At 68.8% G+C, this 55,807-nt stretch carries 60 protein-coding genes (1 of these 60 cut by a window edge); 26 read left to right on the top strand and 34 right to left on the bottom strand.

Features of this window, described 5'->3' with window-relative positions; translation table 11 throughout:
• On the bottom strand, positions 1–2,412 hold the 5' portion of the coding sequence (gene cobN / locus MSZK_RS09785) for a cobaltochelatase subunit CobN (RefSeq protein ID WP_199203272.1). The gene continues 1,209 nt to the left of window position 1, outside the view; the window shows 2,412 of its 3,621 coding nt (coding positions 1–2,412); the start codon lies at positions 2,410–2,412; the stop codon falls past the left edge of the window.
• A gap of 96 nt (positions 2,413–2,508) precedes the next feature.
• Between cobN and MSZK_RS09780 the strand changes: the two genes are divergently transcribed.
• Entirely contained in the window at positions 2,509–3,453 is a 945-nt protein-coding gene (locus tag MSZK_RS09780) for a TauD/TfdA family dioxygenase (RefSeq protein ID WP_099247366.1), read from the top strand.
• Here MSZK_RS09780 and MSZK_RS09775 read toward each other — a convergent pair whose 3' ends face one another.
• From MSZK_RS09775 to MSZK_RS09755, 5 genes are read right to left on the bottom strand one after another with little or no spacing between them, the layout of a single operon-like run.
• Positions 3,454–3,870, bottom strand: a complete 417-nt coding sequence (locus tag MSZK_RS09775) for a hypothetical protein (RefSeq protein WP_099247332.1) — start codon at positions 3,868–3,870, stop codon at positions 3,454–3,456. It lies immediately after the preceding gene.
• Positions 3,867–5,129: a DUF58 domain-containing protein gene (locus MSZK_RS09770; protein WP_099247330.1), complete on the bottom strand. Its 1,263-nt coding sequence runs from the start codon at positions 5,127–5,129 to the stop codon at positions 3,867–3,869. The genes MSZK_RS09775 and MSZK_RS09770 overlap by 4 nt, the downstream gene beginning before the upstream one ends.
• On the bottom strand, positions 5,129–6,097 hold the full coding sequence (locus MSZK_RS09765) for a MoxR family ATPase (protein WP_099247328.1): 969 nt from the start codon (positions 6,095–6,097) through the stop codon (positions 5,129–5,131). The genes MSZK_RS09770 and MSZK_RS09765 overlap by 1 nt, the downstream gene beginning before the upstream one ends.
• Entirely contained in the window at positions 6,094–6,573 is a 480-nt protein-coding gene (locus MSZK_RS09760) for a hypothetical protein (protein ID WP_099247326.1), read from the bottom strand. Before MSZK_RS09760 ends, MSZK_RS09765 begins: the two co-directional genes overlap by 4 nt.
• Positions 6,570–7,505: a DUF4129 domain-containing protein gene (locus tag MSZK_RS09755; RefSeq protein WP_233211206.1), complete on the bottom strand. Its 936-nt coding sequence runs from the start codon at positions 7,503–7,505 to the stop codon at positions 6,570–6,572. Before MSZK_RS09755 ends, MSZK_RS09760 begins: the two co-directional genes overlap by 4 nt.
• 140 nt (positions 7,506–7,645) lie before the next feature.
• On the opposite strand from MSZK_RS09755, the gene cobG reads away from it, so the two are divergent.
• From cobG to MSZK_RS09730, 5 genes are all read left to right on the top strand, one after another.
• Positions 7,646–8,755 (top strand): precorrin-3B synthase, encoded by a 1,110-nt coding sequence (gene cobG, locus MSZK_RS09750; protein WP_371411313.1) that lies wholly within the window; start codon positions 7,646–7,648, stop codon positions 8,753–8,755.
• 29 nt (positions 8,756–8,784) lie between these two features.
• The gene (locus MSZK_RS09745) at positions 8,785–9,684 is read left to right on the top strand and encodes a DMT family transporter (RefSeq protein ID WP_099247320.1); all 900 of its coding nucleotides are present in this window, start codon (positions 8,785–8,787) and stop codon (positions 9,682–9,684) included.
• Between the two features lie 9 nt (positions 9,685–9,693).
• Complete coding sequence (locus tag MSZK_RS09740) at positions 9,694–10,320, top strand: precorrin-8X methylmutase (protein WP_099247319.1); 627 nt, start codon at positions 9,694–9,696, stop codon at positions 10,318–10,320.
• Positions 10,317–11,774 carry a precorrin-2 C(20)-methyltransferase gene (locus MSZK_RS09735; RefSeq protein ID WP_099247318.1) on the top strand — a complete coding sequence of 486 codons (1,458 nt, stop codon included), beginning with the start codon at positions 10,317–10,319 and terminating at the stop codon, positions 11,772–11,774. Before MSZK_RS09740 ends, MSZK_RS09735 begins: the two co-directional genes overlap by 4 nt.
• Positions 11,775–11,848: 74 nt before the next feature.
• A complete protein-coding gene (locus tag MSZK_RS09730; protein ID WP_099247317.1) occupies positions 11,849–13,192 on the top strand; it encodes an HNH endonuclease signature motif containing protein in 1,344 nt (447 codons plus the stop codon).
• On the opposite strand, the gene MSZK_RS09725 is transcribed toward MSZK_RS09730, so the two are convergent.
• The 4 genes from MSZK_RS09725 to MSZK_RS09710 are packed head-to-tail and all read right to left on the bottom strand — an operon-like array spanning position 13,189 to position 16,605.
• Positions 13,189–13,911, bottom strand: coding sequence for a cobalt-precorrin-6A reductase (locus tag MSZK_RS09725; RefSeq protein ID WP_099247316.1), 723 nt, complete (start codon positions 13,909–13,911; stop codon positions 13,189–13,191). The genes MSZK_RS09730 and MSZK_RS09725 overlap by 4 nt on opposite strands.
• Entirely contained in the window at positions 13,911–14,666 is a 756-nt protein-coding gene (gene cobM / locus MSZK_RS09720; RefSeq protein WP_099247315.1) for a precorrin-4 C(11)-methyltransferase, read from the bottom strand. Before cobM ends, MSZK_RS09725 begins: the two co-directional genes overlap by 1 nt.
• A complete protein-coding gene (gene cbiE, locus MSZK_RS09715; protein WP_099247314.1) occupies positions 14,663–15,865 on the bottom strand; it encodes a precorrin-6y C5,15-methyltransferase (decarboxylating) subunit CbiE in 1,203 nt (400 codons plus the stop codon). The genes cobM and cbiE overlap by 4 nt, the downstream gene beginning before the upstream one ends.
• Positions 15,862–16,605 carry an SDR family NAD(P)-dependent oxidoreductase gene (locus tag MSZK_RS09710; protein WP_099247313.1) on the bottom strand — a complete coding sequence of 248 codons (744 nt, stop codon included), beginning with the start codon at positions 16,603–16,605 and terminating at the stop codon, positions 15,862–15,864. The genes cbiE and MSZK_RS09710 overlap by 4 nt, the downstream gene beginning before the upstream one ends.
• Before the next feature lie 35 nt (positions 16,606–16,640).
• On the opposite strand from MSZK_RS09710, the gene MSZK_RS09705 reads away from it, so the two are divergent.
• Entirely contained in the window at positions 16,641–17,054 is a 414-nt protein-coding gene (locus MSZK_RS09705) for a F420-dependent biliverdin reductase (RefSeq protein ID WP_099247312.1), read from the top strand.
• On the opposite strand, the gene MSZK_RS09700 is transcribed toward MSZK_RS09705, so the two are convergent.
• Complete coding sequence (locus MSZK_RS09700; protein ID WP_099247311.1) at positions 17,051–18,181, bottom strand: Xaa-Pro peptidase family protein; 1,131 nt, start codon at positions 18,179–18,181, stop codon at positions 17,051–17,053. The two genes, MSZK_RS09705 and MSZK_RS09700, sit on opposite strands and share 4 nt — an antisense overlap.
• 138 nt (positions 18,182–18,319) lie before the next feature.
• A complete protein-coding gene (locus MSZK_RS09695) occupies positions 18,320–18,721 on the bottom strand; it encodes a VOC family protein (protein WP_099247310.1) in 402 nt (133 codons plus the stop codon).
• A gap of 29 nt (positions 18,722–18,750) precedes the next feature.
• Between MSZK_RS09695 and MSZK_RS09690 the strand changes: the two genes are divergently transcribed.
• Positions 18,751–19,701: a 5'-3' exonuclease gene (locus tag MSZK_RS09690; RefSeq protein WP_099247309.1), complete on the top strand. Its 951-nt coding sequence runs from the start codon at positions 18,751–18,753 to the stop codon at positions 19,699–19,701.
• A 70-nt stretch (positions 19,702–19,771) separates the two neighbouring features.
• Here the strand turns inward: MSZK_RS09690 and MSZK_RS09685 are convergent, their stop codons facing one another.
• From MSZK_RS09685 to pafA, 7 genes are all read right to left on the bottom strand, one after another.
• Positions 19,772–20,560 (bottom strand): DUF4333 domain-containing protein, encoded by a 789-nt coding sequence (locus tag MSZK_RS09685; protein WP_099247308.1) that lies wholly within the window; start codon positions 20,558–20,560, stop codon positions 19,772–19,774.
• A gap of 56 nt (positions 20,561–20,616) precedes the next feature.
• Positions 20,617–23,397 (bottom strand): RNA helicase, encoded by a 2,781-nt coding sequence (locus MSZK_RS09680; protein WP_099247306.1) that lies wholly within the window; start codon positions 23,395–23,397, stop codon positions 20,617–20,619.
• Positions 23,381–24,316 carry a twin-arginine translocase subunit TatC gene (gene tatC, locus MSZK_RS09675; RefSeq protein ID WP_099247304.1) on the bottom strand — a complete coding sequence of 312 codons (936 nt, stop codon included), beginning with the start codon at positions 24,314–24,316 and terminating at the stop codon, positions 23,381–23,383. The genes MSZK_RS09680 and tatC overlap by 17 nt, the downstream gene beginning before the upstream one ends.
• A 45-nt stretch (positions 24,317–24,361) precedes the next feature.
• Entirely contained in the window at positions 24,362–24,625 is a 264-nt protein-coding gene (tatA, locus tag MSZK_RS09670; protein WP_099247364.1) for a Sec-independent protein translocase subunit TatA, read from the bottom strand.
• 66 nt (positions 24,626–24,691) lie between these two features.
• A complete protein-coding gene (locus MSZK_RS09665; RefSeq protein WP_099247302.1) occupies positions 24,692–25,663 on the bottom strand; it encodes a YafY family protein in 972 nt (323 codons plus the stop codon).
• The gene (locus MSZK_RS09660; RefSeq protein WP_099247300.1) at positions 25,660–26,655 is read right to left on the bottom strand and encodes a YafY family protein; all 996 of its coding nucleotides are present in this window, start codon (positions 26,653–26,655) and stop codon (positions 25,660–25,662) included. The genes MSZK_RS09665 and MSZK_RS09660 overlap by 4 nt, the downstream gene beginning before the upstream one ends.
• A 48-nt stretch (positions 26,656–26,703) precedes the next feature.
• Entirely contained in the window at positions 26,704–28,062 is a 1,359-nt protein-coding gene (gene pafA, locus MSZK_RS09655; RefSeq protein ID WP_099247298.1) for a Pup--protein ligase, read from the bottom strand.
• Positions 28,063–28,178: 116 nt separating this feature from the next.
• On the opposite strand from pafA, the gene MSZK_RS09650 reads away from it, so the two are divergent.
• The 4 genes from MSZK_RS09650 (at position 28,179) to MSZK_RS09635 (ending at position 32,719) form a co-directional block, all read left to right on the top strand.
• The gene (locus tag MSZK_RS09650; protein WP_099247296.1) at positions 28,179–28,451 is read left to right on the top strand and encodes a hypothetical protein; all 273 of its coding nucleotides are present in this window, start codon (positions 28,179–28,181) and stop codon (positions 28,449–28,451) included.
• Positions 28,452–28,471: 20 nt separating this feature from the next.
• On the top strand, positions 28,472–30,154 hold the full coding sequence (locus tag MSZK_RS09645) for an alpha/beta hydrolase (RefSeq protein WP_233211205.1): 1,683 nt from the start codon (positions 28,472–28,474) through the stop codon (positions 30,152–30,154).
• Between the two features lie 222 nt (positions 30,155–30,376).
• Entirely contained in the window at positions 30,377–32,071 is a 1,695-nt protein-coding gene (locus MSZK_RS09640) for an LGFP repeat-containing protein (RefSeq protein WP_233211204.1), read from the top strand.
• 99 nt (positions 32,072–32,170) lie between these two features.
• On the top strand, positions 32,171–32,719 hold the full coding sequence (locus MSZK_RS09635) for a hypothetical protein (RefSeq protein ID WP_142389906.1): 549 nt from the start codon (positions 32,171–32,173) through the stop codon (positions 32,717–32,719).
• A 43-nt stretch (positions 32,720–32,762) separates the two neighbouring features.
• Here the strand turns inward: MSZK_RS09635 and prcA are convergent, their stop codons facing one another.
• The 4 genes from prcA to dop form a co-directional block, all read right to left on the bottom strand.
• Positions 32,763–33,521, bottom strand: coding sequence for a proteasome subunit alpha (gene prcA, locus MSZK_RS09630; protein ID WP_099247290.1), 759 nt, complete (start codon positions 33,519–33,521; stop codon positions 32,763–32,765).
• Positions 33,522–34,400, bottom strand: coding sequence for a proteasome subunit beta (prcB, locus tag MSZK_RS09625; protein WP_099247288.1), 879 nt, complete (start codon positions 34,398–34,400; stop codon positions 33,522–33,524). It abuts the gene before it with no gap.
• A complete protein-coding gene (locus tag MSZK_RS09620) occupies positions 34,397–34,591 on the bottom strand; it encodes a ubiquitin-like protein Pup (protein WP_099247286.1) in 195 nt (64 codons plus the stop codon). The genes prcB and MSZK_RS09620 overlap by 4 nt, the downstream gene beginning before the upstream one ends.
• Positions 34,592–34,695: 104 nt before the next feature.
• Complete coding sequence (dop, locus tag MSZK_RS09615; RefSeq protein WP_099247284.1) at positions 34,696–36,204, bottom strand: pup deamidase/depupylase; 1,509 nt, start codon at positions 36,202–36,204, stop codon at positions 34,696–34,698.
• Between the two features lie 116 nt (positions 36,205–36,320).
• Here dop and MSZK_RS09610 point away from each other — a divergent pair, with 116 nt between their 5' ends.
• Genes MSZK_RS09610 through MSZK_RS09600 form a run of 3 tightly spaced genes read left to right on the top strand, consistent with a single transcriptional unit; the run spans position 36,321 to position 39,220 of the window.
• Complete coding sequence (locus MSZK_RS09610; RefSeq protein WP_099247282.1) at positions 36,321–37,463, top strand: hypothetical protein; 1,143 nt, start codon at positions 36,321–36,323, stop codon at positions 37,461–37,463.
• Position 37,464: 1 nt separating this feature from the next.
• On the top strand, positions 37,465–38,625 hold the full coding sequence (locus MSZK_RS09605) for a hypothetical protein (RefSeq protein ID WP_099247280.1): 1,161 nt from the start codon (positions 37,465–37,467) through the stop codon (positions 38,623–38,625).
• The gene (locus MSZK_RS09600; protein ID WP_099247278.1) at positions 38,609–39,220 is read left to right on the top strand and encodes a hypothetical protein; all 612 of its coding nucleotides are present in this window, start codon (positions 38,609–38,611) and stop codon (positions 39,218–39,220) included. The genes MSZK_RS09605 and MSZK_RS09600 overlap by 17 nt, the downstream gene beginning before the upstream one ends.
• A gap of 122 nt (positions 39,221–39,342) precedes the next feature.
• Here MSZK_RS09600 and arc read toward each other — a convergent pair whose 3' ends face one another.
• Positions 39,343–41,145: a proteasome ATPase gene (gene arc, locus MSZK_RS09595; RefSeq protein WP_099247360.1), complete on the bottom strand. Its 1,803-nt coding sequence runs from the start codon at positions 41,143–41,145 to the stop codon at positions 39,343–39,345.
• Positions 41,146–41,292: 147 nt separating this feature from the next.
• Here arc and MSZK_RS09590 point away from each other — a divergent pair, with 147 nt between their 5' ends.
• The 3 genes from MSZK_RS09590 to MSZK_RS09580 are packed head-to-tail and all read left to right on the top strand — an operon-like array spanning position 41,293 to position 42,680.
• Positions 41,293–41,784, top strand: a complete 492-nt coding sequence (locus MSZK_RS09590; RefSeq protein WP_099247276.1) for a hypothetical protein — start codon at positions 41,293–41,295, stop codon at positions 41,782–41,784.
• Positions 41,785–41,795: 11 nt separating this feature from the next.
• Positions 41,796–42,386, top strand: a complete 591-nt coding sequence (locus tag MSZK_RS09585) for a hypothetical protein (protein WP_099247274.1) — start codon at positions 41,796–41,798, stop codon at positions 42,384–42,386.
• The gene (locus MSZK_RS09580) at positions 42,387–42,680 is read left to right on the top strand and encodes a DUF503 domain-containing protein (protein WP_099247272.1); all 294 of its coding nucleotides are present in this window, start codon (positions 42,387–42,389) and stop codon (positions 42,678–42,680) included.
• A 70-nt stretch (positions 42,681–42,750) separates the two neighbouring features.
• Here MSZK_RS09580 and MSZK_RS09575 read toward each other — a convergent pair whose 3' ends face one another.
• Positions 42,751–43,611, bottom strand: coding sequence for a tRNA (adenine-N1)-methyltransferase (locus tag MSZK_RS09575; protein ID WP_099247270.1), 861 nt, complete (start codon positions 43,609–43,611; stop codon positions 42,751–42,753).
• 77 nt (positions 43,612–43,688) lie between these two features.
• On the opposite strand from MSZK_RS09575, the gene MSZK_RS09570 reads away from it, so the two are divergent.
• From MSZK_RS09570 to MSZK_RS09550, 5 genes are read left to right on the top strand one after another with little or no spacing between them, the layout of a single operon-like run.
• A complete protein-coding gene (locus MSZK_RS09570) occupies positions 43,689–44,534 on the top strand; it encodes a RecB family exonuclease (RefSeq protein ID WP_099247268.1) in 846 nt (281 codons plus the stop codon).
• Positions 44,531–45,316, top strand: coding sequence for a thioesterase family protein (locus MSZK_RS09565; RefSeq protein ID WP_099247266.1), 786 nt, complete (start codon positions 44,531–44,533; stop codon positions 45,314–45,316). Before MSZK_RS09570 ends, MSZK_RS09565 begins: the two co-directional genes overlap by 4 nt.
• Before the next feature lie 42 nt (positions 45,317–45,358).
• Positions 45,359–45,673, top strand: a complete 315-nt coding sequence (locus tag MSZK_RS09560; RefSeq protein WP_099247264.1) for a helix-turn-helix transcriptional regulator — start codon at positions 45,359–45,361, stop codon at positions 45,671–45,673.
• Positions 45,670–46,176: an SRPBCC family protein gene (locus MSZK_RS09555; protein ID WP_099247262.1), complete on the top strand. Its 507-nt coding sequence runs from the start codon at positions 45,670–45,672 to the stop codon at positions 46,174–46,176. Before MSZK_RS09560 ends, MSZK_RS09555 begins: the two co-directional genes overlap by 4 nt.
• Positions 46,170–46,769 (top strand): flavodoxin family protein, encoded by a 600-nt coding sequence (locus tag MSZK_RS09550; RefSeq protein ID WP_099247260.1) that lies wholly within the window; start codon positions 46,170–46,172, stop codon positions 46,767–46,769. The genes MSZK_RS09555 and MSZK_RS09550 overlap by 7 nt, the downstream gene beginning before the upstream one ends.
• A gap of 186 nt (positions 46,770–46,955) precedes the next feature.
• Here the strand turns inward: MSZK_RS09550 and MSZK_RS09545 are convergent, their stop codons facing one another.
• The gene (locus tag MSZK_RS09545; RefSeq protein ID WP_233211203.1) at positions 46,956–47,636 is read right to left on the bottom strand and encodes a hypothetical protein; all 681 of its coding nucleotides are present in this window, start codon (positions 47,634–47,636) and stop codon (positions 46,956–46,958) included.
• An 81-nt stretch (positions 47,637–47,717) separates the two neighbouring features.
• On the opposite strand from MSZK_RS09545, the gene MSZK_RS09540 reads away from it, so the two are divergent.
• Positions 47,718–48,383 (top strand): TetR/AcrR family transcriptional regulator, encoded by a 666-nt coding sequence (locus MSZK_RS09540; RefSeq protein ID WP_233211202.1) that lies wholly within the window; start codon positions 47,718–47,720, stop codon positions 48,381–48,383.
• On the opposite strand, the gene MSZK_RS09535 is transcribed toward MSZK_RS09540, so the two are convergent.
• Both MSZK_RS09535 and MSZK_RS09530 read right to left on the bottom strand, forming a co-directional pair.
• Positions 48,374–48,910 (bottom strand): nuclear transport factor 2 family protein, encoded by a 537-nt coding sequence (locus MSZK_RS09535; RefSeq protein WP_099247256.1) that lies wholly within the window; start codon positions 48,908–48,910, stop codon positions 48,374–48,376. The genes MSZK_RS09540 and MSZK_RS09535 overlap by 10 nt on opposite strands.
• On the bottom strand, positions 48,907–50,016 hold the full coding sequence (locus MSZK_RS09530) for a phosphotransferase (RefSeq protein ID WP_099247254.1): 1,110 nt from the start codon (positions 50,014–50,016) through the stop codon (positions 48,907–48,909). The genes MSZK_RS09535 and MSZK_RS09530 overlap by 4 nt, the downstream gene beginning before the upstream one ends.
• A gap of 97 nt (positions 50,017–50,113) precedes the next feature.
• Between MSZK_RS09530 and MSZK_RS09525 the strand changes: the two genes are divergently transcribed.
• The gene (locus tag MSZK_RS09525; protein ID WP_099247252.1) at positions 50,114–50,743 is read left to right on the top strand and encodes a TetR/AcrR family transcriptional regulator; all 630 of its coding nucleotides are present in this window, start codon (positions 50,114–50,116) and stop codon (positions 50,741–50,743) included.
• Between the two features lie 2 nt (positions 50,744–50,745).
• Here MSZK_RS09525 and MSZK_RS09520 read toward each other — a convergent pair whose 3' ends face one another.
• The 5 genes from MSZK_RS09520 to MSZK_RS09500 all read right to left on the bottom strand — a co-directional run bounded on the left by MSZK_RS09520 (position 50,746) and on the right by MSZK_RS09500 (position 54,620).
• Positions 50,746–51,564: a lantibiotic ABC transporter permease gene (locus MSZK_RS09520; RefSeq protein WP_099247250.1), complete on the bottom strand. Its 819-nt coding sequence runs from the start codon at positions 51,562–51,564 to the stop codon at positions 50,746–50,748.
• Entirely contained in the window at positions 51,561–52,931 is a 1,371-nt protein-coding gene (locus tag MSZK_RS09515) for an FAD-containing oxidoreductase (RefSeq protein ID WP_099247248.1), read from the bottom strand. Before MSZK_RS09515 ends, MSZK_RS09520 begins: the two co-directional genes overlap by 4 nt.
• Entirely contained in the window at positions 52,928–53,410 is a 483-nt protein-coding gene (locus MSZK_RS09510; RefSeq protein ID WP_099247246.1) for a DUF4126 family protein, read from the bottom strand. The genes MSZK_RS09515 and MSZK_RS09510 overlap by 4 nt, the downstream gene beginning before the upstream one ends.
• A gap of 64 nt (positions 53,411–53,474) precedes the next feature.
• Positions 53,475–54,329: an ATP phosphoribosyltransferase gene (gene hisG / locus MSZK_RS09505; protein ID WP_099247244.1), complete on the bottom strand. Its 855-nt coding sequence runs from the start codon at positions 54,327–54,329 to the stop codon at positions 53,475–53,477.
• A gap of 9 nt (positions 54,330–54,338) precedes the next feature.
• Complete coding sequence (locus MSZK_RS09500) at positions 54,339–54,620, bottom strand: phosphoribosyl-ATP diphosphatase (RefSeq protein ID WP_099247356.1); 282 nt, start codon at positions 54,618–54,620, stop codon at positions 54,339–54,341.
• Positions 54,621–54,685: 65 nt separating this feature from the next.
• Here MSZK_RS09500 and MSZK_RS09495 point away from each other — a divergent pair, with 65 nt between their 5' ends.
• Positions 54,686–55,273, top strand: a complete 588-nt coding sequence (locus MSZK_RS09495) for a hypothetical protein (RefSeq protein ID WP_233211201.1) — start codon at positions 54,686–54,688, stop codon at positions 55,271–55,273.
• Positions 55,274–55,276: 3 nt separating this feature from the next.
• Here MSZK_RS09495 and MSZK_RS09490 read toward each other — a convergent pair.
• Positions 55,277–55,807 (bottom strand): MFS transporter (locus tag MSZK_RS09490; RefSeq protein ID WP_142389905.1); only part of this gene is annotated, 531 nt, incomplete at its 5' end.

Genomic DNA, 55,807 nt, shown 5'->3' with positions numbered 1-55,807 from the left:
CAGCGGCGAACCGGATGGCCCGGCCGCGATGAACCGACCCTCCAATGCCCGCAGCACCTGCTCGATCTCGGCGGCCGTACCCGCCAGCCGCGGCACCACCTCGGTGGCGGCGAACCGCAGGATCGCCGCGACACCCTCGTCGTCGGTCAGCTCCGCAACGCGCTCGGCGTCCCAGCCGGTGGCCTGCAGCCCGGCCAGCAGGGCCCGGGCTCGCTGCTCGGCGGCGTCGACCTCGGCCCGGTCGGCGCTGCCGTCCTCGGCCAGCCCGAGGGCCTGACGCAGCCCGGGCAGGTGTTGCTCACCGGCAAAGAGCTGCCGGGCCCGCAGAATCGCCAGCACCAGGTCCAGCTCGGCCTCGCCGGCCGGGGCAGCCCCGAGAATGTGCAGGCCGTCGCGGATCTGGACGTCCTTGATCTCGCAGAGCCAGCCGTCGACGTGCAGCAGCATGTCGTCGAACGAGTCGTCCTCCGGGCGCTCGGCCAGGCCCAGATCGTGGTCCATCTTGGCCGCGCGCATCAGCGTCCAGATCTGCTGGCGGATGGCAGGCAGCTTGCCCGGGTCCAGGGCGGCGATGTTGGCGTGTTCGTCGAGCAACTGTTCGAGCCGGGCGATGTCACCGTAGCTCTCCGCCCGCGCCATCGGCGGGATCAGATGGTCGACCAGGGTGGCGTGCGCGCGCCGCTTGGCCTGGGTGCCCTCCCCCGGGTCGTTGACCAGGAACGGGTAGATCAGCGGCAGATCGCCCAGCGCGGCATCGGGCCCGCAGGCCGCCGACATGCCGACCGTCTTGCCGGGCAGCCATTCCAGGTTGCCGTGCTTGCCCAGGTGCACCGCCGCGTGCGCACCGAAACCGTGCCGCACCCACAGGTAGGTGGCCAGGTAGTGATGGCTGGGTGGCAGGTCGGGGTCGTGATAGATCGCCACCGGGTTCTCCCCGAATCCGCGGGGCGGCTGAACCAGGATCACGATGTTGCCGGATTGGATTGCGGCGACCACGATTTCGCCGTCGGGATCGCGGCTGCGGTCGACGTAGAGTTCGCCCGGCGGCGGACCCCAGTGCGCGACCATGGCCTCGGTGAGCTCGGCAGGCAGCGTCGCGAACCATTCACGGTATTGCCCGGCGGGGATCCGGATCGGGTTGCCCGCCAACTGGCCCTCGGTCAGCCAATCCGGGTCCTGACCGCCGCGTTCGATGAGTGCGTGCATGAGTGCATCGCCATCGCCGGAGGCCATAATCCGGCCGAGGCCGGATGCGTCATCATCGCCGATCTGGAAGCCGGCGTCGCGCAATGCCTGCAGCAGCGCGATCGCGCTGGCCGGGGTGTCCAGCCCGACGGCGTTGCCGATCCGGGAATGCTTGGTCGGATAGGCCGAGAACACCAGGGCCAACCGCTTGTCGGCCGGCGCGACACTGCGCAAGGTGGCGTACTTGACGGCCAGCCCGGCCACCCGGGCACACCGCTCGGGGTCGGGCACATAGGAGATCAGGCCGTCGGAGTCGATCTCTTTGAACGAGAACGGGACCGTGATGATCCGGCCGTCGAACTCCGGAACGGCCACCTGCGTGGCCACGTCGAGCGGGCTCAGGCCGTCGTCGTTGTCCGACCAAGTGGCCCGAGAGCTGGTCAGGCACAACCCCTGTAAGATCGGGACATCAAGGGCGGCAAGGTGTTTGACGTTCCAGTTGTCGTCGTCATGACCGGCCCCCGCGGTCGCCGGGCGGGCGCCGCCCGCGGCCAGCACGGTGACCACCATCGCGTCGGCGGTGGCCAGCAGCTCCAGCAGTTCGGGTTCAGGGGTACGCAACGAGGTGCAGTACACCGGAAGCGGGCGACCGCCGGCCGCCCTGATCGCGGTACACATGGCACGGATGTAATCGGTGTTGCCGGCCAGCTGCTGGGCCCGGTAGAACAGCACCGCGATCGTGGGACGGGGATCGGTCCCGGCTTCCAGCCCGCAGCCGTCGCACCCCTCGCACCGCGGCTCCAGCACACCCCAGGCCGGAGTGGCCGACGGCGGGCTGAAACCGAATCCGGTCATCAGCAGGGTGTCGGAGAGGAACGAATGTAGGTTCCGCATGTTTTCTGTCCCGCCCTGGGCCAGATAGATGTGGGTCTGCATGGCGATGCCCGCGGGCACCGTGGACCGTTCCATCAAGTCGGCGTCGGGCGCCTGCTCCCCGCTCACCACGACCGTCGGCCTGCCACTGGCCACCACCGCGTCGATACCGTCCTGCCAGGCCCGATAGCCACCCAGCAGGCGGATCACCACCACGTCGGCGCCCTCGAGCAGCTCGGCCAGCTCACCGTCGATCAGCCGCGCCGGGTTGGCCCACCGGTAATCAGCCCCGCTGGCGCGGGCGGTGATCAGGTCGGTGTCCGACGTCGAGAGCAGCAGAACGGTTCCAGGCACCCACCATTCGTACCGTATGGGCACCTCGTCGCCCTATTCGGATCGCGGCCAGCACAAGGGTGTACACGGCCACGACGCGCCGTGACCATCGAGGTCATGTCCCTTTCTTCTCCCGAAGTCTCCAAGCTCGGCGCCCACATCGGCGCGGTGGTCTCCGGTGTCCGTCTGGGCGGCGACCTCCCGCCCGGCACCGTCGACGCGATCCGGGCGGCGCTGCTCGACCACAAGGTCCTGTTCTTCCGCGACCAGCATCACCTGGACGACCACAGCCAGGTGGCGTTCGCCGGGCTGCTCGGGGTGCCGACGATCGCGCACCCCACCGTGACCTCCCGCGGGGACACCGTGCTGCCGATCGATTCGCGCTACGACAAGGCCAACGCCTGGCACTCCGACGTCACCTTCGTCGACCGGGTGCCCAAGGCGTCGCTGCTGCGGGCGCTCACCCTGCCCGCCTACGGCGGGAGCACGGTGTGGGCGTCCACCGAAGCCGCGTACGACCAGTTGCCCCCGGCGTTGCGCGCGCTGGCCGACAGCCTGTGGGCCACCCACACCAACCTCTACGACTACGGCGCCGGCCAGGCCGAGAACGCAGATGTGCTCACGGCCGAAACCCGGCAATACCGGGCCGAATTCGTCTCGTCCTATTACGAGACCGAGCATCCGGTGGTGCGGGTACACCCCGAGACCGGTAGGCGGGTGCTGGTGCTCGGCAACTTCGTCAAGCGGTTCGTCGGCTTGGGCAGCAGCGAGTCGGCCAGCCTGTATGCCCTGCTGCAGAACCGCATCACCCGGCTGGAGAACACCGTCCGATGGAGTTGGCGGGTCGGCGATGTCGCGGTGTGGGACAACCGGGCCACCCAGCACTACGGCGTGGCCGACTACGACGACCAGCCGCGCTTGCTGCGGCGGGTGACACTGGCCGGTGACGTCCCGGTGGACATCCACGGCGTCGCCAGCCGGGTGGTCGCCGGCGATGCCTCGCACTACTCCGACGTGGTGGCTCCCGATGTGGTTGCCGCGCAGGCGGTTACGGTCGGCTAGCTAGTCGGCGGCGGGAAACGCGCTCAACGCCACCGCGATAGCCACCACGACCGCCACCGGGGCCAGCAGCGGCAGCCACGGCCAACCGGCCGGCACCGTGCCGGCCAGGATCCCGACCGCGGCGAATCCGGCGATCCCCACCGCCGTGGGGCGGGTCAGCGCCGCGTGAGTGAGCACCAGGTACGCCGCGGCGCACACCCCGGCCACCGCGGCCGGCACCGGTTGCGGGTCGCTCAGTGCGACCGCGCAGATCGCCGCCAGCACCGCGGCGGTGGCCGCCGGCCGCCAGAACAGCCCGGCCACCACCGCGAGCAGCGCCACCACCGATGCGAGCAGGCCCGCGGTGTCGGCCCCGACGACCGCAGCGCCGGTCATCAGCACCCCGAACGCCGCACCCACCAGCCGCCGGGAGGTCATGACGGGCGCCGACCCCGGTCGGGCACCAGACTCATCGCCTGGTCCAGGGTGACGTCGGCCGGCCAGGCCACCACGTCCACACCGATCACCGACATGTCGCGGTACATGGCCGCGCGCTGCAGCGCCCACATCCGCTCGAGGACCGGGTCGGGGCCGTCGTCAAACGGCCACCCCACGAGCACGTCGACCGCCACCACGGGGTGGCCGCGCTTGCAGAGGTTGATCAACGCGAGCGCAAACTCGGTGTCCAGCATCGTCGAGAACGCCACCACGACCGCGCCGGGTGGCACGGCGGCGCGCGGCGCCAATGTGCCTGCGGTCTGCTGGTATTCGCTGCCGACGCCGAGCGCGGCATCGAGCACGCGATAGAACTGGCGACGGCCGATGTCGGCCCCCAGCCACCGGGGCCTTCGGCCACCGAGCCCGACGATGCCGGCCCGGTCGCCGTTGCGCAACGCCGTCTGGACCACCTGGGTGGCGCCGCGCAAGGCCCGCTCGGTGACCGCGGTGGCCGGGCCGGCCGGTTGTGCGCTCAGGTCGATCAGCACCACCACGTCGGCGGCCCGGTCGGTCAGCCGCTCGGTGACGTGCAGGCTGCCCCGGCGGGCGCTGACCGCCCAATTCACCGTGCGCAGCTGATCACCCGGCAGATAGGGACGGATATCGGCGAACTCGACACCGGGGCCGAGGTGCCGGGTCAGGTGGGTGCCGAGGCGGTCGGGCAGTTCGGTGCGCGCAAGGCCGGTCGGTTGCGGCGGCGTCACCGGGAACACGAACAGGTCGGCGACGTCCACGGTCGCCGTGCCGGTCAGCAGTCCACCGGCCGCGCTCAGCCGCACCCGGGTGCGCAGCGGATAGCGGCCCCACCGGGCCGCTTCGGCGGACACCGTCGTGCCGGCCTGCTCGCTCGCGATCACCTCGGTGTGCAGTCCCGGCACCGGACACACGGTCAGGGTGGCCGTGGCGTCCGCGTATTCGCCGACCAGTTCGGTACTCAGCTGCACCCGCTCGTTCTCAAAACAACGGGTGATCTCGGGGCGGCCGAGCACCGAGACCGCCGACGGTCTGCGCTGCCAGCCGATCGAGGCCAGCACCCCGAGCATCGGCGCCACGAACGCCACCAGTTGCCACCGCGACCCGATCACCGCCACCGCCAGCGCGATCCCGGCGCAGGTGGCGATCGCCCGGGTCAATGGTGATGCACGCCAACGCAATACCGCCTCGGTGTGCCGTTCGCGACCCAGCGGTGCGGCGGCCATCAGGGCCGCTGTCCGTGGGCCCGCGGCACCGGCAGTCGGCGCAGTAGTTGTTCGATCACATCGGAGCCGTGCACACTACGCACCCACATCTCCGGGCGCAGGCTGATCCGGTGGGCGATCGCAGGCACCGCAAGAGCCTTGACGTCCTCGGGGATCACGTAGTCGCGGCCGGACACCAGCGCGCGGGCGCGGGCGAGCTGCACCAGGTCGAGCTCGGCGCGTGGGCTGGCGCCGACGGCTACCTGCGGGTGGCTGCGGGTGGCGGTCGCCAGCGACACCACGTAGTGCAGGACGTCGTCGTGCACCGAGACCTGTTCGACCGATTCCCGCATCGACAGCAGGTCCTTGGCGTCCACGACCTGGCCGATCGTCGCCTCGGCCGAACCGCGGTCCAGGCGGCGGCGCAACATCGACGCCTCCTGCGCCTCGGAGAGGTAATTCAGCGCGACCTTGACCGCGAACCGGTCGAGCTGAGCCTCGGGCAGCGGATAGGTGCCCTCGTACTCGATCGGGTTGTCGGTGGCCAGGACGACGAACGGGGAAGGCAGCCGGTGGGTTTCGCCGTCGATGCTGACCTGACGTTCGGCCATCGCCTCAAGCAGGGCGGCCTGGGTCTTGGGCGGGGTGCGGTTGATCTCGTCGGCCATCAGCAGATTCGTGAAGATCGGGCCGGGCCGGAATTCGAAACGGCCCGACTGCATGTCGTAGATCGTCGAGCCGAGCAGGTCGGCGGGCAGCAGATCCGGGGTGAACTGCACCCGGGTGAAGCGCAGCCCCAGCGCAGCCGCGAACGACCGCGCGATGAGCGTCTTCCCCATGCCGGGCAGGTCCTCGATCAGCACATGCCCACCGGCGAGCACAGTGGTCAGGATCAGGGTCAACGCGGCGCGTTTGCCGACCACGACGCGCTCGATCTCGTCGAGCACCGCGTCGCAATAGGCGGTCGTCGCCGGTGCCGGCATCGTCATAGGTCTTCCATCCGTCGCAGGATCTCCTCCAGAGCGGCGTACCCGGGAGCGGGGTCGCGGCCGCAGTCGCTGTCGCGCGCCACGTTGTCGGGGTCCACCCAGTTCCACAGCTCGTCGCCGAACACGATGCGCCCGGTCGCCTGTAAGGCCGCCGGCTCGCGCTGGCGGGTGGCGAGCACGAACTCGCGCGCCAGCCGGGGGCGCAGGTGCCGATCCCAGTCCGCCCGGGTGGCGTCGGCCCACTGGACCGTCGACTCCGTGCGGGATCGCCAGCGCCGCAACGCTTCCCCGCGATCATCGGGGTCGGGCTCGTCGGGCCGGGACCGGCCGGCGTCGACGCTGCGCCGGAACGCGAGCAGGACCACCGCGGCCGCCGCCCCCGCGATCGGCAGCACCCACCGGCCGGGGGCCAGGATCAGCGCCAGCACCTCCGCCCCGACGACCAGGACCAGCCCGCCGGCCAGCAGCCGGATCACACCGGGCTCCGCAACTCGTCGAGGACACCGCGAAGCGCCCGCTCGGCGGCTTCGCGGTGTCCCTCGTTCATCACATGGGTGCTGAACCTGGCCTCGGCGAACAGGTTCACCAGTTCGGTGGCGCGCTCGGCGTGGATCGCCTCGTGTGCGACGGCCCGGGCCAGCACCTCCGAGGGGGTGTCGGACTCCTGCGGTGCCGCACCGGGCGCACCGGCCAGCGCGTCCTCCATCGCGGCATAACAGGCGATGATGGCGTCGCGCGGTTCCCGGCGCAGGTCGCCGACCTCGGCCAGGCCGCGTTCGGCGGCCAGGGCCAGCGACCCGGCCCGCGTCGCCGCCGCGTCGGGGCCGGGATCGGCGGCCGCGAGCGGAGTCGGTGTGCGGCCGCGGCGCTCGCGCACCCGAAGCACGACGCCCCCGACCAGCACGACCACCAGCAACACGGCCATCGCGATCACGACCGACCACACCAGGTGCTCGCTGACCGCGCCGGGCTCGGGCGGGCTCGGCGGCGGGCCGGTGTCGCTCCCGGGCGGTGGCGGACCGGCCGGTGCGTCACCCGCGGGTCCGGCAGGCCGATCCGGTCCAGGCTGCGGCAGGCGCCACTGGGCCAGCAGCACCACCACCAGCAGCCAGGCCAGCAAACCGGCCGCGATGATCAGCAGGAAACGCGGGCTGCGCCGGACCCGCGCGCCGGCGCCGCCCGGCACGTCATGGCGGGCGGCGGGGCGCGCCCGGTTGGGTTCGCGCAGCTTGGCCACGATCGACACCACGATCACCAGCAGGCAGGCGATCACCAGCGCCAGCACGCCCAGCAGGCCCGCGGGGCCGGCGGCCGGCCGGGGTTGTTGCGCCGGCTGCGCACCGGGCAGATGACCGCGCAGCGCGATCCCGAGCATCAGCACCAGCGCCACCAGTGCGGCTGCCCGCACTGTGGCTTGCCCGGCGCCGCGCATCGCTATCGCTCGGGGTGCCGGCCCGGTGGCGGCGGGAAGACCTCGGGGAGACTGTTTTTCCCGGCTGCCGACGCCATGGCCCGAACATACGCCCGTACGGTGGACAGGTGGACCGAATGCGCGACGACGACGCCTGCCCCGGAGCGCTGCAGGTGCACCAGGCCGCCGACGGTGCGCTGGCCCGGTTACGGTTGCCCGGCGGGATGATCACCGCGGCGCAGCTGGAAGTGCTGGCGCACACCGCGACCGAGTTCGGCAACGCCACCCTGGAGCTGACGGTGCGGGGCAATCTGCAGCTGCGCGGGGTGCGCGACGCGGCAGCAGTCGCCGAGGCGGTGGCCGCCGCCGGCCTGCTCCCCTCGCCCAGTCACGAGCGGGTGCGCAACATTGTCGCCTCGCCGCTGTCGGGCCGGGTCGGAGGTCTGGCCGACGTGCGGCCCTGGGTCACCGAGCTGGACCGTGCGATCCGGGCCGACCCCGACCTGGCTGGGCTGCCCGGGCGCTTCCTGTTCGGCCTCGACGACGGCCGCGGTGACATCTCCGGGCTGGGTGCCGATGTCGGCGCGCAGGTGCTGCCCGACGGGGTGGCGCTGGTGCTGGCCGGCCGGGACACCGGGATCCGGCTGGACTCGCGTGAGGTGGTCGCGGCGCTGATCACGGTGGCCCGCCGTTTCGTCGAGGTCCGCGGAAAAGCCTGGCGGGTCACCGAATTGGCCGACCCGTCCGTGCTGGTCGCCGATGTCGAACCGTCAGCCTTGCCGGGCGCGAGCTATCCGCCGCTGCTTCGGCCGCCCGTCGGGTGGATCGATCAGGACGACGGCGCCGTCGCGCTGGGTGCGGCGGTCCCGCTGGGTGTGCTCACGGCGCGCCAAGCCGAGTTCGTCGCCGCCATCGACGCGCCGGTGGTGATCACCCCGTGGCGCTCGCTGCTGGTCTGCGATCTGTCCGAGCCGGTTGCCGACACGTCGTTGCGGGTGCTGGCCCCGATGGGGTTGGTGTTCGACGAGAACTCGGCGTGGCTGGACGTGAGTGCCTGCGTGGGCAGTCCTGGCTGCGACAAGTCGCGAGGCGATGTGCGCGCCGAGGCGACCCGGGTGGCCGTCGACGGCGCCGCTGTACGAGCCGGCGCTCACGTCCATTATGTGGGCTGCGAGCGGGCCTGCGGGAGCCCCGCGTCGGCAGAGGTCATCGTCGCGACCGCCGACGGGTTCCACCGGCTCCGATAGGCAGCCCACCGCGCGGGTACGCCGGTGTGATGCGGACGCCGAGGTCATTGGGCAGGATCGTCGATCCCCGCGCCGGACTGGCGTTCGGCGCGTTGTGCATCTCGTTGTCGGCGGTGTTCCTCGATCTGGCCGACACCACCGCCGCCACCGCCAGCGCCGGGCGTTGCATCCTGGCGTGGCCGGTGATCGCCGCCCTGGCCTACCGCGAGAGGCGTTGCGCGGGAGCGCTTTCGCTGCGCAGCTCGGCGTGGGCCGGTTGCTGCGGCGTGCTGTTCGCCGGCGACATGCTGTGGTGGACGCAGGCGATCCGGGAGATCGGGGCCGGGTTGTCCACGGTGTTGGTGAACACCCAGGTGGTCATCGTCCCGCTGCTGGCGTGGGTGGTGGATGCCGAACGGGTGCCGCGCCGTTTTCTGCTGGCTCTGCCGGGGGTGATGCTCGGTGTCGTGCTCACCGGCGGCGTGATCGGCCAGGTTCATCACGGTGACACCGTGCGCGGCACGATCCACGCGATCGCGGCGGCCCTGTGCTACTCGGGTTTCCTGTTCCTGTTGCGCCGCGGCGGCAAGGACGGGTTGCCGGTCCAGACCTATGCCGTGGTGCTCGTGACGGCGGCGGTGAGCGCGGTGGTCGCCGCCCCGTGGTGGGGCGGACTGGATCGGACGCCGTCGTGGTCGACCGTCGGCTGGCTGGTGCTGGTGACCGTGACGGGTCAACTGCTGGGGTGGCTGCTGGTGGCGAAACTGTCGTCGCGGGTCAGCAGCGCGACCAGTTCGGTGCTGCTGTTGCTCACCCCGGTCGGCGCGCTGGCCGCCGGGATGGCCGTGCTCGGCGAACGCCCGTCCGGATGGCAGCTCGCGGGCGCTGTGCTGGTGCTGGCGGCAGCATATGCGGTGGTCGCACGTGGTCGCGACGAGAGCGGGCCGTAGGGTGGGCGGGTGCTCGACTACATTCGCGACGCCGCCGAGATCTACCGGCAGTCGTTTGCGACGATTCGCGCCGAAGCCGATCTGACCTCCTTTCCCGAGGACGTCGCGCGGGTGGTCGTGCGGTTGATCCACACCTGCGGCCAGGTCGACGTCGCCGCTCAGGTGGCGTTCACGCCGGACGTGGTGAAAGCGACGCACGCCGCCCTGTCCGCCGGGGCGCCGATCCTGTGTGACTCGTCGATGGTCGCGGCGGGCATCACCGCCGCCCGGCTGCCCGCGGGCAACGAGGTGGTGTCGCTGGTGGCCGATCCCCGCGCTCCCGAGCTGGCGGCGCGCACCGGCAACACCCGCTCGGCTGCGGGCGTGGAGCTGTGGGCCGACCGGCTGGCCGGGGCCGTCGTGGCGATCGGCAACGCCCCGACCGCCCTGTTCCGGTTGCTGGAGCTGGTCGACGACGGCGTGCCCGCCCCGGTGTCGGTGCTGGGCGGCCCGGTGGGTTTCGTCGGCTCGGCGCAGTCCAAGCAGGAGCTGATCGACCGGCCGCGGGGCATGGAGTACCTGGTGGTGACCGGACGCCGCGGGGGCAGCGCGATGGCCGCGGCCGCGGTGAACGCGATCGCGAGTGAGCGCGAATGAGTACCGGAACGCTCTACGGCGTCGGCCTCGGCCCTGGCGACCCGGAGTTGGTGACGGTCAAGGCCGCCCGCATCATCGGCGCGGCCGACGTGGTGGCCTACCACAGCGCCCGACACGGCCGCAGCATCGCCCGCCGGATCGCCGAGCCGTATCTGCGGGCCGGCCAGATCGAGGAGCACCTGGTCTACCCGGTGACCACCGAGACCACCGAGCACCCCGGCGGCTACGCCGGGGCGATGGAGGACTTCTACCGCGAATCGGCCGAGCGCATCGCGGCCCACCTGGACGCCGGCCGCGACGTCGCCCTGCTGGCCGAGGGCGATCCGCTGTTCTACAGCTCCTACATGCACATGCACACCCGGCTGACCGAGCGGTTCAGCGCGGTGATCATCCCCGGCGTCACGTCGGTGAGCGCAGCGTCCGCGGCCATCTCCACACCCCTGGTAACCGGCGACGAGGTGCTGTCGGTGTTGCCCGGCACGATGGGTGTTCCCGAGCTGGCCCGCCGGCTGGCCGATGCCGACGCCGCAGTGGTGATGAAGCTCGGACGCACGTATCCGCAAGTGCGAGAAGCACTGTCGATGGCGGGCCGGCTCGACGACGCGTTCTACGTCGAACGGGCGAGCACCGATTCGCAGCGGGTGCTGCCCGCCGGTGACGTCGACGCCGAATCGGTGCCCTACTTCTCGCTGGCGATCCTGCCGGGTGGTGAACGAGCCAAGCCAATTACCGGCGGGGTCACGGTGGTGGGTCTCGGGCCCGGTGACGTCGACTGGATGACGCCGCAAAGCCGCCGGGAGCTGGCCATGGCCACCGATCTGATCGGCTACGGACCGTACCTGGACCGGGTGCCGATACGACCCGGGCAGCGCAGGCACCCCAGCGACAACACCGACGAGCCGGCGCGGGCACGGCTGGCCTGCGAGCTGGCCGAGCAGGGCCGTGCGGTGGCCGTGGTGTCCTCCGGCGATCCCGGGGTGTTCGCCATGGCCACCGCGGTGCTGGAGGAGGCCAAGCAGTGGCCGGACGTGTCGGTGCGGGTGATCCCGGCGATGACGGCCGCGCAGGCGGTCGCGAGCCGGGTCGGCGCTCCCCTGGGCCACGACTACGCGGTGATCTCGCTGTCCGACCGGCTCAAGCCGTGGGACGTCATCGCCGCCCGGCTGACGGCGGCGGCCGAGGCGGACCTGGTGCTGGCGATCTACAACCCGGCGTCCAAGAGCCGCACCTGGCAGGTCGCCGCGATGCGGGATCTGCTGCTGGAGCACCGCGAACCGGGGACGCCGGTGGTGATCGGCCGGGACATCTCCGGGCCGCGTGAATCGGTGAAGGTGGTGCGGCTGGGCGATCTGGACCCCGCCGACGTGGACATGCGCTGCCTGCTCATCATCGGGTCGTCGCAGACCCAGTGGTACGGCGACACGGTCTTCACGCCACGGCGCTACCCTCAGTAATTTCTTCAGCCTCATTGGCCACAGCGGTCACAATCAGACGAATTCCGTCGGGGCATCGAACTATTGTTCGAAGAATGGTGGAACTGCTGGACGACGTGCTGATCGCCTGGGTCAAGGCGGCAGCGCAACCGGCGGCCGACATGCCGGCACCCGAATTGCTGGCCGCGCTCGAGCGCATTGAGCGGCTACGACGGCTGCTACCCGCGCTGGAACACACTGTTCTGGCCCAACTCCAGTCGCAGACCTCAGCTGTCGATATGGGCGCGAAGTCCTGGCGTGCGGTCCTGACCCACCGCCTCGGTATCAGCGGCGCCGACGCCACCCGCCGACTGAGCGACGCCGCTGATCTCAGCCCGCGACATTCCCTGACCGGAGAAGCACTTCCACCGGCTCTGCCCGCGACCGCGGCTGCCCAAGGTCGTGGAGAGATAGGTACCGACCACGTGGCAGTGATCCGGTCGTTCATGGATCACCTCCCCGCAGCGGTCGACGGGGCAACCCGCGAGCATGCCGAAGCTCAACTGGGCGGGCTGGCCGGCGGACTCACTCCGGAGGCTTTGCGCAAGCTCGCTCACCAGCTGATGGCGATGATCAACCAGGACGGCATCCTCGACGATGACCGCGACCAGGCGCGCAAACGCGGGATCGTCGTCGGCCCACAACAAGTCGACGGTATGAGCAAGATTTCCGGCTGGGTGAATCCGGAATTGCGAGCGGCTCTGGACGCCACCAACGCGAAGCTCGCCGCCCCGGGTTACTGCAACCCCGACGACGAAACGCCCTGCGTGGATGGCACACCCAGCGAACATCAGATCACCAGCGACGTGCGATCTGCCGCCCAACGCGTCCACGACGCACTCAAGACCGTGTGCATGGCGATGCTGTCTTCTGGACAACTCGGTCAGCACAACGGCCTGCCGGTCACCATCGTCGCCACCACCACGCTGGAACAGCTGACCTCGGCCACCGGGCTGGCTCACACCGGCGGCGGCACATATCTGCCCATGTCGACGGTCATCCGGCTGGCTGCCCGCGCGCACCCCTATCTGACGGTGTTCGAATCACCACGAGAGATCAAGCTCTACTACGGGCGTACCCGCCGAACCGCGAGTCCCGGGCAACGCCTCGCCCTCTATGCGATCGAGCGAGGTTGTACCAAACCGGGTTGCACCGCAGCCGCCTACCACAGCCAAGTCCACCACGCCGTCCGCGACTTTGCCCACGGCGGCAACACCGACATCAACGAACTCACCTTGGCCTGTGGCTGTGACAACCGCATGGTGAACAACGGGCCCACCGGCTGGACCACCCGAAAACGTAGACGAGACAACAGGACCGAATGGATCCCGCCGCCGCACCTCGACCGTGGTCAGACGCGGATCAACCTGTACCACCACCCCGAAGAGCTGCTCTGCTAGAGGGCGACGACCCACTCGGCCGCCTCGTCGACGGTGGTCACGACAGCCACCCCGGCCGGCAGCGCGGGTCGGTCGATCATCACCACCGTCACGCCGAGATCCGCTGCGGCCCGCAGCTTGGCCTCGGTGAGTGCTCCCCCACTGTTTTTGGTGACCAGCACATCGATCCTGTTGTCGCGCAACAGCGCATACTCGTCGTCGTAGCCATACGGCCCACGCGACAACAACACCTCGTGGTGACGTGGCAGCAAGTCGGGATCGGGTGGGGTCACCACTCGGATCAAGAACCAGGCGCTGCTCGTACCGAACGCCGGCACTCCAGATCGGCCGGTGGTCAGAAACACCCGCGAGAAGCCCTGCTCGGCAACGGCTTGCGCGGCCTCGACATCGGAGGCCACCCGTACCGCACCCGCCGGGTCCCACGCCGGACGGGACAGCACCAGGTGCGGCAGATCCAGGTCGGTGCACGCCTGCGCGGCATGGGCGGTCATGGTGGCCGCGAACGGGTGGGTGGCGTCGACGACCGCACCGATCTCATTCTCGCCCAACCACTGTCGCAGGCCCTCGACCCCGCCGAAACCGCCGACGCGGACCGGACCGGCCGGCAACGCCGGGTCGGGCACCCGGCCGGCGAGCGAGCTGACGATGTCATGCTCGGGGTGCAGCCGGGCAGCCAGTGCGCGCGCCTCCCCGGTCCCGCCCAGCAGCAGGATCCGCATCAGTGCCTGCTGCCCCGGGTCCGGCCGGCGGAATACAGGTAGCTGTCGGTGAACCCTTCGGCGGCAAGCACATCGCCGACGATGATCACCGCGGTCTTGGTGATCCCCGCGTCGTGCATCTGTGCGGCGATGTCGGCCACCGTGCCGCGCAGCACGACCTCCTGGGGCCAGCTGGCGAAGGCGACCACCGCGACCGGGGTGTCCGGCCGGTAGCCGCCCTCGATGAGCTGCTGAACGATCGCGTCGATCCGGTGGGCGGCCAGGTGTAGCACCAGCGTGGCGCCGGGCCGGCTCAGGGTGATCAGGTCCTCGCCGTCGGGCATCGCCGTCGACAGCGTCGCGACCCGGCTGAGCGTGACGGTCTGCGCCACCCCGGGAACGGTGAGTTCGCGGCCGAGTGCTGCCGCCGCGGCAGCGAACGCCGGTACCCCGGGGACGATCTCGTAGCCGATGCCGAGTGCGTCGAGATGACGGCATTGCTCGGCCAGCGCGCTGTAGATCGCCGGGTCACCGGAATGTAGCCGCGCCACGTCGAGTCCGGCGGCATCCGCGGCAGCCAGCTCGGCGATGATCTGCTCCAGCGTCAGCGGCCCGGTGTCGACGATCCTGGCGTCCGCGGGGCACAGCGCGAGCAGGTCGTCGGGCATGATCGAACCCGCGTACAGGCACACCGGGCAGCGTTGCAGGATCCGTTGCCCGCGCACGGTGATCAGATCCGCGGCGCCGGGACCGGCACCGATGAAATAGACCGTCACTGCTTGGTCACCACCCACTGGGTGACAGGCATCGCGGGTCGCCACCCGGTGAAGCCGCCGATCGGTTCGCCCGTGTAGTGCTGAAATTTCCGCAGGTCGCCACCCATCCGCGAATACCATTGAGCGAGAACTGCTTCGGATTCGACGGTGACGGCATTGGCCACCAGGCGCCCGCCCACGGGCAGGTGTTCCCAGCACGCGTCCAGCAGACCGGGTGTGGTGAGGCCGCCGCCGATGAAGATCGCCGACGGGCTGGGCACACCGTCGACACCGCCGTCGCGCAGTCGGGCGTCGCCGAATGCTTCAGGCGCTTCGCCGTGCACCTCGATGTCGACGCCGTGCGAGACCGCGTTGAGCCCGACGAACTGGCGGCGTTTCTCGTCGCGCTCGAAGGCGACGGCACTGCAGCCCGGCCAGGCCCGGCACCACTCGACGGCGATGCTGCCGGAACCGGCGCCGACATCCCACAACCGCTCACCGGGCCTGGGCGCCAGCGCGGCCAGGGTCGCCAGACGAATGGGTTGCTTGGTGATCTGCCCGTCGGTGGTGAAGGCGGTGTCGGGCAGCAGCCACACCGGGTCCTCGGGCAGGTAACGGACGGCGATCACGTGCAGGCCATCGATATCGGTAGGGGGGGCGTCGGCCCATTCTCGCGCGGTACCGACGCGCCGGCGTTCGGCTGGGCCGCCGAGCTGCTCGAGCAGGGTCAGTTCGGAATCCCCCCGATTGTGGTTCGACAACGCGATGGCCACCGCTCTCACGTCGGGCGCACCGCTGGACAGCACGACCGCCTGCCCCGCGCGGCGGATCGCGGCACGCGGAGCCGCCGTCATCAGGCTGATCACCTCGGTGTCCTGGACCGACCACCCGAGCCGGGCACAGGCCAGCGTCACGCTCGACACATGCGGCAACACCCGCACCCGGTGGGCGCCGCACAGCCGGATCAGTGAGGCGCCGACGCCGTGCAGCATCGGATCCCCGCTGGCCACCACGTGCACGTCGCCCTCGAAATCGCGCACCGCATACAGGCCGTCCAGGAACGGCCTACCCCATTCCCTGCGTTCGGCCGGAACCGACTCGTCCAGCAGGTCGAGCTGCCGTTGCGCGCCGTAAATGACAGTGGCACGGCGTAATTCGGCAGCAGATTTAGGCGCCAGTCCGGCCATGCCGTCGGCGCCGATACCGACCACGACGATCATCGGGGCATCCTGCGCCAGACGAATCGCGGCGTGATCCGAAACGCGAACGCCAGCAGCGCGAGCGGTGCGGGCACCCACACCGCGCTGCGGCCCTTGCGCAGCGCGCGGGCCGCCGCGTCGGCCACCTGCCCGGGAGTGCTGGACAGCGGTGCGGGCTCCATCCCCGTCGTCATCCGGCCGATCACGAAGCCCGGCCGCACCAGCAGCAGCCGCACCCCACTGCCGTGCAGGGCGTCGGCGAGCCCGCAGGCGAAGGCGTCCAGCCCGGCCTTCGCCGAGCCGTAGACGTAGTTGGCGCGCCGCGCCCGCACACCGGCGATGGACGAGAACACCACGATCGCTCCCCGGCCCGCCGACCGCATCGCCGCCGCCAGGTGGGTCAGCAGGCTGACCTGCGCCACGTAGTCCGTCTGTACGACCGCGACGGCATGCGCGGCGTCGGCCTCCGCGCGGGCCTGATCGCCCAGGATGCCGAACGCCAGCACGGCCGTGCCGATCGGCCCGCGCTCGGCCACCAGCCGCTGCACCAGTGGGCCGTGCGAGGCGAGGTCGTCGGCATCGAATTCGACGGTGTGCACCGCTGCGGCGCCGGCCGCCCGCAGCGCGCGGACCTGATCGTCGAGCTGGTCGGCCCGCCGGGCCGCCAGCACGACGGTCGCCCCGGACGCCAACCGCTCGGCGAGTTCGACACCGATCTCGCTGCGGCCGCCGAAGATCACGACCGGATCCGTGTCATTCACGGCTGTGATTATCCACTGCGCTAGCGTGGAGCTTGATGGCGAACTCAACGACCCGGCTGACCAGCGATGCGTTGGCATTCCTCACCGAACGCCACCTCGCGATGCTGACGACCTTGCGCTCGGACAACTCACCCCACGTGGTGGCTGTCGGCTTCACCTTCGATCCCAAGACCCACATCGCCCGCGTCATCACCAGCGACGGTTCGCAGAAGGCCGTCAATGCCGAGCGGTCCGGCGTCGGGGTGCTGTCCCAGGTCGACGGCGCCCGCTGGCTGTCTCTGGAAGGTCAGGCCAGCGTCAACCGGGACCCGGACGCGGTTCGCGACGCCGAGCTGCGCTACGCCCAGCGCTATCGCACTCCGCGGGTGAATCCCAAACGCGTCGTCATCGAGGTACATGTCACCCGGGTGCTCGGCTCCTCGGGGCTGCTGGACCACACCAAGACCTAGACGGGCACCACCGTCAGCTCGTGCGGACCTGCGTTCACCGCGTCCGCGCCGTCGGCGGTGACGATCACGATGTCCTCGATGCGCGCACCCCAGCGGCCGGGGAAGTAAATCCCCGGCTCCACCGAGAACGCCATCCCCTCGGCCAGCGGTAGCTCGTTACCCGCCACGATGTAGGGCTCCTCGTGCACCGACAGCCCGATGCCGTGCCCGGTGCGGTGCACGAAGTACTCGCCCAGACCGGCCTCGGTCAGCACGTCGCGGGCGGCGGCATCGACCTGCTCGGCGGTCACCCCGGGGCGTACCGCCGCGACCGCGGCGGCCTGCGCGCGCTGCAGCACGGCGTACTGTTCGGCGATCTCGGCGCTGGGCTGCCCGAGGCTGTAGGTGCGAGTGCAGTCCGAGTTGTAGCCGGGCGCGTACGGGCCGCCGATGTCGACGACCACGACGTCGCCGGCCTGCAGCACCCGGTCGGACTGCTCGTGGTGCGGATCGGCGCCGTGCGGCCCGGATCCCACGATGATGAATGCCACTTCTGAATGACCCTCGGCGACAATGGCTTCGGCGATATCTGCGGCAACGTCGGCCTCGGTGCGGCCGGGCACCAGGAACTCGGGCACCCGGGCGTGCACCCGGTCGATCGCGGCACCCGCCTTGCGCAGCGCGTCGATCTCGGCGGGGTCCTTGATCATTCGCAGTGTCCGCAGGACGTCGGTGGCGAGCACCGGGACCGAACCGAGCCGCTGCGCCAGCGGCAACAGGTGCAATGCGGGCATCGAATCAGTCACCGCGACCCGCGCGTGTCCACCCAACGCGGCGGCCACCAACTCGTAGGGGTTGTCGCCGTCCACCCAGTCGGCGACATCCAGCCCGAGTTCGAGGATCGCCGACTCCTTCAGCGACGCCAGTTCCAGCCGGGGCACCACCACGCTGGGCGTGCCGGTCGCCGGCACCACCAGCGCGGTCAGCCGCTCGAAGGTCTGGGCCGCCGACCCGACGAGATAGCGCAGGTCGTACCCGGGGGTGATCACCAGCCCGGCCACCCCGGCGTCGGCGGCCGCGGCTGCGGCGGCCGAGAGGCGACGGGCATAGACATCGCTGCTGAATCTGCTGGCGGCGCTGGCGGTCATGCCAGCCAGGCTAGCTGCAGGCACACGATGACGCGATGCTGCGCGACACCCGTGACTCACCGGTGATCCCGCTGCCTATGCCGCCGAACTCAAGTGCCGCTGGGGCGGCACCGGCGACAAGGTGATCACCACCGGCTTCTACCTGTTCCGCGACGCCGGATAACTGGCGATCTCGACCAGGTTCCCCTCGGGGTCGCGGCAGTAGTGCGAGGTCATCGGACCGAGCGCGCCCGTCTTCGGCACGGGCCCCTCGGTGATCGTCACACCGGCTCGGCGCAACTGCGCCGCCACCTGGTCGGGGGTGGCTGTGGTGACGAAGCACAGGTCGAGTGAACCGGGCGAATCCGTTGCTGCGGTCGGCCAGTTCGGCGCGCCGGTGGGCCGCAGGTTGAGTTTCTGATCGCCGAACCGAAGCGCCACCCTGGTGCCGGCGAACACCTCCCTGCGCATGCCGAGCACGCGCACATACCAGTCGGCGACGGTCTCGACGTCGCGGCAGTTGAGCACGACGTGGTCGATCCGCTCGATGGCGAACGACATGGCTCAACGCTACTGGCAGGATGGCTCGCATGTCCGCACCGGTGTTGCTGCTCGACGGCGCAAGTATGTGGTTCCGTTCGTTCTTCGGGGTGCCCTCGTCGATCACCGCGCCGGACGGCAGGCCGGTCAACGCCGTGCGTGGCTTCGTGGACAGCGTGGCGACGCTGATCGCCCGGGAACGGCCGGGCCGGCTGGTGGTGTGCCTGGACCTGGACTGGCGCCCCCAGTTCCGGGTCGACGCGATCCCGTCGTACAAAGCCCACCGGGTGGCCGAGCAGAAGCCAAGCGGCCAAACGGATGTCGAGGAGGTACCCGACGAGCTGAGCCCACAGGTCGACATCATCATGGAGTTGCTCGACGCGTTCGGGATCGCCACCGCGGGTGCCGCCGGCTACGAGGCCGACGATGTGCTGGGCACCCTGGCCGCCGCCGAGCAGCGCGATTCGGTCGTGGTGGTCAGCGGTGACCGCGACCTGCTGCAGCTCGTCGGCGACGACCCGGTGGCCGTGCGGGTGCTGTACCTGGGCCGCGGCCTGTCCAACGCGACGATGTTCGGTCCGCCGGAGGTGGCCGAGAAGTACGGGGTGCCGGTGCACCGCGCCGGCCCTGCCTACGCCGAGCTGGCGCTGCTGCGCGGCGATCCGTCCGACGGCCTGCCCGGTGTGCCCGGCGTCGGGGAGAAGACGGCCGCGACGCTGCTGTCCCAGTACGGGTCGCTGGCCGACATCCTGGCCGCGGCACACGATCCGAAGTCCAAGCTGTCCAAGGCTTTTCGGAGCAAGATTCTGGCGGCAACGGATTACATCGAGGCCGCCGGACCGGTGGTGCAGGTGGCCCGCGATGCGCCGGTCGACCTCAGCACCGGCGACGACCGGCTACCGCTGGCCGCCGCCGACCCGGCCCGGGTCGCTGAATTGGCGCACGCCTACGGCGTGGGATCGTCGATCGGGCGGCTGCAGAAAGCGCTGGACGCCCTCTGATCCACGTTGAGTGAGCGCTCACGTACGGACATTGCCTGCCGAACCGTGCGTGAGCGCTATCTCAGCGCGATTACTTGGGCCGGCCGACCTCGTAGGTGCCCTTGTCGTCCTGGAACGTCACCGTCACCTGGCGCTTGGTGCCGTCGATGCTCACCTCGCAGGTGAAGGTGTCACCCTTCTTGACCGTCGGGTTCTGGCCGTTGTTGCACTTGACGTCCTTGACGTTCTTGGCGCCGTACCCGTTGGTCTCGTCGGTGAGGATGTTCTGCACGCCCTGCTGGGCCTTGCCGATGTCGAGCTTGGTGGTGACGAAGAAGCCGGGCTTCCAGAAGCCCAGCACCAGCACGGCCACCACGACGATCGCGGCGAGCAGGCCGACGACCGTGCCGATCACGGCCATCGACCGCTTGGAGGCCTCTTCGCCCCCCGGCTGCTGGGGATAGGGGTACTGGCCCGGTTCGCCCGGTTGGCCGGGATATTGACCGGGCTGCGGGTATTGGCCGTACTGCGGCGGCTGACCGTACTGGCCGGGCTGACCGTACTGCGGCTGGCCGTACTGCGGCTGACCGTAGCCGCCCGGGGCGTATTCGGTCGGCGCCGGGTAGGGCTGCTGCGGGTAACCCTGCGGCGGCTGCTGGCCGTACTGCGGGTATTGCTGGGGCGTGTAGGCGGGCGGTTGCCAGGCCGGCGGTTCGCTGGTCGGCTGCTGCCAGGCCGGCGTCTCGGGAGCCTGCGATTCCGGCTGTTGCCAAGACGGCGCAGCGGTCGTGGGCTGCTCGGAGCCGGCGGCAGGCTGATCCTGACCCTGCCCGGGCTGAGCCTGCCAGGGATTGGGGTCAGATCCCTGCGGTCCGCTCATCGTCTCTCCTTGATCTGGTCGCGATTCGCCGCTCCCACCGTAGCGTTTGCACAACCCTACCCGCCATCAACAGCGACGACGCCGCGCCGGACGTCCTCGATCGCGCGTTTCGCGGTGCTCCGCAGGCCGGATTGCGGTGCCGCGTTGCGGACCTGGTCCAGCAGGTCGAGCACCTGGCGGCACCACCGCACGAAATCGCCTGCGGGCAGCGGCGTGCCGGCCCCGGCCACGTCGGAGGCCGCCAGCGCGGCGGCCAGATCGCCGGTCGTCGCCCAGCGGTAGATCGCGGCCACGAAGCCGCCGTCGGGTTCGCGTGTCGGGGCGATCCGGTGCCGGTTCTCGTCGGCCCGCAGTTGCCCCGACATCCGGCGCATCTCGACCAGTGCCCGGCGCACGTTGGCCGTCGGCATCTCGATCGCGTGCGCCGGGGTGGGCCCGTCGCTGCCGCGGGTCTCGAACACCACCGCCGAGAGCACCGCCGCCAGCTCCGCCGGAGCCAGCCCCTTCCAGACGCCGCCGCGCAAGCATTCGGCGACCAGCAGATCGCTCTCGTTGTAGATCCGGGCCAGCAGCCTGCCGTCGGCGGTGACGCCGAAATCACCGCCACTCTGCTCGATGAACCCGCGCTCGGTCAGCAGACCGACGATCCGGTCGAACGTACGGGCCAGCGAGTTGGTGGCGGCGCTGACTTTCGCGCGGATCTGCTCGTTGTCGCGTTCTACGCGCAGATAGCGCTCACCGATGCGCACCTTGGCTTCCCGGTCCGCCAGCCCGTGCACGGGGTGGCGGCGCATTGCCTCCCGCAGCGACGCCAGCTCGGGGTCGACGTCACCGGGCTCGTCGCGATCGCCGCGCCGTTTCCGGGCGGACGGCACATTCAGCCCGGCGGCCGCCGAACGCAGCGCCGACGCCAGGTCCCGGCGCACCCTGGGCTGGCGGTGTTCGACCCGCTTGGGCAAGGACATCGAGCCCATCGGCACCGTCGCACCGGCGAAATCGGCGGAGGAAACCCTTCCGGCCCAATGGTTTTCGGTCAGAACGAGGGGGCGCGGATCGGCGGGATCGTTGGCCGGCTCCAAGACGACGGCCAACCCGCCGCGACGGCCCTGGGTGATGGAGATGATGTCGCCGCGGCGCAGGGCCGACAGCGCGTCCGCGGTGGCCTGCCTGCGCTGCAGCCGCGACGCGCGGGATTGGGCCCGTTCCCGCTCGCCGATCTTGGCGCGCAACCGCACGTAGTCCAGGACCGCTGGTTCCCGGTCGGGGTTCGTGCGCCGATCCCAGCCCAGTTCGGCGGCGATCTCGCCGAGCATCTTCTCGCCGCGCTCGACCCCGCGCACCAGCCCGACCACCGACCGGTCGGCCTGGTATTGGGCGAAGGACCGCTCGAGCAGCCGGTGGGCCTGTTCCGGGCCCATCTGGTTCACCAGATTGATCGTCATGTTGTACGACGGGGCGAACGAGCTCTTCAGCGGGAACGTCCGGGTCGACGCCAGACCGGCGACTTCGGCGGGCTCCACGTCGGGGTGCCACAGCACGACGGCGTGACCCTCGACGTCGATGCCGCGTCGCCCCGCCCGGCCGGTGAGCTGGGTGTACTCCCCCGGCGTCAGCGGCATGTGCTGCTCGCCGTTGAACTTGACCAGCTTCTCCAGCACCACCGTGCGGGCGGGCATGTTGATGCCCAGCGCCAGCGTCTCGGTCGCGAACACCGCCTTGACCAGGCCGGCGGTGAACAGCTCCTCGACGGTGTGCCGGAAGATCGGCAGCATGCCGGCGTGGTGGGCGGCCAGCCCGCGGAGCAGACCCTCGCGCCATTCGTAGTAGTCGAGCACCGCCAGGTCGGAGTCGGCGAGATCCCCGCAGCGGCGGTCGATGACCTCGGCGATCCGCTTGCGGTCCTCGTCGTCGGTCAGCCGCAGCGGGCTGCGAAGACACTGTTTGACCGCGGCGTCGCAGCCGGCGCGGGAGAAGATGAACGTGATGGCCGGCAGCAGGCCTTCGCGGTCCAGCGAGGCGATCACGTCGGGGCGCGACGGCGGCCGGTACAGGCCCGAACCCGGTCGGCCGCCGGGACGGCCGGAGCCGCGGCGGCGCGGTTCCCAGTCGGTGAGACGTTCGGCCTCGCGCCGATGGGCGATGTGCCGGATCAGGTCCGGGTCGACGAGGTGGGTCTTGCCCTCGCGGTCGTAGTCGAACAGGTCGAACAGCCGCTTGCCGACCAGCACGTGCTGCCACAACGGCACGGGACGGTGCTCGTCGACCACCACGGTGGTGTCGCCGCGGACGGTCTGGATCCAGCCGCCGAACTCTTCGGCATTGCTCACCGTGGCCGACAGGCTGACCAGCCGCACGTCGTCGGGCAGGTGCAGGATCACCTCCTCCCACACCGCGCCGCGCATCCGATCGGCCAGGAAGTGGACCTCGTCCATCACCACATGGGAAAGCCCCTGCAAGGAATCAGAACCGGCGTACAGCATGTTGCGCAGCACCTCGGTGGTCATCACCACCACCGGCGCGTCGCCGTTGACCGACTGGTCACCGGTCAGCAGACCGATGTTCTCCGCGCCGTAGCGGCGCACCAGATCATTGTGTTTCTGGTTGCTCAACGCCTTGATCGGCGTGGTGTAGAAGCACTTTCGCCCTGCGGCCAGCGCGAGGTGCACCGCGAACTCGCCGACGACCGTCTTGCCCGCCCCGGTCGGAGCGCAGACCAGCACGCCGTGGCCGCGTTCGAGGGCGTCACATGCCTTGACCTGGAACGGGTCGAGCCGAAACGTCAACAGGTCGCTGAACTGACGCAGCTGCGCCCCGACGGTCTCAGGTGACGTCGTCATGCTGTGCCGCAAACGTCGCCGGGGCGGCCACCGGCGTCGGCGCCTCGATGGGCGCGGCCTGGTCGTCGGGGATCTCGGCCTGCGCCTCGCGCTTGGCCTTGCGCCGGTCGTGCAGGCGGGCGATCTGGATCGCGAACTCCAGCAGTAGTGTCAGCGCCAACCCCAGCGCCAGCATCGAGAAGGGATCCGAGCCGGGCGTGGCGAACGCCGCGAACACGAACACCCCGAAGATCAGGCCGCGGCGCCAGGCCTTGAGCTTGGCGTAGGGCAACACCCCGATCAGGTTCAGCATGATGATCAGCAGCGGGAACTCGAAACTGACGCCGAAGATCAGCAGCAGGTTGATCAGAAAGCCGAAGTACTGGTCACCGGACAGCGCGGTGACCTGGACGTCGCTGCCAACGGTCAGCAGGAAGTGCAGCGCCTTGGCCAGCACGAAGTAGGCCAGCACGGTGCCGGCCACGAACAGCAGCGCCGCGAAGAAGACGAACACCGAGGCGAACCGGCGCTCGTTGCGGTACAGGCCGGGAGTGATGAACGCCCACAGCTGGTGCAGCCAGATCGGGCACGCCAGCACGATGCCTGCGGTCAGACCGACCTTGAGGCGCAGCATGAACTGGTCGAACGGGGCAGTCGCCAACAGCCGGCAGCCGCCGTCGGCGCTGATGTCGGCGCGCGCTGACTGGGGCAGCGAGCAGTAGGGTTCGCGCAGCCACTCGCCCAGGCTCTCCACGCCGAAGAAGCCGTGGCTGTACCAGAGGAAGCCGATGATCGTGGTGAGCACGATCGCGCCCATCGAGATCAGCAGCCGGGTCCGCAGTTCCCGGATGTGGTCGACGAGGGACATGGTCCCGTCCGGGTTGGTGCGGCTGCGACGTTGTCGCGGATCCAGCCGGGACAGGAATTTAGGGGTGCGCACGGCAGCGTCCAACTACGGCGCGCGGGCGCCTGGTCGTGGTCGGGATCAGGCCGGTTTGGCGTCGGTGTGGCTCTGGGCCGGCGGGGTCACCGGCGCCTCGACGCGTTCGGACTGAACCTGGGTGGCCGGCTGCGCGGGCGTGACGGGAGGTTCCGTCTTGCCTTCGCTCTGCAGCTCCTTGACCTCCGACTTGAAGATGCGCATCGACTTGCCCAGCGAGCGGGCGGCGTCAGGCAACCTCTTCGAGCCGAAGAGCAGCACGACCACGGCGATGAGAATCAGCCAGTGCCACGGTTGTAGAGCACCCAATTTGGTCACCTCCAGATGTTGGTTCGATGCTACCGCAGGCAGCCCCGCGACAAGCGGGGATGCAGGTCAGCCCCCCAGCTCGGCGTACGCGGCCACCGCCGCCGCGGCGCGGGCACGCACCCTGGCCACCAGCGACTCCGGCCCCGACACGGCGACGTCGGCGCCGAATCCCAGCAGCAGCCTGGTCATCCACTCCTCCGAGGCATAGGTCATCGCGACCTTGTGGTAGCCGTCGGGCAGCTCGTCGAGGATCCGCATCGGGTAGTACTCGAGCATCCACGACGCTGTCGGCGCGACCAGCAGGGTCGCGGCAGGCAGCGCCGGGTCGGCGTCGAACAGCGACGTGTCCGGCGGGGCCGCCACGGCCGGCTCGGGCGGCATGGCGGGCTGGTCGAGCACGCTGGCCGCCACGATCCGGTCGAACCGGAACAACCGCACCCCGTCGACGTCACGGGACCAGGCGTGCAGATAGCTGTGGTCGCCGACCAGCACCACCCGGATCGGGTCGACCACCCGGCTCGACAGCGTGTCCCGCGACGCCGAGTAGTACTCGATACTGAGCGCCCGACCGTCGCGCACGGCCGCGCGCACCGCCGCGGCGGTGTCGCTCTCGATCGGCGCCCGCTCCTGAACCGCGACGACGGTATGGGTGTGGTCGTGGCTGACGGTGCCGGCCGCCGACTCGATCTTGGCGATCGCGGACAGCGCGGCCTGCGGGTCGACGACGCCGGGGATGTCGATCAGCGCGCGCAGCGCGACCAGCAGGCCGGTGGCTTCCGGCGAGGTCAGCCGCAGCGGTTCGTCCATGCCAGCCGAGAACGTCACCTTGATGGTGTCCCCGGAGAATTCGAAGTCGATCAGGTCGCCAGGCCCGTAGCCGGGCAGGCCGCACATCCAGAGCTGGTCGAGATCCTGCTGGAGTTGTTTGCGGCTGACGCCGAGGTCGGCGGCGGCCTCGTCGTAGGTGATGCTCGGGTTGGCCTTCAGGTACGGGACCATGTTCAGCAGCCGCACCAGGCGGGTGGACACCGGGGTCATGCGCCGCCGCCCTCGCCGGCCTGGGCACGCAACCGGACCAGGACGTCCTCGCGCAGCGTGGCCGGTTCCAGAACCAGGGCGTCGGCCCCGTATCCGGCGACCTCGCGGGCCAGCCGGTCGCGGGTGCCGATGTCGAGCTCGATGACCTCGCCAACGCGGCCGCCGATGGTCCGCGGCCCCGCCGATCTACCGTTGCGGCGCAACGACATCGCCCGGCCGTCGGCCACCCATACCGATGCCTTCACCCCGCTGGGCGCCTCGCCGAGGGCCCGGTCGACGATGGCCCGCAGATCGACTCCGTCCGGCCGGGCGACCGAACCGGGCTCCCCGACGATGGTGATGTCGGCGCCGATCCGGGACAACCGAAACGTCCTGGTGGCGTTGCGGTCCCGGTCATGGCCGACGAGATACCAGCGGCCCCGGTCGGTGACCACACCCCACGGCTCGACGGTGCGCACGGTGTAGGGATCGGTGGGCAGCGAGCGATGCCGGAACTGCACCGGCTGACCGGAATCGATGGCCGACAACAGGTTTCCCAGCACGTCCTCCGACCCACGCAGCCCGGGTGGTCCCGACGCGGTGGTGATCGCGACGGCGGCGTCCGGGTCTACGTCGACGCCGGCCGCGCGCAACTTCAGCAGCGCGCCCTGGGTCGCGGTGACCAGCTCTGGCGACTGCCACAGCTGGGTGGCGATCGCCACCGCGCCGGCTTCGGTGTCGGTGAGCTCGATGTCGGGCAGCGCGTAAGCGTCCCGGTTGATCCGGTAGCCCTCGGTGGGGTCGAAAGTGGAGACCCGTCCGGTCTCCAACGGGATGCCCAGATCGCGCAACTCGTTCTTGTCGCGCTCGAACATCCGGGAGAACGCTTCGTCACTGGGGCTGTCGGCATATCCCGCCACGCTCGCGCGGATCCGGTCCGCGGTGATGTAGCCGTGGGTCGACAACAGCGCGATGACCAGATTCATCAGCCGCTCGACTTTGGATGTCGCCACTCGGAAAACCTTAGCCGGGATCGGCGCGCCGCTCGTGCGGCGCGCTCGTCACATGCTGGCGATGAGCCGCTTGACCCGCTCGTCGACCGATCGGAACGGGTCCTTGCACAGCACGGTGCGCTGCGCCTGGTCGTTGAGCTTGAGGTGCACCCAGTCGACGGTGAAATCCCGGCCGGCTTCCTGCGCCGCGCTGATGAACTCGCCGCGCAGCTTGGCGCGGGTGGTCTGCGGCGGCGTGTCGACGGCGGCCTCGATCTCCTCGTCGGTGGTGATCCGGGTCGCCAGGCCTTTGCGCTGCAGCAGATCGAACACGCCGCGGCCACGCTTGATGTCGTGGTAGGCCAGGTCAAGCTGGCTGATCTTGGGGTCGGACAGCTCCATGTTGTAGCGGTCCTGGTAGCGCTGGAACAGTTTGCGCTTGATCACCCAGTCGATCTCGGTGTCCACCTTGGCGAAATCCTGGCTCTCGACGGCGTCGAGCTGGCGGCCCCACAGGTCGACGACCTGGTCGATCTGGGTGTTCGGTTCGCGGGTCTGCAGGTATTCCACCGCGCGGGCGTAGTACTCGCGCTGGATGTCCAGCGCACTGGCCTGACGGCCACCGGCCAGCCGAACCGGCCGGCGCCCGGTCAGGTCGTGGCTGACCTCGCGGATCGCGCGGATCGGGTTGTCCAGCGAGAAGTCGCGGAACGCCACCCCGGCCTCGATCATCTCCAGCACCAGCGAGGCGGTGCCGACCTTGAGCATGGTCGTGGCCTCGCACATGTTGGAGTCGCCGACGATCACATGCAGCCGCCGGTATTTCTCGGCGTCGGCATGCGGTTCGTCGCGGGTGTTGATGATCGGCCGGGACCGGGTGGTCGCGCTGGACACCCCTTCCCAGATGTGCTCGGCGCGCTGGCTCAGGCAGAACGTGGCCGCCTTGGGGGTCTGCAGCACCTTTCCCGCGCCGCAGATCAGCTGGCGGGTGACCAGGAACGGCAACAGCACGTCGGAGATCCGGGAGAACTCACCGGCCCGCACGATCAGGTAGTTCTCGTGGCAGCCGTAGGAGTTTCCGGCCGAATCGGTGTTGTTCTTGAACAGGTAGATGTCGCCGCCGATGCCCTCGTCGGCCAGCCGCTGCTCGGCGTCGATGAGCAGGTCCTCCAGCACCCGTTCACCGGCGCGGTCGTGGGTGACCAGTTGCACCAGGTTGTCGCATTCGGCGGTGGCGTACTCCGGGTGGCTGCCCACGTCGAGGTACAGGCGCGCGCCGTTGCGCAGGAACACGTTCGAGCTGCGGCCCCACGACACCACCCGGCGGAACAGGTACCGGGCAACCTCGTCCGGACTCAGCCGGCGGTGGCCGTGGAACGTGCAGGTGACACCGAACTCGGTTTCGATGCCCATGATTCTCCGCTGCACACTGTCGAGCCTACTGGTTGGTTTCCGCTAGCGGTGCCCAAGCGGCGAGCGAAACACGTTTGCAATTCCTGTGGATGGCCGAGAAACCGGTGGCTGCCTGCGTGTCACGATGAGCCGTGCCCGAGCCCGTCGCGGTCGATATCGCCGCGCTGAATGCCCTCGCGGACCGCCTGACCCGCACCGCGGACGACCTCACGGCCGTCGAGATTCCCGGCGTCGAGGCGCTACCCGGTTCTGCGCTAGGCACTTTGGACGCGCCCAGGCGCGTCACCGCTGACGTGCGCCGGCTCGGGACGGATGTGCGGGATTGGGCCCGCTCGGCGCGCGGATCGGCCGGCGACCTGGCCGCCGCCGACAGCATCGGCGCACAGCGCCTCCCGACGCGGTGAGGGCCCCGAGTGTCTCGCAGGTGCAGGCCTGGCGGCCCGAAGCGCTGGCCGATGTGGCCGAGCAGTGGGATCAGGCCGCGGGCCGGCTGCAATCCCAGGCCGAGACGGTCGACGGCGCGGTCGCGGGCAGCTCCGGTGTGTTCACCGGCTCGGCGGCCGGCGCCGCCCGTGACGCCATCGGACCGACCACCGCGGGTCTTCGCCGGGCCTGCCGGGCCCTGGTTCTGGCCGCCGCCGAGGCGCGCGACGCGGCCGAGGTCATCGGCCGCGGCCGGGATCGGGTGCTGGCCGTGCTGGCCACCGCGCGCGACGAGGGTTGCCCGGTCGCCGAGGACGGTGCGGTCGGGCCCCCGGTGACAGCGGCGCCGCTGCTGGTGACGTGCAGTGGCGGCGCCGAACCGGCGGCCCGGGCGATGCTGGACGCCCGGGCCGGCGAACTGACCCGCAGGCTGCGGGCCGCGCTCGGCGAACTCGGCGCGGCCGACGCCGAGGCGGCCAGGGCGATCGACGCGGCGTTCGGTGCCGTCGCCGAACCGGTCGCGGTTCGGCCTGCGGCGGCCGCCGCAGACCCGGTGGCCGATTGGCCGGACATGAGCCAGGACCGCATCGCCGGCCAGATCGCCGCGATGACCGAGGCCGAGCGCCAACGGCTGATCGACCAGCGGCCCCATGAGGTCGGCAACACCGACGGGGTTCCCTGGGACATGCGGATGGCGGCCAACCGGATCAACATCGCCAGCGCGATCCTCGACGAGCGCCGCACCCTCGAAACACCCGACGAGGTCAAGCTGCGCGCCGCCGTCGACCCCACGATGAACCCGGCCGACGCCGAACGGTGGTGGGCCGCACTGCACGTCGACCCGGCGCTGCGGGCCGCCGCCCTTGCCCACTACGACCGCGGCGCCCACACCCGGATCGCGTACTACGAGACGTTGCTGGCCGACGTCGCCGATCCCGCGGACCACGACCGTCGGGTGCCGCGGCAGATCGTCGGTTTCGATCCCGCACGCGAGTCGCTGATCGAGGTCTCCGGCGACCTGGGGCGGGCGCGCGCGTTGGGGGTGCTGGTGCCCGGGCTCAACACCACCTTCGACGGTGCGGCCGACGACATCGCCACCGCACGGCGGTTCGTCGCAGGCTCCGGCGGCGACGTCGCGATGATCACCTATCTCGGCGGGCCCTTTCCGACCGGCGATCTACTCACCGGCGTCGTCGATGCGGCCGATGCCCGGTACGCAGTGCAGATGGCGCGGCGACTGGTCGCGTTCAGTGAGGACGTCGATCGCCGGGCCGGCGAGATTCCGGTGACCTACCTGGGCCACTCCTACGGTGGGTCGATCGTCGGCACCGCGGAGCGCTTCGGTCTCACCGCCGACCGGGTGGTCTACATCGAAGCCGCGGGATCCGGAGTGGGAGTGCACGATCCGTCGGACTGGCACAACCGCAACCCTGCGGTAGCGCGGTATTCGATGACCGCACCCGGCGACCTGATCGAGTTGGTGCAAGGCATCTGGTTCGGGGCGCACGGCGCCGACCCCGACGACATGGCCGGGGTGAGCAGGCTGGCGGCGGGCCGCCGGCTCAACGGCCTGCCGATGGCCGGGCCGTCCGCGCACAGCGACGTGCTCAACGAGCCCTCCGACGCCTGGCACAACATCCTCGCGGTCATCACCGGTGACCGGTCGAACATCCGGCTGGACTAGGTACCCACGAATCGGAGGCGACTACTCGGTCGACGGATCGAGAATTCGAGTAGTGCCCTACCCTGTCCGCCCACCGTGGACGCGGGCCACCATCATGTGGTCCGCAATGGTGAGGGGACCACGATGACGACTACAGACACCAATCCTAACCTTCAGGCTGAAACACGTTGGGCGAAGGGCGATTCGGCGCAGGGAACGACACCGAGCGGCGGCCGACGGCGATTGACGCTCGCTGCGGCCGGGGCGCTTGTGCACGGCGAGGATCAAGTCGCCGCCGCACTCGTGGCCCTGCCATTACGCACACTGCGCAACGGCGCCCGAGCATCCAGCCTGATCAGGTGCTTGGACAAGCTCGATTCCGCCTCTTACGGCGCGATTGCGTCCATCCTCGACAGCACTCCGGAACTGAAGACACGATTCACCCGGCTCGTTCTCGACGCGTCCCGGCTGGCGGCGCAGGCGACCTCCGGCGAAGCCGACGGGGTCGGCACGGCCGACCCACTCATCGATGAAGGAAGAGCTGTCGCCACGGCCCTCGCGTCCGCTACCGATGACGTCGAGCTCGCCTCGGCGCTGCACGAAGCGGTCGAACTCAGCGATCAACTCCGGGGTGTGCGAACCGAAGACCTCTGCGGACGTCTCAACGCATTACCCGACTTTCACGATCCTGTCGTGCTCGAGGGCGGCGCGGGCGCCGATCACATCGATGTACACGCTGGGGTCCGGGTCGTCCACTCGCCTTCCTGGCTCTCGCCGATACACGACACGGTCACCCCGACCATCGACGTCGGCAGCCTTCTGACGGAGGCCATCCGGCGAGACGAAGCCCAGCAACACATCACCCGCAAAGCGGCAGAGCTGGGTGCAGGCACTCCGCGGGGCCCATTGCGGACTGCAGGCAGCGGCTACGTCATTCGCTACCCGGACTACAACATCTACTTCAGCGAGAAGACGGGAGCCCACGAAGTTCACGGGGACATCCTGGCCAAATACAAGGCGGCCAACGGTATCGGCCAACTCGGGCTGCCGACGACAGATGAGACGGGGACTCCCGACGGCATCGGTCGCTACAACCACTTCGAGACGGGCTCGATCTACTGGACCCCGGACACCGGCCCGATGATCATCACCGGCCTGGTCCGTGCCAGGTGGGCCGCAGCCGGCTGGGAAAACGGCCCACTCGGTTATCCCGTGGCCGACACCTACCACATCCCGGGCCTCTATCCGCCGGACAATCCGAAAGTGGCGTGGTCGCTGTTCCAGAACGGAGCAATGATCACGACCGCAGACGGTGTGAAAGAGTCTGCCGCGGCGAATCTCTCGCCCGAGCGACTCCGCATCATGATTCGCGCATTCATCGACGACGGTGTGCACCGGGCGGGGCAGAGCCTAGGCCTGCATCCCCAGACCGAGATAGTCGAGGTGTCGCCGTGGAGCTACGGCTTCTGGGCCGCATCGCCCCGGCTGGTGACGATCGCGCTGCACGGATTTCGGGACAACGGACTGCTGCCGGATACCGATTTCGACATCACGATGCGCCTGCGATTCAGTCTCGTCTGGCTGCCGGCATTCACCGCACCGGCATCGAAAACGCTCATCGCGGCCCTGGACTGGCACCGGGTGACCGCCAACGGCATAGCCAGCGGGCAGATCGCCAACGGCGTCTACAACGGGATCACCACCGCATTCTGGCGCGGCGGCTCCGACCCGATTCACCCGGAAGTGCCCGACGGCGCGGTATTCATCGCGAGCATTCCCACCGGGATAGACCAGAGAGGTAGCGGCAACGTCGACGTCATCGACGTCCTGACCACATCGCAGGGTGGGCTCCAGGTTCTGGTCAACCCGCTGCCGCCGCTCGTCGGCGACTTCCGGCGCCAACAGGCACAGCGGGCCATCGACAACCTCGGACTCTGACCGCCGAAACCAACAACCGAAGGGGGCAAAATGCCTGTCGAACAACCGCAGATCGGCACGTGTGTCGGCGGCGAGCTGAATGGAATGAGGGTTTACGACATGTCGGACGTCATCGCCTGTCGCGCTTCGGGTGGCGAAGTCGTCCCCGGTTCCAGCGCGCCGCCACCTCGCGTCATGCAATCGCTGTTCACCGAGCACGTTTCAGCTGGCGACAAACGGTCCGAGAATTCCACCGAGGTCAATGTCCTCTATTTTCCGCTCTGCAACATGCACCGCCGCTTCCCCGATTCACCGATCGCGCGGACACTCGACGAACTCGACGTCGATGCGACACGGGACATCACCCGAGCCCTGAGCGACGACGCCGAGCTCCGGCGCAGGGTCGTCAGGTTTGCGTTGGATGTGGCCTACGTCGTGGCGAAGGCGACGGCGCTCGAGGCCACCGCAGGCACGACGCCCACACCGCCTATCCCTGCCGAATTGATATCAACCGGTAGAGAATTGGGCGAAATCTTGGCCGGACGGGTTGGCGACAAGGGCCTGGCCGACACGTTCACCGCACTCATCGACCGAAGCGCCGAACTCGACGGGGCAAACGTGCTGGACATCATCCGCCTCCTTGCCGAAGATCGGCAAGCCGCCGGCTGAACGATCGCACTCCTGGCGCAGAGCCCACCGATGACGGGTTGAGTCAGGAGTTTTCGTCCGGCGCCGGCGCGTCTTCGCTCTTGGGCAGAAGGGCTTCCAACGCTGATCCGGTGATTCGCCGGAACGCCCGACGCGGCCGCTTGGCATCCAGGATGGCCACCTCCAGCGTGCTGGGGCCCAGCACGCGTGGCTCGGCCGCCGGTGCGGAGTTACCCGCCGCGCTGCTGATCCCGGCGCGCAACGCGTCGACGGCGATCCGGACCGCGTCACCGAGTGCGGCGTTCTCGGAGTAGGACTCCTTGAGTGCGGTGATGATCGGATCGGTGGTCCCACCCATCACCACGAAATGCGGTTCGTCGGCGATCGAACCGTCATAGGTGATGCGGTAGAGCTCAGGCGGTTTCGTCTCGCCGTAGTGGGCCACCTCGGCCACGCACAGCTCCACCTCGTAGGGCTTGGCCTGCTCGGTGAAGATCGTTCCGAGGGTCTGGGCGTAGACGTTGGCGAGCTGACGACCTGTCACATCGCGCCGGTCGTAGGCGTAGCCACGGGTGTCGGCGAACTGGATTCCGCCACGACGCAGGTTGTCGAACTCGTTGAACCGGCCGACCGCCGCGAACCCGACCCGGTCGTAGAGCTCGCTGATCTTCTGCAGGGACCGCGACGGGTTCTCCGCCACGAACAGCACCCCGGAGTCGTAGGCGAGCACGACCACGCTGCGGCCGCGGGCAATGCCCTTGCGCGCGAGCTCGGAACGCTCACGCATCGCCTGCTCAGGCGAGATGAAATAGGGGAAGCTCACTTAGTCCACCCGGGGTGCTTCGTTGCTCGGTCCCGTGCCGGGTCCGAATGTGTTGGTCGCCGAACGCTTTTCGATCACCTCGCGAGCCAGGGCCGAGATGCGTTGCTCGGTCACCTCGGCGGCGCCACCGGCCTCGATCGTCACGGCGGTCGGGTATATGCCGCGCACCAGATCCGGCCCGCCGGTGGCGGAGTCGTCATCGGCGGCGTCGTAGAGCGCTTCGACGGCCGCCCGCAGGGCCGAATCCGCGTCGGTGACGCCGGCGTAGAGCTTCTTGATCGACGACTTCGCGAACAGCGACCCAGAGCCGACCGACTGGTAGCCCTCGTCTTCGATGTTCCAGCCGCCGGCGGCGTCGAACGACACGATCCGGCCCGCCGCTTCGGGGTTGGGGTCGTCGATGTCGTAGCCGGCCAGCAGCGGCAGAGCCACGAATCCCTGCAGTGCCGCACCGAGATTGCCGCGCACCATCGTCGAGAGGCGGTTCACCTTCCCGCGGAAGGTGAGCGGGACACCCTCGACCTTCTCGTAGTGCTCCAACTCGACGGCGTACAGCCGGGCGAACTCGACCGCGATGGCCGCGGTGCCCGCGATGCCGGTCGCCGTGTAGTCGTCGGTGATGTACACCTTCTGCACGTCGCGGCTGGCGATCATGTTGCCCTGAGTGGCCCGGCGGTCACCGGCGATCAGCACACCGCCGGGGTAGCGCAGCGCCACGATCGTGGTGCCGTGCGGCAGCGCGTCACCCGGCAGCGCACCGGTTGCACCGGTGGTGGTCGGCAGCAACTGTGGGGCTTCTCGCCTCAGAAAATCGGAAAACGAGGATAGATCGGTCAGAGGTGAACTGGTGGCCAGGCGATCAGAGAACGGCCAGGTCACTGTCCGCCCTTTTGAACATAGGCGCGCACGAAGTCCTCGGCGTTCTCCTCGAGGACATCATCGATCTCGTCCAGCAGGTCGTCGGTCTCCTCGGCGAGCTTGTCGCGACGCTCCTGGCCGCCGGCCGCGTTACCGGAGAGGTCGTCGTCCTCGCCGCCTCCGCCACCGCGCTTGGTCTGCTCTTGAGCCATCGCTGCCTCCTGCTCGTGATCGGCGACTGTGTCGTGCCATTCGGCCGGGCCGCCGGTTCCTCCACACTACCGGTCGCGACCGGTATTGCTCCCTCTAACGAACGTCAGGTCGTGAGTTGTTCCACGAGTTGCACTGCGCTGTCGACCGAATCGAGCAGCGCGCCCACGTGGGCTTTGCTGCCCCGCAGCGGCTCGAGCGTCGGGATCCGCACCAGCGAATCGCCGCCCAGGTCGAAGATCACCGAGTCCCAGCTGGCGGCGGCGATGTCGGCACCGAAGCGGCGCAGGCATTCACCGCGGAAGTAGGCCCTGGTGTCGGTCGGCGGGTTGTCGACCGCGTCGATCACCTGCTGCTCGGTGACCAGTCGTTTCATCGACCCGCGGGCGACCAGCCGGTTGTAGAGGCCCTTGTCCAGGCGCACATCGGAGTACTGCAGGTCGACCAGATGCAGCCGCGGCGCCGACCAGCCGAGGTTCTCCCGCTGGCGGAACCCCTCCAGCAGCCGCAGCTTGGCCGGCCAGTCCAGCAGCTCGGCACACTCCATCGGGTCGCGTTCCAGCAGGTCCAGGACGTGCGCCCAGGTCTCGATGACATGGCTGGCACGCGGATCGGGGTCGCGGGCGTCCACCAGCTTGGCGACCCGGTCCAGGTAGATGCGCTGCAGGGCCAGCGCGGTCAGCTCGCGGCCGTCGGCCAAAGCCACGGTGGCCCGCAGCGACGGGTCCCGGCTGATCACGTGCACCGCGTGCACCGGGCGGGCCAGGGCCAGATCCGACAGGTCCAGCCCGTGCTGGGGGCCCTCCTCGATCAGGTCCAGGACCAGCGACGTCGTTCCGACCTTGAGGTACGTCGAGGTCTCGGCGAGGTTGGCGTCACCGATGATGACGTGCAGGCGCCGGTACTTGTCGGCATCGGCGTGCGGCTCGTCGCGGGTGTTGATGATGCCCCGCTTGAGCGTCGTCTCGAGGCCGACCTCGACCTCGATGTAATCGCTGCGCTGCGACAGTTGGAAGCCCGGTTCGTCGCCGGACGGGCCGATGCCCACGCGGCCGGACCCGGTGACCACCTGGCGCGACACCATGAACGGCGTCAGCCCCGAGATCACCGCCGAGAACGGCGTCTGCCGGCTCATCAGGTAGTTCTCGTGCGACCCGTAGGACGCGCCCTTGCCGTCGACGTTGTTCTTGTAGAGCTGCAGCTTGGCCGCGCCGGGCACGCTGGCCACATGCCGGGCCGCGGCCTCCATCACCCGCTCGCCGGCCTTGTCCCAGATCACCGCGTCCATCGGGTCGGTGACCTCGGGCGCCGAATACTCCGGGTGGGCGTGATCGACGTAGAGGCGGGCGCCATTGGTCAGGATCATGTTCGCCGCACCGACCTCGTCGGCGTCGACCACCGGCGGCGGACCGGACGACCGGCTCAGGTCGAATCCGCGGGCGTCGCGCAGCGGCGACTCCACCTCGTAATCCCACCGGGTGCGCTTGGCCCGCTGGATACCGGCGGCCGCGGCGTACGCCAGCACCGCCTGTGTCGAGGTCAGGATCGGATTGGCGGTCGGATCGGACGGCGATGAGATGCCGTATTCGACCTCGGTCCCGATGATCCGTTGCATGGTCGCCAGCCTACGGGGCCAGGGCCGGCCGGCGTCGCGCGCCTGCCGCGTGGACGGGGTGACTTCCCGCTAGGGTGGCCTCACCTGAGAAGCCGCCACATCGGAGCACCGCAACGATGACAGCACCGGACCGCTACACCCAAGAGCGGTGGTTTCTCGTTCATGGGCTGCCCGCCGTGGTACGCCGAACGGCACTGCTGCACCGGGTATGGAGTCGCTCGGCGCCGGCGCTGGCCGCGCTGGCGGTGATCGCGGTCAACTCGATCCTGGTGGTGCGGTTGTCGGGCAAGCACACCATCGACATCGACGGCCGCCCGACGGTGACCGAGGGTTTCCTGCTCGCGCTGGTGGTGTTGGTGGTACCGGTAGCGGGTCTGGCCGGCTGGCTGGTGTCCCGGATCGACACCCCGCGCCCGCGCGGCGTGGCCGCCACCGTCTGCCTGGTGCTGGTCGTCCTCGGCTGTGTCTTCGGCGGTCCCAGCCCGCGGGTGCTGGTGAACCTGACGGCCTCGGCGATCTCGATCGGGATCATCCTGGTGGCAACCGCGACCGGGATCGGCTCGCTGCTGGGCTGGGCCGCGCGCGACACCATGGCGAACCTGGCACTGGCCAGCGGCATGTTCGTGCGCGCCCTGCCGGTCGTGCTGCTGACGTTTCTGGTGTTCTTCAACACCTACGTGTGGCTGATGGCGGCGATCATCAGCCGGTCGCGGCTGTGGTTGGCGATCGGATTCCTGTTCCTGATCGCCGCGGCGTTTCTGGTCTCGAGCACCCTGGAACGCGTCCGGCCCATCCTCGCCGCGCCCGAACCGGCGCCCGCCGACCAGGATCGCCTGGTCGGTACCCCGTTCGAGGACATCGCCGACGAGCCCGGCGCCGACCCGCTGTCCCGCTCCGAACGCGCCAACGTGGTGTTCATCGTCGCCGCCTCCCAGGTCGGTCAGGTGCTCACGGTTGCGCTGGCAACCGGCACGATCTTCCTGGTGTTGGGTCTGATCGTGGTGAGCCCGCCGCTGCTGGACTCGTGGACGCGCGGCAGCGGCCGCACCGACGGCGAATTCCTCGGGATGATCCTGCCGGTCCCCGACCCGCTGATTCAGACGACGATGATGCTGACCGCCATCACCTTCATGTATCTGGCCGCCAAGGCGGTCACCGACAAGGAGTACCGCTCGCAGTTCCTCGACCCCCTGCTGGACAACCTGCGCTTGACGTTGGTGGCCCGCGACCGCTACCGCGCGTCGCGCCGGAGCCGCTGAGGTGAGCACCGACACCCGGGACGTCCAGGACTGGTTTCTGGACCGGGGGCTGCCGCTGGTGTTGACCCGCCGGGTCCGCTCGCGGGCGTTGATCGAGCGCTCGGCCCCGGTGGTCAGCGGAATCGGTGCGCTGATCGCGGTCACGACTCTGGTCGCCGACTTCAGCGACGGCAGTGCACGATTCGTGACCGTCGTGCGGCTGTCGGTGATGGCGGCCGTCCTGGCCGCTGCGCCGTTCGCCCTGTATTTCCTGCATCAGGCCGGCACGACGCGTAGCGAGGCCGGGCGACGCGGCGCGGGATTGTTCGTGATGGCGTTGTTCGTGATCGGCCTGCCGCTGACCGACCGTGGCTGGACCGGCCTGACGATGGCCGAGGTCGCCGGTTTCGCCGTCGTCGCGGCACTCACGGTGTGGCTGACCTATCTCGGCATCGGCTCGATCGTGCTGTGGGCGTTCCGGTTCGCCTGGCTGCAGTTCGGCGCCCTGGGCACCTTGATGAGTCGGGCCCTCCCGCTGCTCATGCTGACCGTGGTGGTGTATTTCACCGGCGAGCTGTGGCAGCTGTCGGCCCGGATGACACGCGAACGCCTCTGGCAGACAATCGGTTTCCTGTCGCTGGTGGCACTCGCCTTCATGGTGGTGACCATCCGCGACGAGGTGCGGGCGCTGCGGGAGGACCGGTCGGGCCGGCAGGACACCGCCACTCTCTTGGCCGACACGCCACTGGCCGGCGCACCGGACCCGGCCCGCACCCCGCTGTCGCGGGCCGAGCAGGTCAACGTCGTCGCGGTGATGGTGGTCTCCCAGGCGATCCAGGTGGTGTTCTTCACCACCGGACTCTTCGCGTTCTTCGTGGCGCTGGGCACCATCGCGATTCCCGACGACGTGACCGTGTTGTGGTCGGCCGAGCAGACCTGCCCGGCCGGTGAACCACCTTGTGCCGGAACGTGGTTTGGTATCCATGTGCCGGTCCCCCAGACCGTGGTGCACACTTCACTGTTCGTGGCGGTGTTGTCCGGGCTCTACTTCACCGTCAGCACCAGCGTGGACCCGCTGTACCGACAGCGGTTCTTCGACCCGTTGATCGCCGATGTCGCGGTGAGCCTGGCCGGCCGCGACGCTTACCTGGAGATGGAGGAACGTGATGGCAGATCGCATTGACGTGTTCGGCAAGCGCTACGGGGAGGTGCTGCTCGTCCACGCGGGCGAAGCCGGCCCGGAAGCCACTGTGTACAACAGCTTTCCGCTCAACGACTGCCCCGCCGAGCTCTGGACCCAGCTCGACGCTGAAGCCATCGCCAAGGAGAACGGGGCGATCGCCGCGCTGCTCAACGGCCCGCGCTACTGGTTGATGAGCGGGATCGACAAGGTCGCGCCGGACGAGCAGGAGACCAAGACATTCGGCGGGATCGAGATGATCCGCCAGGCGACGGTCAAACTGTCGTCGATGAACCCCGCCCCGTACAGCGCCAACCAGGTGGACCGTAAGACGGTGTTCCACTTCGACGCCGGACGGCCGGTGTTCGAACTCGTCGACCCGGATGGGCAGCGCTGGGTCATGCAGACCTACAGCCAGGGGGTGGATTCGGGGCTGAGCCTGGCCGATCTGCCGGATCTGGGTGCACGGTTGACGTTGCCCGAGGGCTGGCGCTACGAGGCACGCACCCTGACCGAGCGGTTGAGCGTGGACACCACCACCCGCGACGCCCACGTCACTCAGGACAATTTCGCCAACAGCTATTCGCTGGAATTCTGAGCGGATTCGTCACGAATTTACGCCGCCGCCGACGGCATCGAACCGAAGGACGCCGCGTTCTTCTACAACGCGGGCGCCCAACACCTCTGCTGACGCCCGAGGCGACCTGAGGCCGGTACCGGTCAGAGGTACTGGCCCAGGTTGCTCTCGGTGTCGATCGCGCGGCTTGCACTGCTGCTCTTGCCGGTGACCAGCGTGCGGATGTAGACGATCCGCTCGCCCTTCTTGCCCGAGATCCGGGCCCAGTCATCGGGATTGGTGGTGTTGGGCAGATCCTCGTTCTCGGCGAACTCGTCGACGATCGAGTCGAGCAGGTGCTGGATGCGCAAGCCCTTCTGACCGGTTTCGAGCACCGACTTGATCGCGTACTTCTTGGCCCGGTCGACGACGTTCTGAATCATCGCGCCGGAGTTGAAGTCCTTGAAGTACATGACTTCTTTGTCACCGTTGGCGTACGTGACTTCCAGGAAGCGGTTGTCGTCGATCTCGGCGTACATCCGGTCGACGACCTTCTCGATCATCGCCCTGATGCACAGCCCTCGGTCGCCGTCGAACTCGGCCAGATCGTCGGCGTGCACCGGCAGGTCCTCGGTGAGGTACTTGCTGAAGATGTCCAGTGCCGCTTCGGCATCCGGCCGTTCGATCTTGATCTTGACGTCGAGGCGGCCGGGCCGCAGGATCGCCGGGTCGATCATGTCCTCGCGGTTGGAGGCGCCGATCACGATGACGTTCTCCAGCCCCTCCACACCGTCGATCTCGGAGAGCAGCTGGGGCACGACCGTGGTCTCCACGTCCGAGCTCACGCCGGTGCCGCGGGTGCGGAAGATCGAGTCCATCTCGTCGAAGAACACGATGACCGGCGTTCCCTCGGAAGCCTTTTCGCGGGCTCGCTGGAAGATCAGCCGGATGTGCCGTTCGGTCTCACCGACGAACTTGTTCAGCAGCTCCGGACCCTTGATGTTGAGGAAGTACGACTTCGCCTCACGGGCGTCGTCGCCGCGCACCTCGGCCATCTTCTTGGCCAGCGAGTTGGCCACCGCCTTGGCGATCAGCGTCTTACCGCAGCCGGGCGGGCCGTAGAGCAGCACACCCTTGGGCGGCCGCAGCGCGTACTCGCGGTAGAGCTCCTTGTGCAGGAACGGCAGTTCGACAGCGTCGCGGATCTGCTCGATCTGCCGGGTCAGTCCGCCGATGTCGTGGTAGGCGACGTCGGGCACCTCTTCGAGCACCAGGTCTTCGACCTCGGCCTTCGGGATGCGTTCGAACGCGTAACCGGCCTTCGTGTCGACCAGCAGCGAGTCGCCCGGACGCAGCTTGCGCGGGCGGTTGTCGTCGTCGAGCGCCTCCGCCACATCGCTGGGCAGATCCTCGATGGCCACCAGCGGCTCGGCCAGCCACACGATGCGTTCCTCGTCGGCGTGCCCGACCACCAGCGCGCGATGGCCGTCGGCCAGGATCTCGCGCAGCGTGCTGATCTCGCCGACCGACTCGTACGTGCCGGCCTCGACCACGGTCAAGGCTTCGTTGAGCCGGACGGTCTGGCCCTTCTTGAGAACCTTGACGTCGATGTTCGGCGAGCAGGTCAGCCGCATCTTGCGGCCCGAGGTGAACACGTCCACCGTGTCGTCCTCGTGGGAGCCCAGAAGCACGCCGTATCCGCTCGGCGGCTGACCCAGCCGGTCAACCTCTTCGCGCAGGGCGAGCAGCTGCTGGCGGGCCTCCTTGAGGGTGTCCATCAGCTTCGCATTGCGCGCTGCCAGAGAGTCGATGCGGGCCTCGAGCTGGTGGACGTCCCGGGCGCTGCGCATGCCGCCGGGCGCGCCGAGTGCCTCGAGCTGGTCTCGCAGGAGCGACGCCTCGCGGCGCAGCTCCTCCAACTCGGCTGCATCCTCGCTAGACAGTTGTGGGTCTTGTGCCTCACTCATCTTGCGCTCCTCTCCCACACCGAGAGTTGGTGCGGTGGATACCTCAACGCTACCGGCCCAACCACGATCATGTGCGTTCGGGGAATGTCGACACACTGGCAACACTGTTAATCTTTTCGATGAGTCGGGCAGATCGAGAGGACAGCCGTGACCCTGAAACTGCTAGCCACCGGCGTTGCCGCCGCCGCGATCGTCGGTGGTGCCGCCGCCGGTGTGACGTCGGTTGCATTCAGCTCGCCGGTAGCACCGGCGGTCGCACCCGTCGTTTTCGGAGCACCGTTGCCGCAGGCGCCGGCCCCCGAACTCCAGAGCCAGCTCGTCGCCACCCTCGACGGCCTCCAGGGCGGCGGGTCGTTCTCCGGCGTCAAGGCGTCCTACATCGAGGGCGGCCTGGGCCGCATCGAGGGCATCACCGCAGACCGCGCGTTCAGCAACGCGTCGGCCAAGGGGCTGTTCCCGCTGAGCTTCGCCGTGGCCGACATCGACCAGGAAGGCCCGTCGGCGACCGCCAACGTCACCGCGACCGCGCCCAACGGCGCGACGGCCACCCAGAGCATCCAGTTCATCGCGGGCCCCAGCCCCACCGGCTGGCAGCTGACCAAGCAGTCGGCGCTCGCGCTGATGCAAGCGGCCGGCTGAGTCGCCGCTGGATGCGTCACGCCCTGTTCGGGATTCTGAGCGCCGCCACGATCGTGGCGGCGCTCAGCCTCTCGGGGTGTTCTGACCACGCCGAGCCGAAGTCGACTCAGCGGCCGTTCGAGCAGTCGTCGACGGCGCTGGCACCGCCGGAGCCCACGGCGACCGCCCTGCCCAGCCCAGACGTGCTGACCGACGTGCTCTACCGACTGGCCGATCCGGCGGTCAAGGGTGCCGACAAACTTCAACTCGTCGAAGCCACCACACCGGACGACGCCGCGACCATCGACAAATTCGCGGCCGCACTACGCGACGGCGGGTTTACGCCGCTGACCTTCACCGCCACCGAGATCCGCTGGTCGGACCGCCGCCCGGGCGACGCCTTGGCCTCGGTCAACGTCACCACGTCGAACCCGGCCAACCCCGGCGGCTTCACCTTCCCGATGGAGTTCCACCAGGACCGCGGCGGCTGGCAGTTGTCCCGCGAGACGGCGGACATGCTGCTGGCCTTCGGCAATGCCCGCGGTGGCGCCACAGCCACCCCCAGTCCGGCCAGTCCCACACCGGCCAGTCCCACACCGGCCAGTCCCACACCGACGCCCTGAATGTGGATCGGCTGGCTGGAGTTCGACCTGCTCCTCGGTGACGTGCACTCGCTGAAGGACAAGCGGGCGGTGGTGCGGCCGATCGTGGCCGAGCTGCGGCGCCGCTTCACGCTGTCGGCGGCCGAAACCGGCTCCCCCGACCTGCATCGGCGGGCGGGTGTCGGCGTGGCCGTGGTGGCCGGCGATCGCGCCCATGTCGTCGAGGTGCTCGACGCCGCCGAACGGCTGGTGGCCGCGCGTCCGGAGGTGGAGCTGCTCTCGGTGCGTCGTGGGCTGCACCGCAGCGACGACTGACCGCGTCGAGATCGACGTTTTGCAGGCCTCTTCTCGCACTTCTTCGGCGAAACGTCGGTTTCGGCGCGGTCTAGACCTGCAGCTTCTTGCGGCGCAGCGGGGTCGGGGTGACCGTGTCCGGGGCGAGCCTGCGGGCCGAGACCAGGAACGCGGTGTGCCCGCGCATGTTGTGCTGCGGGCGCACCGCCAGGCCGACGACGTTCCAGCCCCGCTGCAGCGTCTCCCACGACCGCGGTTCGGTCCAGCACTGCTGCTCGCGCAGTGCCTCCACGACCTTGGACAACTGGGTCACGGTCGCCACATAGACCATCAGTACGCCGCCGGGGATCAGCAGCCGGGACACGGTCTCCAGCACGTCCCACGGGGCCAGCATGTCCAGTACGACCCGGTCGACGGACGCCTCGGCCAGCTCGGAATCGGCCAGATCGCCGATGATCAGCCGCCAGTTCGGTGGGTCCTGCCCGAAGAACGTGGCCACGTTGCGTTGGGCGTGCACGGCATGGTCGTCGCGCACCTCGTAGGAGATCACCTCTCCGGTGGGCCCGACCGCCCGCAGCAGCGAACATGTCAGCGCCCCTGACCCTGCGCCGGCTTCCAGCACCCGGGCGCCCGGGAAGATGTCGCCCTCGTGGACGATCTGGGCGGCGTCCTTGGGGTAGATGACCTGCGCTCCCCGCGGCATCGACAGCACGTAGTCGATGAGCAGGGGCCGCAGCACCAGGAACGAGTCGCCATTGGTCGACTTGACCACGCTGCCCTCCGGCAGGCCGATCACCGCGTCGTGCTCGATCGCACCGCGATGGGTGTGAAATTCGCTGCCCGGGTTCAGGATCATCGTGTAGTGCCGGCCCTTGGCGTCGGTGAGCTGCACGCGGTCCCCGACGACGAAGGGACCGGTGGGTCGCGGGGATTCGGCACGGGCGTCGGTCACAGCCGTTCAGCCTGCCATAGCGGACTCGCCGCGCCACGTGCCGTCCGCTTGTCGGCACACCGTCCTAGGCTCGGCGTATGAGCGATACCGGGGCCGCAGAGCGACCGCGTCCCGCGCTGTCGCCGTCGCGGGCCGCCGATTTCAAGCAGTGCCCGCTGCTGTACCGGTTCCGGGCGGTGGACCGGTTGCCCGAGCCGCCGTCGACCGCCCAGTTGCGCGGCTCGGTGGTACACGCCGCCCTCGAGCAGCTCTACGGCCTGCCCGCCGCCGACCGCGGCCCGCAGACCGCGCTGTCGCTGGTGGACCCGGCCTGGGACCGGGTGCTGGCCGAGCATCCCGATCTGGTCGACGGGTTCACCGAGGACCAGCGCGGCCAGCTGCTGGCCGAGGCACGGGACCTGCTCAGCGGCTACTACCGCCTGGAAGACCCGACCCGGTTCGACCCGCAGAGCTGCGAGCAGCGCATCGAGGTCGAATTGGCCGACGGCACGCTGCTACGTGGCTATGTCGACCGCATCGACGTGGCGGGCACCGGCGAGCTGCGGGTGGTCGACTACAAGACCGGCAAGGCGCCGCCGGCGGCCCGAGCGCTGGCCGAGTTCAAGGCGTTGTTCCAGATGAAGTTCTATGCCGTGGCGCTGCTGCGCTCGCGAGACGTGCTGGCGACCCGGTTGCGGCTGATCTACCTGGCCGACGGCCAGCTGCTGGACTACGCCCCCGAGCTCGACGAGCTGCTGCGCTTCGAGAAGACGCTGATGGCCATTTGGCGGGCGATCCAATCCGCCGGCGCGACAGGCGATTTCCGGCCCAACCCGTCCAAGCTGTGCAACTGGTGCAGCCATCAGTCGGTGTGCCCGGCGTACGGTGGCACCCCGCCTCCGTACCCGGGCTGGCCCGAGCAGGCCGGCGAACCGGCCGCGTGAGGTGCTACTACCGGCGGCTGGGCACCGATGCCGACGCCCAGGTCTTCGCCTCCACCGACCACACCCGCAGCAATTGGACTCCCGAAATCCAGCACGGCTCACCACCATTGGCACTTTTGACCAAAGCCATCGAGGAGCAGTTGCGGCCCGGGATGCGCATCGGGCGGGTGAGCCTGGACATCCTGGGGGCGATCCCGGTCAGCGAGGTGCGGGTGCGGGCCCGGGTGGACCGGCCGGGCAGTCGCATCGCGATGCTCTCGGCCGAGATGGCCGCCGAGCGCCCGGACGGCCCACCGCGGACCGTGGCCCGGGTCACCGCCTGGGCATTGGCCACCTCAGACACCACCGACGCCGCCACCGACCGCTATCCACCCCTGGTCGAAGGCCCGACCGCCCCCCTGGAACTGCACTGGAAGGATGCCGGTGGCTACATCGACTCGGTGCACTGGCGACCCCAGCAGGAGCGTTCGACGGGCACGGTGTACTGGATGTCGCCGGGTGCGAACCTGGTCGATGACGAGCCGACCACCGCACTGCAGCGCCTGGCGATGGTGGTTGACTCCGCCAACGGCATCGGCGCGGCCCTTGATCCGCAACAGTTCGTCTACATGAACACCGACACCGTGGTGCATCTGCACCGACTGCCCGCGGGCAATGATTTCGCAGTCCGAGCCCGCGGGTCGATCGGCCCGGACGGTATTGGCGTGACCACCGCCGAACTGTTCGACCGCAACGGGTTCATCGGCACCTCGGCGCAGACACTGCTGGTGCAACGACAGTAATATTTGCTTGCGCCTATATAGGCCTAATGCAATACTGGCTGAATGGACGTCTTCGAGGCGATCGCCGAACCCAGCCGCCGGATACTCTTGGACACCCTCGCGGGTGGTGACCGCACCGCCGGGGAACTCGTTGCGGCGCTACCGGATCTGACCCAGCCCTCGGTGTCGCGACATCTGCGCATCCTGCGGGAAGTCGGACTGGTCGAGGTACGCCCCGACGCGCAACGGCGGATCTATGCGTTGCGGGCCGACGGCCTGGTTGCCATCGATGGCTGGATCGAACGCTACCGACAGTTCTGGACCGGCCATCTCGATGCGTTGGAGCGCCACCTCGACGACACGAAGGAGAATTCATGACCACCCCCGAGGGCCGGATCAGCATCGAAAACGACCGGGCGGTGCTGACTTTCGAGCGCCGGCTACCCCATCCCATCGAACGGGTGTGGGCCGCGATCACCGACCCGATCGAGCGGGCCCAGTGGATGGGCGAGACCACGATCGACGCCCGTGAGGGCGGAACGATCGAGATGACGCCCACCGCACCGCCGATCCCGGACGACCAGAAACGGATGACCGGACAGATCCTGGTGTGGGACCCGCCGCACGTCTTCGAACACGTGTGGAATCAGCGGATCGTCGAACCCGGCGTCGTGCGCTACGAGCTGAGTACCGACGGCGACGGGACTCTGCTCCGGTTCAGCCACCGCGGCCTCGGGGTGCGCAACGCCAACGGTTTCCGGCCCGGCACGCACGCCTACCTCGACCGCTTGGACGCCCACCTGGCCGGGTTACCGATACCCGACTGGCCGCAGCGCTACCGCGAGCTGGCCGACAGCACATATGGAGGACAGACGTGGTGACGCCGCGGGTCGCGGTGGCTTACCACTCCGGGTTCGGTCATACCGCGACACTGGCCCGAGCCGTCGGCCGTGGAGCCGAACCGGCCGGTGCGGCAACCACGCTGCTGGCCGTCGACACCGTCGGCGACGACGACTGGGCGGTGCTCGACGCCGCCGACGCGATCATCTTCGGCTGCCCGACCTACATGGGCAATGTGTCGGCAGGATTCCAGGGCTTTGCCGAACGCACCGGGCGGCGCTGCATGGAGGGCACCTGGCGCGACAAGGTCGGCGCCGGCTTCACCAACTCCGGCGCCAAGGCCGGCGACAAGCTGCAGACGCTGAGCGCCCTGGCCGTGTTCGCCGCCCAGCATCACATGCACTGGGTCAATCTCGGCCTGCCTGCCGGGTGGAATGCGCGCGGCGCAACCGAATTCGACCTCAATCGGCTCGGCTTCTGGCTGGGCGCAGGCGCGTCCACCGACGTCGATGCCGACGCCACCGCCGTGCACGACTCGGACCTTCGCACCTGCGAACACCTGGGACACCGGGTCGCGTCCGTGACCGGACAGCTCCTGGCCGGGCGAGCTCTTGGTGTGCCCGCATCAGGCTGAATGCCCCGCCGATGCATCAGCAAGTCGGTGGTAACGCTTGACCAAACGCCGCGCGGTCGCGGGGGCCGGGCGGTCCGCTCGCGTCGTCGGGCCGAGCGAGTCGGCTGACCAATGTTTCACCGTTGCTGGGAAATTCGATCCTCTGCGCGTTGTGCGATCCCTTCTCGGTGTCGGTTGAGGGCGCCGTCAGTTGTGAGCGGCCTCGATCCAGTTGGAGAATTCGCACGCCAGGTGCCAACGGTGCCCGGCAACCATGTGCCCCAAGGTCAGCAGCGGGAACTCGACAACGAGTCGAGCGTGAAAGCCGCCATCGGTGTCGCGGAACTGATGGCGGACGGCTCCAACAGCAACGCCGTCGGCGTAGGCGACACCGGCCAGTTGCCCGGGAAACGCTGGATCGACCGGCGTGACGACCTTCGACAGATCCTCGTAATCGATGAAAAACCAGGCGGCCAGCGGACTTCCCCCGTTGGTCTCCAAGACCTCGTGCCGGCCATCGGGCCCGATGCGTTGGACGAAATGATCGGGGTGGGCACGCAGCAGTTCGACCTCGTCGTTACGACGCACGAGATCCCAGTAGAACTCGACGAACCGAGCCGCCGAGCCGGCAGGCACGTACAGGTCGGTCACGCTGAATCGTCGCCGACGGCTCAGTCGCGCCTCCGCCTTGGCGACCGCGCCGGCCAGCGCGGCTTCTCGACGCAATCGTCGGTGGATCTCGTCGGTACCCAAGGCGAGCTTCTCCCAGAGAAAGGCCTCACGTCGGTCCGACACGTCACCGCTCGACGGTGCACGCACGCCGAGCTTCTTGGCGGCGGCGGTGATCCGGCGGTCCTCCCACCTCAGGACGGCGTCGCGGGCGACCATACGACCACCAATCCTGCCGACGATCGGCAGTGGATTCCCTGTTGCCATGATGTCCCTTAACGCTATTTTGCTGTCGTTAAGGTGACGTTAGGCTTCCACCGTTTGTTCGTCAAGGTCAGCCACCAGGAGGTCCAGATGGCCGAGGGGCAACCTCAGGTCAAGCGCCGCACCGGAGGCCGGTCGGCGCGAGTGCGCACCGCCGTGCTCGACGCCGCGCTTCAGCAGCTGATCGAGCACGGATACGAAGGGCTGAGCATCGCCACTGTCGCGCGGATCGCAGGAGTCGCAGAGACGACGGTTTACCGGCACTGGCCCACTCCCGCCGACCTCGCCGCCGGCGCGATCGGCCACCTCGCCGAGATCGACAACCCCGTGCCCGACACCGGGGGCCTCGAGGACGACCTACGTGCGCTGCTGAGCCAGATATCAGAGCTGTTGCGTCGACCGGGGATCGAGCGGATACTGCGCACTGCGGCGGCACTGGATGCCGGCAATCCCGTTTCAGTTCAGGCCCGAAAGGCGTTCTGGGAAAAGCGCTTTGCCGGCGCCTCCGTCATCGCCCGGCGTGCCGTTCAACGCGGGGAACTCCCGGCCGATACCGACCCTCAGACGTTGATCGAGTATCTCGTCGCCCCGACGTACGTCCGGCTGCTTCTGCTGGACCGACCCTTGGATACCGACTTGCTGGAAGGTTCCGTGCAGCGCACGCTCGCCGCGTTCGGCGCCACCCCGCGGCCTCAGCACTGATCCGCGGGCGGGGTTCTGCGTGCGAATCGCGCACCTGCCAGCAGCTGGTAGGACAGGTCCGTCTCAGGCGCAACATCGCCCGCGCCACGGTGGTCGATGGTGTGACTTCGATCGAGGTCAATGACAAGTTCCCTGGTGGCAAAACGCCATTCGCCATCTTCGCGCCGGTAGTGGTCGAGGTAGCGAACGCCAACGAACGACTCTGTCGGCGATCCTTGCCCCGTGGGCAGGATGTGGTAACCAAGGGCATAGACCTCACCGCTGGCCTGGTCACCGTCCAACTCGATCAGGTGGTTGCAGACATAATGCGCGCCGATCTGGATGAACTGAAAAGTGGATTCCAGAAAGTCGACGTACTCGCTGGCGCTGCCGCGAAAGATGTTCGCGTGGTTATCGATCCCGTCGCGGGTGTAGAGCGAACGCAACAACGCCGGATCCTTGCGGTCGACACCGCGGCAATACCGTAGCGCCAGTTCGCGGATCTCGTCCTTGTCGATCAGACTCTGCAGCCGCTCTTCGACGGTCATCGAAGTTCCTCGATCGCGGCGGCGCTGTCCAAATCGCGGTAGGCGGTGAGAAGTCGAATGTGGTTGGCCACGTTGATCTCCCAGCCGTAATTTGCCACCGGACACGTCAGCCACCCGATATAGGTGTTCCAGGCCTGGGCACGGCGATACTCGTCGAAGGCCTCCGTGGCCGTGGGCAGATCGTCAACGCCGTGACCACGCAACAGATTCCGGTGTGATTCGATGAGCCGTCGTTCATGCTGCCTACGCTGGGCAACATCCAGTCCGGTGGTGATCAGATACGACAGGTCATGCATGTAGTACCCCCGGACGCTCAACTGCCAGTCCACGAATCCCATCGACTGGTCGGGCAGGACGTAGGTGTTGCCGACGTGGCAATCGCCGTGCACAAGCGTCTGCTTCAAACCTGACTGGTGCCGCTGGACCAACCGAACCTTGTCGAAGAGCGAATCCGCGGTCTCGCCGACCGATTGCACCAATTCACGCTTGTGGCCGGTGCCGGCCACCTCGTCGGCGATCATCGCCGGCACCAGATCGGGATGGTTGAACAGCTCGTGCAACTCGCCGGCGACATGGGTCTGCGCCCATCCCAGCTCCGCCGACGACCAATCTCTGCGAGATCCCCAATACCGGGCATGCAGCATGGCCAACTGTGCGATGGCGTCTTCGAGGCTCGCCAGAGAGGGCGAAGCGGCCGCCGAGGCGAACCGGGCCCCCGAGGTGGTGAGATCCTCCAGCGCCAGCCCGAAACTCCCGGTGGGCTCGTCGAACCAGGCACCGAGGCATCGTGGGGTTCGCAGAAAACGCCACGGCTGCAACCGGGTGTATGCAGCGACCTCGTTGCGGTACAGCGGAAATGCAGGTAACTCCGGACGCGCCACCTTGAGGACCACCCGCGTGGGCAGGTCGTCGCCGGACGCATCGTAGGTCAGGTCCAGGTCCACGCGTCCCGCGGTCGATACCGCGTCCCCCTCGCCCCATTGCCACACCCGGCGCACCGCAACGTCGCGCACCGCGACGTCGGGATTGAGAGTGTGGATCAACCGCTGTAGCAAGTCAGGAGTCAGCGCCGTCGGATCGGTCGGAATCGCGCCCAGGTCTGACATCACACCGCCGCGTGGCTAGCAAAGAAAGAAAAGTCCATGCTCGAGAAGCTAATACGTTTGGGTTAGATCTGCAATACGATTGTGATACCGTGGCCTGATGAGTGAGGGTGGCCAGCGGTCGGGTCGCACGGCGCTGATCGATGCCGCTGAACGCCTCATCGCCGAACACGGACCCGCGGTCTCGCTGCGACAGGTGATCGCCGCGGCGGGTCAGCAGAACAGCGCCGCCATCCGCTATCACTTCGGCAACCGGGACCGCCTGATAACGGCAGTCATCGACGAACGCCAGAGCGAATTCGAACCCAAACGCCTCGAGCTGCTGGCGGCACTGGAGGCCGCGGGCAACGTCACCGCGCGCGGACTTCTCGAGGCGCTGCTCGGCCCAGTCTTCGAATACCAGCGCACCGGGTCCGGTAGCTACCACGCCCGCTTCATGGAGAAAGTCCGTGACTACCCGGGCGTTGAGCTTGTCGGGCGGCCGGAATGGACGGCGACATCGTTGATCGTCGGGCGCCTCGCTGCCAACGCGGCAGAATCGTCGATTGACCGCACGATTCGCGTCCGCGGCTTGATCACCGTGGTGTTCGCTCTGCTGGCCGATCTCGAACGCCAGCACTACCCGTCCGCCGACCTTCGTATCGCCGCCGAAGAGGCAACGCTTGAGATGATCCTCGGTGTGGTGTCGACGTTCCCCGCCGTGGACCCCTCTTCGGGTCCGCCGCTATAACGTCATGCCGAGGCCATGCCGTGCGTCCGCCGCCGCAGCACGAGCACCTCAGCCGCGGCGAAAATCACCAGTGACGCAACGACAGCCGCGACGATAGTCGGGTAGCGACCGTCCAATCCCGCCGGGGACACCTGCCGGAGCAGGATGCCGCTGAACGCCCAGATCAACACCAGCCCATAGGCGACATCGCGGTTACGCAGCATCGTGGCCGTGCCGATCAGCATCGCCACCACGACGATGACGGTGGCCCATGCCGCGGCACTGATCCCGAAGCCGTCCCAGCCCACGCTGACCAACAGCACGGTCACGTTGGACACCGTAGCCACCGTGGTCCAGCCGAAGTAGATGCTGAACGGCACTGCGATGAACCACTTTTCGCGAGTGGTGAGGTGCGCGGCCCGGATCGTGTCGGCGATCAGGATCAGGCACACCAGAATCGCCACGATCAAGACCACCGAGAGCGGTATGACGTCGTAGTGCCAGGCGAAGATCCACGCCGTGTTGGCCAGTGAGGAGGCCGCGAACAGCAGTCCGACCCGATTGAGCAGCGCGGTCTGGTCGCCGTCGAGGCGGCCGACGCGGAACAGCCCGAGCTGGTAGAGCACGTGCAGCCCCAGCAGCAGATAGATCAGGCTCCAAATGGAGAACGTGATGCCGGCCGGGGTGAACAGGCTCGGGTACGCGTCGGAGATGTCGCCGGTGTTGCGACCGTTCAAGGGCAACGCATTGGCCAGCACGTTCATCGTGACCATGGCCACGTAGGTGACGGCAACCAGTGCCGTGATCGGGCCGCGTCCGGTGGGCGTGCTGGTGTCGGTCACTCCAGTGGTGTCATCTCTTGCAACATGGTGGGCACGAGCTCGCTGACCGTCGGGTGGATGTGCATGGTGCGCGATATCGCGGTGTAGGGAAGCCCGGCCGACATGACGTCGAGGATCGAATGGATGACCTCGTCGCCGCCGACCCCCAGGATGGCCGCACCGAGGATCTCGTCGGTCTCGGCGTCGACGACGATCTGCATGAACCCTTGTGTCTCACCCTTTTCCACTGCCCGGCCGACCCGGGTCATCGGGCGCTTGCCGACCAGCGCCGGCCGTCCCGAGGCGCGGACCTGGGCGATCGTCATCCCGGCCCGGCCGAGCGGCGGGTCGATGTAGAGCGCGTAGGTCGGCACCCGGTCGCTGACCCGGCGCGGATCGTTGTCGAACAGATTGGCGGCGACGATCTCGTAGTCGTTGTAGGACGTGTGGGTGAAGGCGCCCTTGCCGTTGCAGTCCCCCATCGCCCAGATGTGTGCGGCGCTGGTGCGCAACTGGTCGTCGACGACGATGTAGCCGCGGCCGTCGACCTCGACGCCGGCCCGTTCCAGTCCCAGGTCGTCGGTGTTGGGGCGGCGGCCCACCGCGACCAGCAGGTGAGTGCCGGCGATCGGCTCGGCGCCGTCGCGCGCGACGACGTCGAAGCCGTTGTCACGCTTGGTAAACCGCAGTCCGTCCGCACCGGTGACCACGATGATTCCCTCGGCGGTCAGAATGTCTTCGACTGCTGCCGACACGTCCTCGTCTTCTCGGGGGGTCAGCCGCGGTCCCCGCTCGAGCACGGTGACGCGGGCGCCGAACCGACGATACATCTGGGCGAATTCCAGGCCGATGTAGCTGCCGCCGACAATCACCAGATGCTCGGGCACCGTGTCGAGTTCGAGGATGCCGACGTTGGTCAGGTAGTCGATGTCGGACAGCCCGGGAAGGTCGGGCACCACCGCCCGGCCACCGACGTTCAGGAAGATCCGGTCGGCCCGCAGGAGTTGGTCGTCGACCCGCAGGGTGTGCGGATCCTCGAACCGCGCGTGGCCGCGGATCAGGGTGCAGCCGTCCATCCCCTCCAGCCACGATTCGACCCCGCTGCGGTCGCCGAGCACTATTCCGTCCTTGCGCGCCTTGACCTTTGCCATGTCCACGGACACCGCACCGGTGGACACCCCGTAGTCGGCGCCCCGGCGGGCGGTGTGCGCGGTGTGTGCACTGGCCACCAGCGTCTTGGTGGGGATGCAACCCGAGTTCACGCAGGTCCCGCCGACCAGTTTGCGTTCGACCACCGCGACCGTCTGACCCTGCGCGGTCAGCCGGCCGGCCAGCGGTGGGCCGGCCTGCCCGGCGCCGATGACGATCGCGTCGAATGAGGTCGTCACAGGACGCTGACGAGATAGGCGATCAGGAACCCGCCGCCGACCGCGATGACGTCCTCGGCCACCGCCACCGGCAGATCGCGACCACCGTTGGCCGCCACCAGCCTGGACCGCGCCTCGTAACCGCCGAGGGTGCCCAGCACGGCGCCGATCATGCCGGCACCCACCGAGCTGAACGTGTGATAGAACGCGCTCCCGATCACCGCACCGGCGAACGCACCGGTCAGCAGGCGGGTCAGGAACTGCGCTGTGGTCTTGCGGCTGGGCGTTTTCGGCAGCTGGTCGGTGACGAGCTCAACGAAGAGCAGAACGGTCAGCACGGTCACGGTGATCGGGTGGGCCACCCACTCCGACCACTTGCCGGTCACGTCGATCCACCCGAGGAACGCGCCCCACGCCACCACCGCCGGGGCGGTCAGCGCGCGCAGACCGGCGATCACACCGATCAGCAGGGCCAATAACAGAACGAGAGCGTGCGTCATGGCGGTCCTCCGGGCCGGCGGCAACTAAAGGGACGCTAACACGCAGGTGCGTGCCGGTCGAACCTCAGAAGCGGCAGAACCTGATGTCGGAAGCCAGAATCGCCTTGGCGCCGATGGCCGCGAGTTCGTCCATGATGGCGTTGACAGCCCGGCGCGGCACCAGGGCGCGCACCGCCACCCAGTCCGGATCGGCCAGCGGGGCGATGGTGGGCGACTCCAACCCGGGGGTGATCTCGGTGGCGCGCTCGAGCACCTCACGCGGACAGTCGTAGTCGAGCATCAGATACTGCTGACCGAACACCACGCCCTGCACGCGTGCCGCCAGCTGGTCGCGTGCGGCCCGGTGGGTGTCGTCGCCGTTGCCGGCCCGCTCGATCAGCACGGCTTCCGAATCGCACAGCGTGTCACCGAAAGCCACCAGATCGTGCAGTCGCAGGGTGCGACCGGAACCCACCACGTCGGCGATCGCATCGGCAACACCCAACTGCACCGAGATCTCGACCGCCCCGTCCAGCCGGATGACGGTCGCCTCGATTCCCTTGTCCGCCAGATCTTTTCGGACCAGGTTCGGATAGGCGGTGGCGATTCGCTTGCCGGCCAGATCCGCTACCGTCCAGTCCCGCCCGGCCGGCGCGGCGTACCGGAAGCTCGACGATCCGAAGCCCAGCGCCAGCCGCTCGACCACCGGGGCGTCGGATTCGGCAGCCAGATCGCGGCCGGTGATCCCGAAGTCGAGCTGGCCCGAGCCGACGTAGATCGCGATGTCCTTGGGTCGCAGGAAGAAGAATTCCACCCCGTTGGCCGGGTCGATGACCGTGAGATCTTTGGGGTCGGTGCGCCGCCGGTAGCCGGCCTCGGACAGGATCTCGGCGGCGGGTTCGGACAATGCCCCCTTGTTGGGGACGGCAACGCGCAACATGGCAGCGACCTAGAGCTTTCGGTAGATGTCGTCGAGAGTGAGGCCGCGGGCCAGCATCAGCACCTGCGTCCAGTACAGCAGCTGGCTGATCTCACCGGCCAGGTCCTCGTCGGACTCGTGTTCGGCGGCCAGCCACACTTCGCCGGCCTCCTCGAGGATCTTCTTGCCGAGGCCGTGTACGCCGCCGTCCAGCGCCGCGACGGTGGCGCTGCCGGCGGGTCTGGTGCGGGCGCGCTCCCCCAGTTCGGCGAACAGCTCCTCGAAGGTCTTCACGGCCTGCGATTGTTCCATGCGGGCCACGGCGCCGTCACGGCGGTTTCGGATGCACCCGCGATCAGCCACTAGGCTGGCATCTCGTGCGAGGACTCCGGGCGTGGGCGGCGGTGAGTCTGGCCGCGTCGGCGCTGAGCGCCTGCGCCAACCCGATCGTCACCACCAACGAGACCGCCCAGCAAACAGCGTCAGGCGGCACTGCCACCATGTCAGCGCGCCCCAGCAACGACAAATTGGTCAACGCGTTCGACTATTACCTACGCACCGACGATGTCCACGCGGGTTACTACTTCACCAGTCCGAGCGGCAGCTGGCGATGCGTGATCGTCCCCCGCAGCTGGGCCGGCTGCCAGTCGACCGCAGGCACCGGACGCATCGGGGTCACCGGGGCGCCGCAGAGCGTGACCGACGACACCGGGCAGAGCGCTGCCCCGAACACGATCGTGGTGCGCACGCTGGGGGATCCGCAGTTCGCCGCGGTGCCGGCCGATGAGGTCAAGCAGCCGTCGGGGACCACGAAAACCTTGCCGTTCAACAAGATCCTGGCCGCGGCCGGCTTCCGCTGCAACACTCAGCAAGAGGTCGGAATCTCATGCCTCAGCGAGCAGACCGGCAACGGCTTCACGTTCTCCAACACCGGCGTCAGCTGGCAGTACACCGACGTGCCGTAGCGGTCAGGCCGGCGCGGACTTGTCCTCGTGCAGCAGCTCGGCGTGCATGTCCTCCAACGACACACCCTTGGTCTCCATGACCCACTTCCACACGAACAGCCCCGACAGGATGGCGCACAGCCCATAGAAGCCGTACGCCAGGCCGAGGTGGTCGCGCAGGCCGGGGAACGTCACGGTGATCAGCCAGTTGGCGGCCCACTGTCCGGCCGCGGCCAGGCCCAGCGCCGCGGCCCGGATGCGGTTGGGGAACATCTCACCGAGCAGCACCCAGACCACCGGTCCCCAGGACATGCCGAACGCGACCACGAACAGGTTGGCCGCGATCAATGCGATGACCCCGGAGGCGCCGGGCAGGTTCGGCTTGCCATCCACCACGGTGGCGTTGGCGAAGATGATCGCCATGGTGATCAGCGTGACCGCCATCCCGGACGAACCGATGAGCAGCAACGGCTTTCGCCCGATCTTGTCGATCAGCGCGATCGCGATCAGCGTGGTCGCCACGTTGACCACCGAGGTGATCACCGTGTAGATCGC

The sequence above is a fragment of the Mycobacterium sp. shizuoka-1 genome, from assembly GCF_002723835.1.
Lineage (GTDB): Bacteria > Actinomycetota > Actinomycetes > Mycobacteriales > Mycobacteriaceae > Mycobacterium.
This window is presented reverse-complemented; position numbering and strand designations above follow the sequence as displayed.

What these genes read in the sequence shown, in the direction of transcription:
- MSZK_RS09780 (WP_099247366.1), top strand. Translation starts at nt 2,509, where the DNA reads ATGTCCCTTTCTTCTCCCGAAGTCTCCAAGCTCGGCGCCCACATCGGC.
- MSZK_RS09775 (WP_099247332.1), bottom strand. Translation starts at nt 3,870, where the DNA reads ATGACCTCCCGGCGGCTGGTGGGTGCGGCGTTCGGGGTGCTGATGACC.
- MSZK_RS09770 (WP_099247330.1), bottom strand. Translation starts at nt 5,129, where the DNA reads ATGGCCGCCGCACCGCTGGGTCGCGAACGGCACACCGAGGCGGTATTG.
- MSZK_RS09765 (WP_099247328.1), bottom strand. Translation starts at nt 6,097, where the DNA reads ATGACGATGCCGGCACCGGCGACGACCGCCTATTGCGACGCGGTGCTC.
- cobG (WP_371411313.1), top strand. Translation starts at nt 7,646, where the DNA reads ATGCGCGACGACGACGCCTGCCCCGGAGCGCTGCAGGTGCACCAGGCC.
- MSZK_RS09745 (WP_099247320.1), top strand. Translation starts at nt 8,785, where the DNA reads ATGCGGACGCCGAGGTCATTGGGCAGGATCGTCGATCCCCGCGCCGGA.
- MSZK_RS09735 (WP_099247318.1), top strand. Translation starts at nt 10,317, where the DNA reads ATGAGTACCGGAACGCTCTACGGCGTCGGCCTCGGCCCTGGCGACCCG.
- MSZK_RS09730 (WP_099247317.1), top strand. Translation starts at nt 11,849, where the DNA reads ATGGTGGAACTGCTGGACGACGTGCTGATCGCCTGGGTCAAGGCGGCA.
- MSZK_RS09725 (WP_099247316.1), bottom strand. Translation starts at nt 13,911, where the DNA reads ATGCGGATCCTGCTGCTGGGCGGGACCGGGGAGGCGCGCGCACTGGCT.
- cbiE (WP_099247314.1), bottom strand. Translation starts at nt 15,865, where the DNA reads ATGATCGTCGTGGTCGGTATCGGCGCCGACGGCATGGCCGGACTGGCG.
- MSZK_RS09705 (WP_099247312.1), top strand. Translation starts at nt 16,641, where the DNA reads ATGGCGAACTCAACGACCCGGCTGACCAGCGATGCGTTGGCATTCCTC.
- MSZK_RS09700 (WP_099247311.1), bottom strand. Translation starts at nt 18,181, where the DNA reads ATGACCGCCAGCGCCGCCAGCAGATTCAGCAGCGATGTCTATGCCCGT.
- MSZK_RS09695 (WP_099247310.1), bottom strand. Translation starts at nt 18,721, where the DNA reads ATGTCGTTCGCCATCGAGCGGATCGACCACGTCGTGCTCAACTGCCGC.
- MSZK_RS09690 (WP_099247309.1), top strand. Translation starts at nt 18,751, where the DNA reads ATGTCCGCACCGGTGTTGCTGCTCGACGGCGCAAGTATGTGGTTCCGT.
- MSZK_RS09685 (WP_099247308.1), bottom strand. Translation starts at nt 20,560, where the DNA reads ATGAGCGGACCGCAGGGATCTGACCCCAATCCCTGGCAGGCTCAGCCC.
- MSZK_RS09680 (WP_099247306.1), bottom strand. Translation starts at nt 23,397, where the DNA reads ATGACGACGTCACCTGAGACCGTCGGGGCGCAGCTGCGTCAGTTCAGC.
- MSZK_RS09665 (WP_099247302.1), bottom strand. Translation starts at nt 25,663, where the DNA reads ATGACCCCGGTGTCCACCCGCCTGGTGCGGCTGCTGAACATGGTCCCG.
- MSZK_RS09635 (WP_142389906.1), top strand. Translation starts at nt 32,171, where the DNA reads ATGTCGGACGTCATCGCCTGTCGCGCTTCGGGTGGCGAAGTCGTCCCC.
- MSZK_RS09620 (WP_099247286.1), bottom strand. Translation starts at nt 34,591, where the DNA reads ATGGCTCAAGAGCAGACCAAGCGCGGTGGCGGAGGCGGCGAGGACGAC.
- dop (WP_099247284.1), bottom strand. Translation starts at nt 36,204, where the DNA reads ATGCAACGGATCATCGGGACCGAGGTCGAATACGGCATCTCATCGCCG.
- MSZK_RS09610 (WP_099247282.1), top strand. Translation starts at nt 36,321, where the DNA reads ATGACAGCACCGGACCGCTACACCCAAGAGCGGTGGTTTCTCGTTCAT.
- MSZK_RS09600 (WP_099247278.1), top strand. Translation starts at nt 38,609, where the DNA reads ATGGCAGATCGCATTGACGTGTTCGGCAAGCGCTACGGGGAGGTGCTG.
- arc (WP_099247360.1), bottom strand. Translation starts at nt 41,145, where the DNA reads ATGAGTGAGGCACAAGACCCACAACTGTCTAGCGAGGATGCAGCCGAG.
- MSZK_RS09585 (WP_099247274.1), top strand. Translation starts at nt 41,796, where the DNA reads ATGCGTCACGCCCTGTTCGGGATTCTGAGCGCCGCCACGATCGTGGCG.
- MSZK_RS09580 (WP_099247272.1), top strand. Translation starts at nt 42,387, where the DNA reads ATGTGGATCGGCTGGCTGGAGTTCGACCTGCTCCTCGGTGACGTGCAC.
- MSZK_RS09570 (WP_099247268.1), top strand. Translation starts at nt 43,689, where the DNA reads ATGAGCGATACCGGGGCCGCAGAGCGACCGCGTCCCGCGCTGTCGCCG.
- MSZK_RS09560 (WP_099247264.1), top strand. Translation starts at nt 45,359, where the DNA reads ATGGACGTCTTCGAGGCGATCGCCGAACCCAGCCGCCGGATACTCTTG.
- MSZK_RS09555 (WP_099247262.1), top strand. Translation starts at nt 45,670, where the DNA reads ATGACCACCCCCGAGGGCCGGATCAGCATCGAAAACGACCGGGCGGTG.
- MSZK_RS09545 (WP_233211203.1), bottom strand. Translation starts at nt 47,636, where the DNA reads ATGGTCGCCCGCGACGCCGTCCTGAGGTGGGAGGACCGCCGGATCACC.
- MSZK_RS09535 (WP_099247256.1), bottom strand. Translation starts at nt 48,910, where the DNA reads ATGACCGTCGAAGAGCGGCTGCAGAGTCTGATCGACAAGGACGAGATC.
- MSZK_RS09530 (WP_099247254.1), bottom strand. Translation starts at nt 50,016, where the DNA reads ATGTCAGACCTGGGCGCGATTCCGACCGATCCGACGGCGCTGACTCCT.
- MSZK_RS09525 (WP_099247252.1), top strand. Translation starts at nt 50,114, where the DNA reads ATGAGTGAGGGTGGCCAGCGGTCGGGTCGCACGGCGCTGATCGATGCC.
- MSZK_RS09510 (WP_099247246.1), bottom strand. Translation starts at nt 53,410, where the DNA reads ATGACGCACGCTCTCGTTCTGTTATTGGCCCTGCTGATCGGTGTGATC.
- hisG (WP_099247244.1), bottom strand. Translation starts at nt 54,329, where the DNA reads ATGTTGCGCGTTGCCGTCCCCAACAAGGGGGCATTGTCCGAACCCGCC.
- MSZK_RS09500 (WP_099247356.1), bottom strand. Translation starts at nt 54,620, where the DNA reads ATGGAACAATCGCAGGCCGTGAAGACCTTCGAGGAGCTGTTCGCCGAA.